Source organism: Bradyrhizobium sp. HKCCYLRH1030, from assembly GCF_051168395.1.
In the GTDB taxonomy this organism is placed as follows: domain Bacteria; phylum Pseudomonadota; class Alphaproteobacteria; order Rhizobiales; family Xanthobacteraceae; genus Bradyrhizobium.
In genome coordinates this window covers 114,100-170,426 of record NZ_JBNPUY010000002.1, presented here as the reverse complement: position 1 = coordinate 170,426, position 56,327 = coordinate 114,100, and the positions used below count along the sequence as shown (strand labels likewise).

General features: G+C 66.2%; 49 protein-coding genes and 1 tRNA gene (1 of these 50 running past the window's edge). 27 read left to right on the top strand and 23 right to left on the bottom strand.

The window, feature by feature from the left end; translation table 11 throughout:
* Positions 1-31: 31 nt before the first annotated feature.
* The 3 genes from ACQR1E_RS06185 to ACQR1E_RS06175 form a co-directional block, all read right to left on the bottom strand.
* On the bottom strand, positions 32-838 hold the full coding sequence (locus ACQR1E_RS06185; protein ID WP_434896814.1) for an enoyl-CoA hydratase/isomerase family protein: 807 nt from the start codon (positions 836-838) through the stop codon (positions 32-34).
* 154 nt (positions 839-992) lie between these two features.
* On the bottom strand, positions 993-2,150 hold the full coding sequence (locus ACQR1E_RS06180) for an acyl-CoA dehydrogenase family protein (protein ID WP_315752289.1): 1,158 nt from the start codon (positions 2,148-2,150) through the stop codon (positions 993-995).
* Positions 2,151-2,169: 19 nt separating this feature from the next.
* The gene (locus ACQR1E_RS06175) at positions 2,170-3,234 is read right to left on the bottom strand and encodes an acyl-CoA dehydrogenase family protein (RefSeq protein WP_315715255.1); all 1,065 of its coding nucleotides are present in this window, start codon (positions 3,232-3,234) and stop codon (positions 2,170-2,172) included.
* 233 nt (positions 3,235-3,467) lie between these two features.
* On the opposite strand from ACQR1E_RS06175, the gene ACQR1E_RS06170 reads away from it, so the two are divergent.
* Positions 3,468-4,247, top strand: coding sequence for an SDR family NAD(P)-dependent oxidoreductase (locus ACQR1E_RS06170; protein ID WP_315715256.1), 780 nt, complete (start codon positions 3,468-3,470; stop codon positions 4,245-4,247).
* Between the two features lie 54 nt (positions 4,248-4,301).
* Here ACQR1E_RS06170 and ACQR1E_RS06165 read toward each other — a convergent pair whose 3' ends face one another.
* The 3 genes from ACQR1E_RS06165 to ACQR1E_RS06155 all read right to left on the bottom strand — a co-directional run bounded on the left by ACQR1E_RS06165 (position 4,302) and on the right by ACQR1E_RS06155 (position 5,989).
* Complete coding sequence (locus ACQR1E_RS06165) at positions 4,302-4,568, bottom strand: GlsB/YeaQ/YmgE family stress response membrane protein (protein ID WP_315715257.1); 267 nt, start codon at positions 4,566-4,568, stop codon at positions 4,302-4,304.
* A 34-nt stretch (positions 4,569-4,602) separates the two neighbouring features.
* Positions 4,603-5,187, bottom strand: a complete 585-nt coding sequence (locus ACQR1E_RS06160; protein ID WP_315752288.1) for a YidB family protein — start codon at positions 5,185-5,187, stop codon at positions 4,603-4,605.
* 100 nt (positions 5,188-5,287) lie between these two features.
* On the bottom strand, positions 5,288-5,989 hold the full coding sequence (locus ACQR1E_RS06155) for a hypothetical protein (RefSeq protein ID WP_410051881.1): 702 nt from the start codon (positions 5,987-5,989) through the stop codon (positions 5,288-5,290).
* 370 nt (positions 5,990-6,359) lie between these two features.
* On the opposite strand from ACQR1E_RS06155, the gene ACQR1E_RS06150 reads away from it, so the two are divergent.
* Complete coding sequence (locus tag ACQR1E_RS06150) at positions 6,360-8,486, top strand: FAD-dependent oxidoreductase (RefSeq protein ID WP_434896813.1); 2,127 nt, start codon at positions 6,360-6,362, stop codon at positions 8,484-8,486.
* A 28-nt stretch (positions 8,487-8,514) separates the two neighbouring features.
* Here ACQR1E_RS06150 and ACQR1E_RS06145 read toward each other — a convergent pair whose 3' ends face one another.
* Genes ACQR1E_RS06145 through ACQR1E_RS06135 form a run of 3 tightly spaced genes read right to left on the bottom strand, consistent with a single transcriptional unit; the run spans position 8,515 to position 11,022 of the window.
* The gene (locus tag ACQR1E_RS06145; protein WP_434896812.1) at positions 8,515-9,459 is read right to left on the bottom strand and encodes a M28 family peptidase; all 945 of its coding nucleotides are present in this window, start codon (positions 9,457-9,459) and stop codon (positions 8,515-8,517) included.
* A gap of 25 nt (positions 9,460-9,484) precedes the next feature.
* Complete coding sequence (locus ACQR1E_RS06140; protein ID WP_315715262.1) at positions 9,485-10,102, bottom strand: fused MFS/spermidine synthase; 618 nt, start codon at positions 10,100-10,102, stop codon at positions 9,485-9,487.
* A complete protein-coding gene (locus tag ACQR1E_RS06135) occupies positions 10,099-11,022 on the bottom strand; it encodes a spermidine synthase (protein ID WP_315752284.1) in 924 nt (307 codons plus the stop codon). The genes ACQR1E_RS06140 and ACQR1E_RS06135 overlap by 4 nt, the downstream gene beginning before the upstream one ends.
* 394 nt (positions 11,023-11,416) lie before the next feature.
* Here ACQR1E_RS06135 and ACQR1E_RS06130 point away from each other — a divergent pair.
* The 3 genes from ACQR1E_RS06130 to ACQR1E_RS06120 all read left to right on the top strand — a co-directional run bounded on the left by ACQR1E_RS06130 (position 11,417) and on the right by ACQR1E_RS06120 (position 14,563).
* Positions 11,417-11,493: transfer RNA gene (locus ACQR1E_RS06130), tRNA-Arg, on the top strand.
* Positions 11,494-11,683: 190 nt separating this feature from the next.
* Positions 11,684-12,376 (top strand): flavin reductase family protein, encoded by a 693-nt coding sequence (locus ACQR1E_RS06125; protein ID WP_315715264.1) that lies wholly within the window; start codon positions 11,684-11,686, stop codon positions 12,374-12,376.
* A gap of 81 nt (positions 12,377-12,457) precedes the next feature.
* Positions 12,458-14,563, top strand: coding sequence for a tetratricopeptide repeat protein (locus ACQR1E_RS06120; RefSeq protein WP_316195466.1), 2,106 nt, complete (start codon positions 12,458-12,460; stop codon positions 14,561-14,563).
* A 38-nt stretch (positions 14,564-14,601) separates the two neighbouring features.
* On the opposite strand, the gene ACQR1E_RS06115 is transcribed toward ACQR1E_RS06120, so the two are convergent.
* The 3 genes from ACQR1E_RS06115 to ACQR1E_RS06105 all read right to left on the bottom strand — a co-directional run bounded on the left by ACQR1E_RS06115 (position 14,602) and on the right by ACQR1E_RS06105 (position 16,648).
* Positions 14,602-14,988, bottom strand: a complete 387-nt coding sequence (locus tag ACQR1E_RS06115) for a hypothetical protein (protein WP_315752282.1) — start codon at positions 14,986-14,988, stop codon at positions 14,602-14,604.
* Between the two features lie 238 nt (positions 14,989-15,226).
* Complete coding sequence (locus ACQR1E_RS06110) at positions 15,227-16,264, bottom strand: LLM class flavin-dependent oxidoreductase (protein WP_434896811.1); 1,038 nt, start codon at positions 16,262-16,264, stop codon at positions 15,227-15,229.
* 147 nt (positions 16,265-16,411) lie between these two features.
* Positions 16,412-16,648 carry a hypothetical protein gene (locus ACQR1E_RS06105; RefSeq protein WP_315752280.1) on the bottom strand — a complete coding sequence of 79 codons (237 nt, stop codon included), beginning with the start codon at positions 16,646-16,648 and terminating at the stop codon, positions 16,412-16,414.
* Between the two features lie 543 nt (positions 16,649-17,191).
* On the opposite strand from ACQR1E_RS06105, the gene ACQR1E_RS06100 reads away from it, so the two are divergent.
* Positions 17,192-18,223 carry an alpha/beta fold hydrolase gene (locus ACQR1E_RS06100; RefSeq protein ID WP_315752279.1) on the top strand — a complete coding sequence of 344 codons (1,032 nt, stop codon included), beginning with the start codon at positions 17,192-17,194 and terminating at the stop codon, positions 18,221-18,223.
* Positions 18,224-18,237: 14 nt separating this feature from the next.
* On the top strand, positions 18,238-19,197 hold the full coding sequence (locus ACQR1E_RS06095; protein WP_316166220.1) for a fatty acid desaturase family protein: 960 nt from the start codon (positions 18,238-18,240) through the stop codon (positions 19,195-19,197).
* 292 nt (positions 19,198-19,489) lie between these two features.
* On the opposite strand, the gene ACQR1E_RS06090 is transcribed toward ACQR1E_RS06095, so the two are convergent.
* Entirely contained in the window at positions 19,490-21,550 is a 2,061-nt protein-coding gene (locus ACQR1E_RS06090; protein ID WP_434896810.1) for an ATP-dependent helicase, read from the bottom strand.
* A gap of 196 nt (positions 21,551-21,746) precedes the next feature.
* Between ACQR1E_RS06090 and ACQR1E_RS06085 the strand changes: the two genes are divergently transcribed.
* The 9 genes from ACQR1E_RS06085 to ACQR1E_RS06045 all read left to right on the top strand — a co-directional run bounded on the left by ACQR1E_RS06085 (position 21,747) and on the right by ACQR1E_RS06045 (position 32,589).
* Positions 21,747-24,059 (top strand): Tex family protein, encoded by a 2,313-nt coding sequence (locus ACQR1E_RS06085; protein WP_315752276.1) that lies wholly within the window; start codon positions 21,747-21,749, stop codon positions 24,057-24,059.
* A 150-nt stretch (positions 24,060-24,209) separates the two neighbouring features.
* A complete protein-coding gene (locus ACQR1E_RS06080; RefSeq protein ID WP_316170963.1) occupies positions 24,210-24,854 on the top strand; it encodes an NAD(P)H-binding protein in 645 nt (214 codons plus the stop codon).
* Between the two features lie 244 nt (positions 24,855-25,098).
* Positions 25,099-26,076 carry a TRAP transporter substrate-binding protein gene (locus ACQR1E_RS06075; protein WP_410051878.1) on the top strand — a complete coding sequence of 326 codons (978 nt, stop codon included), beginning with the start codon at positions 25,099-25,101 and terminating at the stop codon, positions 26,074-26,076.
* A 35-nt stretch (positions 26,077-26,111) separates the two neighbouring features.
* Positions 26,112-28,127: a methyl-accepting chemotaxis protein gene (locus tag ACQR1E_RS06070; RefSeq protein ID WP_315825816.1), complete on the top strand. Its 2,016-nt coding sequence runs from the start codon at positions 26,112-26,114 to the stop codon at positions 28,125-28,127.
* Positions 28,128-28,186: 59 nt separating this feature from the next.
* Positions 28,187-28,879 carry an alpha/beta hydrolase family protein gene (locus ACQR1E_RS06065; RefSeq protein WP_434896809.1) on the top strand — a complete coding sequence of 231 codons (693 nt, stop codon included), beginning with the start codon at positions 28,187-28,189 and terminating at the stop codon, positions 28,877-28,879.
* A gap of 107 nt (positions 28,880-28,986) precedes the next feature.
* Complete coding sequence (locus tag ACQR1E_RS06060; protein WP_434896808.1) at positions 28,987-29,469, top strand: hypothetical protein; 483 nt, start codon at positions 28,987-28,989, stop codon at positions 29,467-29,469.
* Between the two features lie 482 nt (positions 29,470-29,951).
* Positions 29,952-30,953 (top strand): ABC transporter substrate-binding protein, encoded by a 1,002-nt coding sequence (locus ACQR1E_RS06055; RefSeq protein WP_434896807.1) that lies wholly within the window; start codon positions 29,952-29,954, stop codon positions 30,951-30,953.
* A gap of 42 nt (positions 30,954-30,995) precedes the next feature.
* On the top strand, positions 30,996-31,769 hold the full coding sequence (locus tag ACQR1E_RS06050; protein WP_434896806.1) for an ABC transporter ATP-binding protein: 774 nt from the start codon (positions 30,996-30,998) through the stop codon (positions 31,767-31,769).
* Positions 31,762-32,589: an ABC transporter permease gene (locus ACQR1E_RS06045; RefSeq protein WP_316170959.1), complete on the top strand. Its 828-nt coding sequence runs from the start codon at positions 31,762-31,764 to the stop codon at positions 32,587-32,589. Before ACQR1E_RS06050 ends, ACQR1E_RS06045 begins: the two co-directional genes overlap by 8 nt.
* Before the next feature lie 10 nt (positions 32,590-32,599).
* Here ACQR1E_RS06045 and gtdA read toward each other — a convergent pair whose 3' ends face one another.
* Complete coding sequence (gene gtdA, locus ACQR1E_RS06040) at positions 32,600-33,637, bottom strand: gentisate 1,2-dioxygenase (protein WP_315825491.1); 1,038 nt, start codon at positions 33,635-33,637, stop codon at positions 32,600-32,602.
* Between the two features lie 102 nt (positions 33,638-33,739).
* Between gtdA and maiA the strand changes: the two genes are divergently transcribed.
* Complete coding sequence (gene maiA, locus ACQR1E_RS06035; protein ID WP_315752324.1) at positions 33,740-34,372, top strand: maleylacetoacetate isomerase; 633 nt, start codon at positions 33,740-33,742, stop codon at positions 34,370-34,372.
* On the top strand, positions 34,362-34,871 hold the full coding sequence (locus tag ACQR1E_RS06030) for a MarR family winged helix-turn-helix transcriptional regulator (protein ID WP_315825490.1): 510 nt from the start codon (positions 34,362-34,364) through the stop codon (positions 34,869-34,871). The genes maiA and ACQR1E_RS06030 overlap by 11 nt, the downstream gene beginning before the upstream one ends.
* A gap of 38 nt (positions 34,872-34,909) precedes the next feature.
* On the opposite strand, the gene ACQR1E_RS06025 is transcribed toward ACQR1E_RS06030, so the two are convergent.
* The 3 genes from ACQR1E_RS06025 to ACQR1E_RS06015 form a co-directional block, all read right to left on the bottom strand.
* The gene (locus ACQR1E_RS06025) at positions 34,910-36,523 is read right to left on the bottom strand and encodes a benzoate-CoA ligase family protein (RefSeq protein WP_434896805.1); all 1,614 of its coding nucleotides are present in this window, start codon (positions 36,521-36,523) and stop codon (positions 34,910-34,912) included.
* Complete coding sequence (locus tag ACQR1E_RS06020) at positions 36,520-37,659, bottom strand: FAD-dependent monooxygenase (protein ID WP_316193296.1); 1,140 nt, start codon at positions 37,657-37,659, stop codon at positions 36,520-36,522. Before ACQR1E_RS06020 ends, ACQR1E_RS06025 begins: the two co-directional genes overlap by 4 nt.
* A 112-nt stretch (positions 37,660-37,771) precedes the next feature.
* A complete protein-coding gene (locus ACQR1E_RS06015) occupies positions 37,772-38,725 on the bottom strand; it encodes an ATP-grasp domain-containing protein (RefSeq protein ID WP_316170957.1) in 954 nt (317 codons plus the stop codon).
* A 288-nt stretch (positions 38,726-39,013) separates the two neighbouring features.
* On the opposite strand from ACQR1E_RS06015, the gene ACQR1E_RS06010 reads away from it, so the two are divergent.
* The 6 genes from ACQR1E_RS06010 to ACQR1E_RS05985 all read left to right on the top strand — a co-directional run bounded on the left by ACQR1E_RS06010 (position 39,014) and on the right by ACQR1E_RS05985 (position 45,118).
* A complete protein-coding gene (locus ACQR1E_RS06010) occupies positions 39,014-39,787 on the top strand; it encodes a ferredoxin--NADP reductase (RefSeq protein WP_315715287.1) in 774 nt (257 codons plus the stop codon).
* Between the two features lie 210 nt (positions 39,788-39,997).
* Positions 39,998-41,563, top strand: a complete 1,566-nt coding sequence (locus ACQR1E_RS06005; RefSeq protein ID WP_315752268.1) for an acyl-CoA synthetase — start codon at positions 39,998-40,000, stop codon at positions 41,561-41,563.
* A gap of 216 nt (positions 41,564-41,779) precedes the next feature.
* The gene (locus ACQR1E_RS06000; RefSeq protein ID WP_315752267.1) at positions 41,780-43,405 is read left to right on the top strand and encodes an FMN-binding glutamate synthase family protein; all 1,626 of its coding nucleotides are present in this window, start codon (positions 41,780-41,782) and stop codon (positions 43,403-43,405) included.
* An 81-nt stretch (positions 43,406-43,486) separates the two neighbouring features.
* Positions 43,487-44,173 carry an RNA polymerase sigma factor gene (locus ACQR1E_RS05995; protein ID WP_315752266.1) on the top strand — a complete coding sequence of 229 codons (687 nt, stop codon included), beginning with the start codon at positions 43,487-43,489 and terminating at the stop codon, positions 44,171-44,173.
* 96 nt (positions 44,174-44,269) lie between these two features.
* On the top strand, positions 44,270-44,791 hold the full coding sequence (locus ACQR1E_RS05990; RefSeq protein WP_315752265.1) for a DUF4142 domain-containing protein: 522 nt from the start codon (positions 44,270-44,272) through the stop codon (positions 44,789-44,791).
* Between the two features lie 9 nt (positions 44,792-44,800).
* Entirely contained in the window at positions 44,801-45,118 is a 318-nt protein-coding gene (locus ACQR1E_RS05985; RefSeq protein WP_315715292.1) for a cupredoxin domain-containing protein, read from the top strand.
* A gap of 11 nt (positions 45,119-45,129) precedes the next feature.
* Here the strand turns inward: ACQR1E_RS05985 and ACQR1E_RS05980 are convergent, their stop codons facing one another.
* The 6 genes from ACQR1E_RS05980 to ACQR1E_RS05955 all read right to left on the bottom strand — a co-directional run bounded on the left by ACQR1E_RS05980 (position 45,130) and on the right by ACQR1E_RS05955 (position 53,709).
* Positions 45,130-46,431 (bottom strand): ABC transporter ATP-binding protein, encoded by a 1,302-nt coding sequence (locus ACQR1E_RS05980; RefSeq protein WP_315752264.1) that lies wholly within the window; start codon positions 46,429-46,431, stop codon positions 45,130-45,132.
* A gap of 15 nt (positions 46,432-46,446) precedes the next feature.
* Positions 46,447-48,180: an ABC transporter permease gene (locus ACQR1E_RS05975; RefSeq protein WP_315825485.1), complete on the bottom strand. Its 1,734-nt coding sequence runs from the start codon at positions 48,178-48,180 to the stop codon at positions 46,447-46,449.
* 371 nt (positions 48,181-48,551) lie between these two features.
* The gene (locus tag ACQR1E_RS05970; protein WP_315752262.1) at positions 48,552-49,862 is read right to left on the bottom strand and encodes a hemolysin family protein; all 1,311 of its coding nucleotides are present in this window, start codon (positions 49,860-49,862) and stop codon (positions 48,552-48,554) included.
* Between the two features lie 257 nt (positions 49,863-50,119).
* The gene (locus ACQR1E_RS05965) at positions 50,120-52,105 is read right to left on the bottom strand and encodes a carbohydrate porin (protein WP_315825484.1); all 1,986 of its coding nucleotides are present in this window, start codon (positions 52,103-52,105) and stop codon (positions 50,120-50,122) included.
* A 345-nt stretch (positions 52,106-52,450) separates the two neighbouring features.
* Complete coding sequence (locus ACQR1E_RS05960) at positions 52,451-52,732, bottom strand: hypothetical protein (protein ID WP_315752260.1); 282 nt, start codon at positions 52,730-52,732, stop codon at positions 52,451-52,453.
* Positions 52,733-52,878: 146 nt separating this feature from the next.
* The gene (locus ACQR1E_RS05955; RefSeq protein WP_315752259.1) at positions 52,879-53,709 is read right to left on the bottom strand and encodes a creatininase family protein; all 831 of its coding nucleotides are present in this window, start codon (positions 53,707-53,709) and stop codon (positions 52,879-52,881) included.
* 122 nt (positions 53,710-53,831) lie between these two features.
* Between ACQR1E_RS05955 and ACQR1E_RS05950 the strand changes: the two genes are divergently transcribed.
* The 3 genes from ACQR1E_RS05950 to ACQR1E_RS05940 all read left to right on the top strand — a co-directional run.
* The gene (locus tag ACQR1E_RS05950; protein WP_315752323.1) at positions 53,832-54,833 is read left to right on the top strand and encodes an ABC transporter substrate-binding protein; all 1,002 of its coding nucleotides are present in this window, start codon (positions 53,832-53,834) and stop codon (positions 54,831-54,833) included.
* Between the two features lie 25 nt (positions 54,834-54,858).
* Positions 54,859-55,659 carry an ABC transporter ATP-binding protein gene (locus ACQR1E_RS05945; RefSeq protein ID WP_315752258.1) on the top strand — a complete coding sequence of 267 codons (801 nt, stop codon included), beginning with the start codon at positions 54,859-54,861 and terminating at the stop codon, positions 55,657-55,659.
* An 83-nt stretch (positions 55,660-55,742) separates the two neighbouring features.
* A protein-coding gene (locus tag ACQR1E_RS05940; RefSeq protein ID WP_315715432.1) for an ABC transporter permease crosses the window boundary here: on the top strand, positions 55,743-56,327 show its 5' portion. It continues 144 nt past the right edge of the window; the window shows 585 of its 729 coding nt (coding positions 1-585); its start codon is at positions 55,743-55,745; its stop codon lies off the right edge, out of view.

The following is a 56,327-nucleotide window of genomic DNA, read 5'->3' as shown; positions in this document are numbered from 1 at the left end:
GGCCATGACGTCGATCGAAGCTCGCGGTTCGTCACCGCCCCCTGAAGTTCGCGAAGCGCCGCTCCTCCGTTGCCTTGACGCCTTCCTTGAAATCCTCGGTCGCGCGCAGCCGGGTCTGTTCGGCGAGCTCGTGCTCGGTTGCTGCCATCACACGGTCGGCGAGATTGGCGCGCATCGTGGCGCGGGTCGACAGCAGGCCGAGCGGCGAGCATTCGGCGATTTCCGCGGCGAGCTTCATCGCAGCCGTCCGCACCTGGTCCTGCGGCACGCATTCATTGGCGAGGCCCATCCTCAGCGCTTCCTCGCCGGTGACGCGGCGGCTGGTGTAGAACATCAGCTCGGCGTTGTTCTTGCCGACCAGTTCCGGCAGCGTCACCGTCAGCCCGAAGCCGGGATGGAAGCCGAGCTTGGTGAAATTGGCGGAGAAGCGCGCTTCCGGACAGGTGACGCGGAAGTCGGCCGAGACGGCGAGGCCGAGCCCGCCGCCGATTGCGGCGCCGTGCACGGCGGCGACCACCGGTTTCTTGCAGCGGAAGATCCGCACCGCCTGCATGTAGAGATGGTTGATCGCCCCGAGGCTGTCGGTCGGATCGCCTTTGGCGCCGGCCGCTTCCTGCGCCTGGCGCGCCGGATCGGTGAAATTGGCGCCGGCGCAGAACGCCTTGCCCTGCGCCGCCAGCACCGAGGCGCGGATCTCGATGTCGCGGTCGAAGCCTTCGAGCGCGTCGGCGATCTGGTTGATCAGCGCAATGTCGAAGAAATTGAGCGGCGGCCGGCGAATCTCGATCAGGCCGACATGGCCGTGGATCTCGACGCCGATGTCAGGGAAGTGGGTCATGGTGGGTCTCCGATTCTGCTTCTCCAGCGTCATTGCGAGCGTAGCGAAGCAATCCAGACTGTTGGTGCGGTCCTGGATCGCTTCGCTGCGCTCGCGATGACGGAGCTACTTGCCCGTGGGCGCGGCTGCGACGATCGCGGCGTGTCGTCGACCCTCACCTTAATCCCAGCCCGCGCGCGATGATGCCGCGCAGCACCTCGGTGGTGCCGCCCTGGATCGTCAGCTTCGGCGCGGTCTGCATCGCAAAGGTCAGCTGGTTCTCCAAGGTTTCGCGATTTCCTGCGTTCTCCTCGACGAACGCGGCGAGGTCGCGGACGCGGTGCGGCAGCTGCTGCTCCCAGATCGTGCCGACGTCCTTGACGATCGAGGCCTCGACCACCGGCTCCTTGCCGGCCTGCAGCATGCCGGCGACCGACACCGACATCCGCCGCATCGTGTGCAGCTGAGCCACCAGCCGGCCGATGCCCTCCGCGCTGCGCGTGTCGGGGTTGGGACCGACCGCGCGCACCAGCTCGGTCAGCACGTAATAGGTTTCGAGGAAGCGCTCCGGTCCCGAGCGCTCATAGGCGAGCTCGGAGGTCGCTTGCTTCCAGGCGCCGTCGATCTCGCCGAGCTGATGATCGTCTGGCACGAAGGCGTCGGTGAAGACGACCTCGTTGAACTCCTTCTGCCCGGTGATCTGCCCAATCGGGTTCACTTTGATGCCGGGCGTTTTCATGTTCACCAGGAACTGCGTCAAGCCATGACGCCTGTTCTCCTTGGTCGACGGCGAGGTGCGGAAGATCGCGATCATGTAGTCGGCCATGTGCGCCGACGTGGTCCAGATCTTCGAGCCGTTGATCAGCCAGCCGCCCTCGGTCTTCGTCGCGCGTGTCTTGGCGGCGAACAGGTCGGAGCCCGAGTTCGGCTCGCTCATGCCGATCGCGAAGCACAGCTCGCCGCGGCAGATGCGCGGCAGGATGTCCATCTTGATATGCTCGGGCGCGTAGCGCAGCAGGATCGGCCCGCTCTGCCGGTCGGCGACGAAGAAGCGCCTGACCGGCGCGTTGGCGACGCGCATTTCCTCGGTCACGACGTAGCGCTCCAGGAACGAGCGCTCGTGGCCGCCATATTGCTTCGGCCAGGTCATGCCGATCCAGCCGCGCGCGCCGACGCGGGCTGCAAACTCGCGCGCGTCGGCGTCCTCGCGCTTGGGCTGGTACGGGTTGAAGGTGCCGGCCGCGATCTCATCAGCGAGGAAGGCGCGCACCTCCTTGCGCAGCTCCTCGCATTCCCTCGGCAGCCGGATCGGATCGAAACGAAGTGCGCTCATGCAACAATCCTCTTCGTGGTCAGCGCGAGGCGACCAGCGGCCACAGCTCATCGGCGCCGCGCGCAGCGACGCGCTTGCCGAGCTCGACGGCCCAATGACTCTCGGAGCCGAAATCGTCGCGCCAGGCCAGCGCGCGCAGCGAGAAGCGGTGCAGGATGTGCTCGGTGGTGAAGCCGATGGCTCCGTGGACCTGATGCGCGATCGCCGCGCCCTTCTCGGCGGCCTCGGCGCAGCGGATCTTGGCCGCGGCGGCTTCGAGAAACACCGCCTCGTCGAATGCGGCGGCCCGCGCGATCGCATCCGCGGCGGATGTCGCGGCCGCGCTCGCGGCGGCGCTCTCACCGGCCAGCCGTGCCAGGTTGTGCTGCACCGCCTGGAATTTGCCGATCGGCTTCTCGAAGGCGACGCGCTCACCCGCATAGTTGACGCTGATCGCGAGCAGCCGATCCAGCGCGCCGGCGATCTGCAGTCCGCGGGCGACGCCGCCCATCAGCATCAAGGTGGTGGCGTCGAAGCCGGCCGGTGCCGGCCGGCATGCCAGCGGCATGATCTTGTCGAACGTCACCGTGTCGCTGGGATCGTTGGCGAGGTTGAGGCCCGCGTCGATGCGCAGCCGCGCGGTCTCGACCAGCGCGATCGACACGCCGTCTCCGCCCTCGGCGAGCACGGCAACGTGCTGCGCCGTCCTTGCGAACGGCACGCCGCGGGCACGGCCGGACAAGGTGCCGTCAGTGTCGAGCGTGATCCGGTCTCTCGGATGAGCCGGCGCGATCGTCATGGCGCCGTCGGGGGAGGCAATGCCGCCTTGTTGCAGCAGCCAGCCCGCGAGCAGCGTCTCGGCCAGCGGCACCGCAATCGCAAAACGGCCGGCGGCATTGATGATCTCAAAGCCATCGGCGAGGTCAGTGCCGGCGCCGCCGAACTCCTCGCCCACCCAGGCGAGCGTCAGGCCGGCCTCGCTCAGCGCCCGCCACAGCGGTGCCGTCCAGCGGCCGTCCTTGTCGTGGTTGATCGTCTGCGGGTCGGCGAGATCGGCGAAGATCCTTTCCGCGGTCGCAACGACGATGTTCTCAGCTTCCGCCACAGCGCTCCTCGCCCTCGTTGTCGTCGGTCTCGGCGCGCCATGTCCTGCGCGCGCCGGCGATGTTTTGCCGGCATGATGAGCGCAAGCGACGGCCCTGACAAGCGTAGCCCGCTGCAGGGCCCCGTCCGCTCGCCGCATGGAGGCGAGCGATTTCCGCGCTGCGGAGATTGTGCCGATTTTGCAGATGCAGCGATGTTGGCTAAGAAGAAGCAAGGCAAACAGGGAGGTGCGGAATGGCTGAAGGTCTGTGCGCGGTCGTGACGGGGTCGGCGTCCGGCCTCGGAGCCGCGACCGCGTTGCTGCTGGCGAAGGCCGGCATGCGCATCGTCGTGAACTATTCGAACAGCAAGAGTGAAGCCGAGCAGACCGCTGATCTCTGCCGCAAGGAAGGAGTCGAGGTCGTCGTCATTCAAGGCGACGTGTCGCGCGATGAGGATTGCCGCAAGATCGTCGCCGCCGCTGCGGCTTGGGGCCGGCTGGATGCCCTCGTCAACAATGCCGGCACCACCAAGCACGTGCCGCACGATCAGCTCGATGGCCTTTCGGCGGAGGATTTCCAGCGCATCTTCGCAGTCAACACCATCGGCCCCTTCCAGATGGTGCGCGCCGCGCGGCCGCTGCTGGAAGCGGCGGCCAAGGCGACGGCGCGTGCGTCCGCGGTCGTCAACGTCTCGTCGGTAGCCGGCATCAGCGGCATCGGCTCGTCGGTCGCCTACGCCGCCAGCAAGGGCGCGCTGAACACGATGACGCTATCGCTGGCGCGCGCCCTGGCGCCTGCGATCCGCGTCAACACCGTCTGCCCCGGCTACATCGATACGCCCTGGTTCACCAAGGGCCGCGGCGAGGCCGGTGCCAAGCAGGTGCGCGATGCGGTGGTCGCGCGGGTGCCGTTGCGCGCGGCTTCATCCGCTGAGGACATCGCGCAGCTCGTGGCGTTCCTGGCGAGCCCGGCGTCAGGCCACATGACCGGCGAGGTCGTGCGCATGGATGCGGGGATGCATCTGTTGGGGTGAAATCGTCATGGCGAGCGGCCGCTGTGGTCGCTCGCGATGAGTGGCGCGAGGCCGTTACCGATTGAAATCGCGGATCGTGCCGCTCGCGACCAGCCTGTTCCAGATGAACAGCACCACGATCGCGCCGAGGGTTGCGGTCACGTAGCCCGCGCCCTGGTCGGGGCTGTAATGGCCGATGGCCTGCCCGATGGCGGTGGCGATGAACGCGCCGACGATTCCGAGCACGATGGTCAGGATGAAGCCGGAGGGATTGTTGGGACCCGGCGATAGAAGCCGCGCCAGGAAGCCGGCGACCAGCCCGACGATCAGAATGTGCAGCATGAGTCTCGTCCTTCCCGTCAACGATCGCGGAGCGTCAGATCCGGCCCGCCAACTCATGCTCGGTCGGCAGCCGACCGTCCGGCGTGAGCTGATCGATCACTTTCGGCAGGTACTGGCTCAGCCCGTTCAACAGCTCGTCGCGCGACAGCCCGCTCTGCGCGGTGAGCTGATCGATCTGATCGGCGCCGAGCGCATTGGCGAGATCGCCGGGCGAGATCGGCTTGTTCTCGCCGGGGGAGACCCAGGAGTTCGCGGTGTCGCCATGGCCTTTGTCCTGGAACTGGCGCAGGAGATCGCCGAGCCCGCCCGACAACACGCTGCCGGCCGCGCCGCCCGCAAGCAGGCCGCCCAGGCCGCCGGCGATGATGTTGCCGAGGCCGCCACCAAGCGCACCGCCGAGCGGTCCGCCTTGATTCCCGGTCGGCTGGGGCGGCGGGACTGGCGCAGGCGCCGCGTTCGGCTGCTGTCCATTCTGCGAGAAATGCTTCACCGCTTTCCACGCTAGCAAAGCGAGGATCGCCATCGTCATCGGCGACATGCCGCCGTTCTTCTGCGTGGTCGGATGACTCGGCCCGCTCGGGCCGTTCTGCATGCCGTTGAGGATATCGAGTAGACCCATGACCTGCTCCTGCGCCCCGCGCCGACAAACCTATGGGCTTGCACGCGGCGTTACAAGCCGCGGTCAGATTCGTCGCACAGGGGAACGTGTCGCGCGCGGCTCAGTTCCGGGCTTCGGCCCGTTTCGGCGCCTTGGCTCCGGGCGGTGCGGCTGCGGCCTGGCTCGGGCCGGTGAACATCCGCTTCAGCTCGTCGAGCTTCTCCGACAGGACCGGAAAGTTGCACGAGAACGAATCGCGGCGCCAGCCGTCCTTGGCGCATTGCGCTGCCTTGATGCGGGCGCGTGCCTCCACGTTCGACGCCGGCGGTGGCAATCCGCCCTGCGCGGTCGCGGCCGGGGGCTTGTTCGGCCGTTGCGGCGGCGGGGCCGGCATGGCCGGCTTCGGCGGCTCGATCGCGGCCCGCGCCGTCATGTCCCGGAGCGAGGGCTGGAGGTCCTGCGTTTGCGGCCGCGACATCATCGCCGAGCTCATGTTGGCGTGGCGCTGGCGCTCGAGGTATTGCGTATACTGCTGGTCGATGAACTTCTGCTCTTCGGCCGTGGGATTGGGGCCGGCGATGTCGAAGCTGCGATCCTGCATGAAGTCGTAATAGACGTAGCCGCCGCCCGGCTTCCGTCTCCCGGCAAATTTCGCGTTGCATTGCGCCAGCGCCGCCGTCTTCTCCTCCTTGGAGGCGGATTTCTCGGCGGCGTCGGCACACTCCTCGAAATCCGTCGGGGAGCGGCTCCACCATTCCGCATGCGCGCGTTGAGGTTGCACGGCAGGCAGGCAGGTGATCGCTGCAAAGACCAGTACTGGCAGGCGGGGTGGGTACACGAACGGTAATCCTCAGCGGCTCCCCGCCTCAGATGACGGGAGATTGTCGCCATTTTGCGGCGGGGTGTGACTCCAATGCTGCGTAAATTGAGACTTTCTTCTTTATCTGCCGTGGTTCCGTGATCTCGTTGCCACAGTCGGGCCGGCAATGACGGCAGCGCCGTTCGTGAATCGCGCCTTGCTGTGGCGCCGGAACGATACGCAGCATTTTTCCACCATTTTCATCCCGCCGTAGTTGACGAAACTAATCTTGACGTTGGAAAGATTGGTGTTGACGAGACCGGGCAAGCGCTCCTATGAATATCTTGACAATGGAAAGATGAGCTGCGCCGCCCGGTGCGGAGGAGAGGCTGCGATGAAAGTGTTCCTCACGGTCAAGCTGGCGCTGTTGCCGTTCGTCGCGTTCTGGACCCTGCTGGCCTGGCATCAGCCGGCATGGGCGGTGTGGTCCGCGCTGGCCCTGGCGCTCGCCGCCAACGTCTGGCGAGCCTCCCGGAGCGAGCTCGCGCTGCTGGAGCTCGGAAGCCTCGCCCTTTTCGTCGTGCTGGCGATCGCCAACGACGTCGCGCCGAATTGGACGGCCGGCAACGCGCTGTGGCTGTCCTTCGCAGGGCTCGGCCTCATCAGCTTCGCTTCGCTCGTCGTCGGCCGTCCCTGGACCGCGGACTATTCCCGCTCGGCCTATGCCGACAGCGCCTCGACGCCCCAATTCCACCTGATCAACATGATGATGACCGGGCTCTGGGGCGTCCTGTTCCTGGTCCTCGGCCTGTGCCGCTGGGCCGGCGTCGCCTCCTGGATCGCGACGATGATCGTCGTCGGCGGCGCGCTGATCTCGATCTTCGGCCCGCGCTTCGCAATTCGCCAGGCCTTGCTGCGCATGCGGGCCGCGCGCGAGGAGTGCCATTGGCCGGCACCGGGCTTCACCCCCGCGGCCGGCGTCGACTGCGACGTCGCGGTGATCGGCGCCGGAATCGGCGGGCTGACGGCCGCCGCCCTGCTCGCGGAGTCCGGGTTGAAGGTGAAGGTGTTCGATCACCACGTGGTGCCGGGCGGCTTCTGCCACACTTATCTTCGCAAGGCTCACCACGACAACAAGCCGGTGCTGTATCGCTTCGATGCAGGGCCGCACGATTTCTCCGGCGTCTGGCCGGGCGGGCCTGTCGACAGCGTGCTGCGCCGGCTCGGCGTCGCCGACCGCATCCAGTGGCGGCGGGTCACCCACTCCTACCGTCTCGCCGGCCGCCGCGTCGACGTGCCAGCGGACTGGCGTGCTTATGTCCGACTGCTCTGCGAGATGTTTCCCGCCAGCGCGGACGGGCTCACCCGGCTGTTCGACACCATCCATGCCATTTTCGAAAGCATGTACGCGACGGGGCAGGGTCGCAGCGGCATTCCCGGCATGCCCGCCACATTGGAGGAGATGCTGGCCTTCCCGCGCAAGCATCCGCAGGCGTTCAGGTGGATGAACCGGCCGTTCGACGAGCTCGTCGCCGCCCATGTCTCCGATCCCGAACTCATCGCCTATCTCAATGCGCTGTCGGGCTATCTCGGCGACGGCAGCGAGACGCTGAGCTGCGCCCAGATGGTCCCGATCTTCGGCTACTATTTCAAGGGCGGCTTCTATCCGGTCGGCGGCTCCGGCCGCCTCGCGGACGTGCTCGCCGAGGCGGTCACCGCCAGGGGGGGCGAGGTGCATCTGAAATCCAGGGTCACGCGCATCCTGGTCGAGGAGGGCCGCGCCGTTGGCGTCGTGCTCGGCAACGGCCGCACGGTTCGCGCGCAGGCGGTGGTCTCGAATGCCGATCTCGGCCGTACCTTCACCGAGCTTCTGAGTCCCGACGATCTGCCCGCCGGTTTTCGCGAGCGTGCCCGCACCCTCGCGCCGGCGACGTCGTGCTTCTCGGTGCATCTCGGCCTCGACATCGTGCCCGACATCGCGCCCGCCACGCATCTCGATACGCCGATGGGAATCGGCCTTGCCGTGATGTCCAAGCTCGACCCGTCGGCGGCGCCCGAAGGCCATGCCACGATGACGATCATCACCCTCGTGCCGCACGATCAGGCCACGCGCTGGTTTCCGGGCGAGGGCGGCGACGACTGGAAGGCGTGGCGGCGCTCGCCGGACTACGAGGCCCGCAAGCAGCAGCTCGGCGATGCCATGGTTGCCGCTGCCGCGACCGTCATTCCCGACTTGTCCAGGCATATCGTCTATCGGACCGACGCCAGCCCGGTGACCTATGCACGCTATGATCTCGCCAGCGCCGGCGCGATCTATGGCGTGGCGCAGTCGGGACGGCTGAAGGGCGCCAAGGCGCCGGTGCGCAATCTCGTCATCGCCGGCGGCGGCAATGCCGGAGCGGGCGTCGAGGCCGTGGTGATCTCGGGCGCGGAGGCGGCCGAGGCGCTGGTGCCGGGTCTGCTGGCGCGCGCATCGGCAGTCGCGTCGGACGCGGTGACGGCGCGGCCGCGGGCGGCCTGAGCGCGGCGCCTGCCGCAGCTCGGGCGTATCAAGGCGTATAGAGGTAGCGCAGCAGGGTGCGGCCGACGGTCTCCAGGCTCTGCGCCGAGCACTGCTCGATCGTATCCTGCGTGGTGTTGAAATAGGGCTCGTAGTCGAAGTCGATGACGAGGAAGCTCGGAATGCCGGCCTGCTGCAGCGCCGTGTGGTCGTCGCTGATCGGATACGCCGTGGGCTCCGGCGAGAACGCCGATGGCGCGATACGGCTGCCGATGCTCCAGAACCTCTTGACCTCGGGCAACGCCGAGTCCAGCGACGACGGCTCCGGCTGCAGCTTGAGATCCTTGTCGCAGACCATGTCGAAATCGACTGCCTTCTCCGGCTTGTGCGTCGGATAATAGGTCTTCAGGTTGGCCGCGAAATGCGGCGAGCCCAGCGGGCGCCAGGTCGGATCGCCGGCGCCGAGCGATTTCGGCCCCTCCTCGCCGTCGAAGAAGATCATGTCGATGCCGACGTCGGGCTTCGGCGACAGCGACAGCACGCGTGCGGTCTCGAGCAGCAGCGCCACCGCCGAGGCGGAGTTGTTGGCGCCCGGCATCGGTGCGTCCGGCGATTTGGGATCGCGATAGGCCTTGATGATGCTGTCGTAATGGGTGGCGACGATGACGCGCCGCGGGTTCTGCACCTGGAAGCGGGCGATGATGTTGGTCAGCGGGATCGCCTTGCCGTCATCGCCCTTGGCGGTGAAGCTCTGCGTGAGCACGGCGTCCGCCGCGCTCTTGGCCATCGCTGCCTTGATGTAGTCGATCGTTTTCTGATGTCCCGGCTCGCCCATCGATCGCGGCGTGAACCGCAGCAGATCGGCGATGACAGCCATTGCGCGCTGACCGTCCCACAATTCGATCTGCGCGTCCGCGGCGTAGGCGGTCGGCGATATCAGCAGCAATACGGCCGCTGTCGCGGTGGCGGCGAGGCGAGGCCAGAACTCAGTCATCCGCAAAGCTCTTCAATGATGAAAATCAGGACGTCTTCTTGCCGAAGGGAATGAACAGGATGCCGGCGCAGCCAGCCAGCGCCACGGCGAAATAATAGGTGATCGCGCGCGAGCCGATCGTCGGAATCAGCGCGAACGTCGTGACCAGCGTGCCGACGACGTTGCCGATGGTCGAGACGCCATAGACCAATCCGGCGACACGGCCGGCCTCGCCGGCCGAGCGCGTCAACAGGCTGACGGCGATCGGCGAGAAGGTGCCGAGCAGGGTCAGCGGCACCAGCAGCAGCGCGGTCGAGGCCATCAGCGTCGCCATCGGTCCGTCGCCGATGCTGTCGAGGATGTCGGCCATGACGGTGTCGGCGGTCGCCGGAACCAGCGCCATGTAGGCGGCGGCGATCAGGATCATGGTGCCGATGGTGCGCGTCGTCGGCTGCCGGTCGACGATGGCGCTGCCGGCGAAATAGCCGATCGCGAGCGCGCACAGCACGGTCGAGATCAGGCTGGCCCAGGCGCCGATGCCGCTGCCGAAATACGGGTTGAGGTAGCGGCTGCCGAGCATCTCGAAGCCCATCAGCACGCAGCCGACCAGGAACGAACAGAGATAGATCGCCAGCATGCCGGCGCGGGACACCGGCGCGCTCATGGCAGCTTCTTGTTGTGGCGCTCGATGCTCTTCAGCGCCTCGACCGGCGCGAAGTCGTCGGTCAGCACCTTGGCCTTGGCGTCGATCACCTGGCCGTTATCGATGTCGATGCGCTTGCGCTGCGCCAGCATGTCGGCGAGCTTGTAGCGGAAGCCGAATTCCTTGTCGCGCTCCTGCGCGATGGCGGCGAGATCCTCGGGCTTCCGCTCGTCGCCGGGATAGGCGACCATCACGATGTTGCCGCCGGCCTCGTAGAAGTCGACCTGCGGGAACACGCTGTGGATGGTCTTGACCGCGGCGTCGAACAGCATGGTCGACGGCTCGACGTTCTGCGCCACCACGCCGCCCTCGGCGAGATGCTCCTTGACGAGCTGGTAGAATTCCTTGGTCAGCAGGTGGAACGGCACGAACGGTCCGCGATAGGCGTCGATCAGGATGATGTCGTAGCGCTCCTTGGATTCCTGCACGAACAGCCGGCCGTCGCGGTTGGCGACGTGGAAGTTCGGCTCCTCCTTGATGCCGAAATATTTCTTGGCGAGCTCCAGCACGGTCGGGTCGAGCTCGACCGACGTCACCTGCACCTTGGGCAGGAAGCGGTGCAGGTACCAGGCGGTGCGGCCGCCGCCGAAGCCGATCTCCAGGACCGAGCTGACATTCTTTGCGTACATGACGCTCGCGGTCATGAAGCGGGTATAGTCGACCGGCAGATCGAGCTCGTCCTGGGTGTTGTAGACGCTCTCGGTATAGATGCGCCGGTTGTGACCGAACGTCATGCTGCGGTAGGGCGCCTGCTCATAGACATAGATGTTGTTGTAGAGCGACTCCTTCGACTCCAGCAGGTGGCGGGTGTCCTGCGCGCTTGCGGCGGCGATGGAGAGGAAGCTTGCGAACACGCCTGAAATGACCGACCGGATGAGCATCGACTTGTCTGTGTCCCTCGGCTGAAATGGGCAGGCGCGCTGGATCGAGCGGATCTCGTGGCGCCGGACGCCTGGCCCGGCCACGAGATGCGCTCAGGCACGACCAATACGGCAATCCCGAGGCCGGGTTCCGGATTGGCGCCGTTCTCTTAGACCATCGGCTGCCGTCCGGATAGTCAAACCGCCCCTCCCAAACGGGGGTGTGATCGGGCATGAGCGGCCCCGCTCTAACCGGGATCGCGCGGCTGCGTTCCCGTCGTCGTCCCGTCAGGGGATCCGAGCGTCGTTGTGCCCCGGTCGGCCGCCCGGTCCAGGCTCCGACCGGAGAGGCTTCCGGTCGGTGGCCGGGTCTGCTATGGAGGCGGCGAAGCAGGTGCACTTCGGTGCAGGCTCCGGTCCCGTAGCTCAGCTGGATAGAGCGGCGGTTTCCTAAACCGTAGGTCGCATGTTCGAGTCATGCCGGGATCGCCATCTGCCGCAGCCTTGCACGCGCAGACAATCTCCAGATCAAACCCAGGGCGCGCCTGATCCGGCCCGTTCGGGAATCGGGTGGAGCGCTTCGCTGCCATCGAGGAACTTCTCCGAGTGAGACGGCGGCCTGAGCCCCGTCCGCGCGGCGCGCGCAATCGCCGCCGAGATGCATCACCCTGGAGAGCTTTCCATGCATACGACCATCGAGCCGGGCATCCTCTATTTCGGGACGCCGGTCGTCCTCATCAGCACCGTCAACGAGGACGGCGGCTTCAATCTCGCGCCGATGTCGTCGGCATTCTGGCTCGGCTGGCGCTGCATGCTGGGCCTCGCCGCCGGATCGAAGACGCCGCAGAACATGCGCCGCACCGGCGAGTGCGTGCTGAACCTGCCGTCGGTCGATCTCGTCGCCGCCGTCGATCGCCTGGCGCTGACCACGGGATCGGACCCGGTGCCGGCGATGAAGCAGCGCAAGGGCTACCGCCACGTGTCCGACAAGTTCGCCGCCGCCGGGTTGACCGCAACGGCGTCGGAAACCGTTGCGGCTCCGCGCGTCGCGGAATGCGCGGTGCAGCTCGAAGCCCGCATCGAGTCGGTGCATGGCATCGCCGACGACGACGCGATCCTGAAGGGGCACATCCAGTGCTTCGAGGTGCGGGTGCAGCGGGTCCATGTCGATGAGGCCATCCTGATGGACGGTACGCGTGACCGCATCGACCCGGACAAATGGCGGCCGCTGATCATGAGCTTCCAGCAGTTCTATGGCCTGGGCGCGCGCCTTCACGAGTCGCGGCTGGGCACCATTCCGGAGGCGGCCTATCGCACGCCCGACGTCGAGCGCGCCCGCGAGGCGGCCATGCGAATGGAGGTGGCGGCAGGCTGAGCCGGCTCGGCCTGGAGTCTCGCCTGGAATCGCCCGGCCGCACGTTGAAGCTTGCATTCGAGTGCGAGAGGTGGGGACATCATGGGGGCTGTGGCTGTCGACCGGCTGCTGATCGAGGCGGCTGATCATTACAATGCGGGGCGCGCCGGTCCGGCCAAGGCGCTTTGCAGCGACATCCTCCAAGCGGTGCCGGATCATCTGCCGGCGCTGCATCTGTCCGCGATCCTCGCCTTCGCCGACGGCGGCATGGCGGAGGGTGCGGAGCTGCTCGGGCGCGTCTTCGCCCGCGATCCCCACCATGCGCCGGCCTATGTCACGCTCGGCGATGCGCTCGCGGTGAAAGGCGAGCGCAAGGGCGCCGCCGATGCGTTCGCGCGCGCAGCGGCTTTGCGGCCGCTCGATGCGGCGATTCACAGCAGGCTCGGCAGCGCGCTGCTCGAGCTGTCGCGCTTCGCCGAGGCCGAGGCCGCCTATCGCCATGCGCTGACGCTCGATCCCGCGCTCGGGCACGCGCGCTGGAATCTCGCGCTCGCCTTCAACCGGCAGGGGCGACTTGCCGAGGCGGAAGCGGCTTATCGCGAGTTGCTCGAGCGCGAGCCCTCCTATCCCGGTGCATGGCGGGCGCTGGCGCATGTGCTCGCCGACCAGGCCAGATATGACGAGGCCGTGCCCGCCTATCTGCATGCGCTGGCGGCGCAGCCGGCCGATGCCGGCCTGCATCTCAGCCTGGGCGATGTGCTCTACAAGCAGCGCGCCTTTGCCGAGGCCGCGGTACAGTATCGTCAGGCCTGCGATCTCGCGCCCGGCGATGCCAATGCCGCGCGATTGCTCGGGCACGCGCTGCATGAGGCCGACCGCCCGGCCGAGGCCGTCGAGGCCTATCGGCGCGCCGCCGTGCTCGATCCCACCGATGTGGTCGTGCTCAGCAATCTCGCGGCCTGCCTGTGCGGGACGGGCCAGCTCGATGCGGCCATTGCCGCCTGCGAGCACGCGCTGGCGCTGCAGCCCGATCACGCCCCGGCGCATACCAATCTGGGCATCATCCACGAGATGCGCGGCGAGACCATCGAGGCCGTCGCGGCGCATCGCCGCGCCGTCGCCTCCGATCCCGGTTACGCCAAGGGTCACGCCAACCTCGCGGTGGCGCTGCGCAACGCCGGCGACATCGACGCGGCGCTGGCCGCCTCGCATCGTGCGATCGCGCTGGCGCCCGACAATGCGCTCGCCCGCTACAATCACGCGCATTTCCTGCTGATGTGCGGCGACCTCGTGAACGGCTTTGCGGAGCATCGCTGGGGCCGCGACTGTCCGGACCTCTCCGCGGGCATGCCGCGCTTCGACGCGCCGGAATGGCAGGGCGCGCCGCTCGACGGACGCACGCTGCTGCTGTTCGCCGAATATGGCATCGGCGATGCGCTGCAATTCGTGCGCTACATCGATCGCGTCAGGATGATGGGGGGACCGGTCGTGCTGCAGGTGCAGCCGGCGATCGCGCCGCTGCTGCGCCGTCTGGAGGGCGTGACCGTGGTGCCACGCGGCGCGCCGCTGCCGCCATTCGATCTGCAGGCACCGCTGATGGATCTGCCGCGCATCTTCGGCACCACGCTGGAGACGATCCCGGCCGAGGTGCCTTATCTCGCGGCCGATCCGATCAAGATGGCCGCGTGGCGCAACGTGCTCGGGCGCGCGCCGTCGTTGAAGGTCGGCGTCGTCTGGGCCGGCAATCCCAGGCACAAGGGCGACCGCCAGCGCTCGCTCACCGCGCAGGCGGTGCTGCCGCGGCTGGTGATGCCGGGCGTGCAGCTCTATTCCTTGCAGAAGGAGCCGCGGCCGGACGATGCGCTAGGGCTCGCCGAGCTTGGCACCGACGTCATCGATCTCGCGCCGTTGCTGAGCGACTTCGCCGAGACCGCGGCCGCCGTCGCCGTGCTCGATCTCGTCATCTCCGTCGACACGTCGGTGGCGCATCTCGCCGGCGCGCTCGGCCGTCCGGTCTGGGTGCTCTTGCCCTATGCGCTCGACTGGCGCTGGTTGCGCGATCGCGCCGACACCCCGTGGTATCCGACCATGCGGCTGTTCAGGCAGGAGAAGCCGATGGCTTGGGACGGTGTGCTGGCGCGGACGGCAGGGGAGCTTGCGCGGCTGGCGGCAGGTGAGCGCGGGCCGTTGTTGCCCGGGCTGGTATGAGGCGGTGAGCGATGTCGAAGGCTGACAGGGCCTGACGCTTATCGCATGGCCATGCGTGCGAGACCGGTCTGATCCGAGCGCGTGGACGGAAACGACAATCGCCACAAGCTGAAGAGCATCGGGAGTTGGAAAACGAAGCTGATCGCCGCAGCGCCCGCCAGCACCTCGAAACGTTGTGCCTCGATCAGGGCCTTGGCGCTCGGGACCACGTGGACCAGGCCGTCGGCGACGTAGACAAGCGCAACAGTCCGCCAGATGTTGGCGGACAGCCAGCCCATCCTGAAGGCGTGATCGAACAGCGCGAGCAATCCGCCGAGCGCGAGCGTCGAGCTCGCCATGTGAGACGGCGTGTCGTAGAAGCCGGGCTCCAACGCGGCCTGGACGAACCAGAGTCCGTAGACCACCGCGACGATCTTCAGCAACATCAGTTCGTTCCCAGGCTCGCGAGCTTGTCGTCTGCCTCCGGGCAACCGATCGGATTGCGCCCCCTTGATCGGAGCAGGCACGCGCGACATCGAGCCTACGATGCGTGTCACGAAGGCTCTATTAATCGGCTCGCTTGGATTGTCCTGAACGAGCCGTTTTGCTCGCGCCTTTGATCCAGGTCCCGTGATGCAAGGGCCGGGCGCAGTTGCGGACATGGTGAAGGACCGCGTAGCCGGCCTACTGCTCCGCCAGCAACTCCCTCACCCTCGGCACCACCACCTTGCCATACAGCTCGATGCTCCGCATCAGTTTCGCATGCGGCAGCGGACCGGCTGAGTATTTCAGCTGAAACCGCGACAGGCCGAGCGCCTTGATCGTCGCGGCGATCTTCTGCGCCACGGTCTCCGGCGAGCCGACATAGAGCGAGCCGTGATCGGCCTCCTGGACGAACTCGTCGCGGCCCATCGGCGGCCAGCCTCGCTCGCGGCCGATGCGGTCGCGCATGGTCTTGTAGTCCGGCCACAGCTCCTCGCGCGCCACTTCGTCGGTGTCGGCGACATAGCCCGGCGAATGCACGCCGATCGGCTTCGTCTCGCGGCCGAACTGCTTGAGCGCGCGATGGTACAGCTCGACATAGGGCGCGAACCGTTTCGGGTCGCCGCCGATGATCGCGAGCATCAGCGGCAGCTCGTAATGCGCGGCGCGCACCACGGACTCGGGACTGCCGCCGACGCCGATCCAGGCCCTCAGCCGTCCATGCTCGACCGGCGGATAGACCAGTTGATCCCTGAGCGGCGGGCGCAACCGGCCCTGCCAGGTCAGTGGCTGCTGCGGCAGCAGGCTGACGAACAGATCGAGCTTCTCCTCGAACAGCGCCTCGTAGTCCTTGAGATCGAAGCCGAACAGCGGGAAGGACTCGGTGAACGAGCCGCGGCCGAGGATAACCTCGGCGCGGCCGTTCGACGCCGCGTCCAGCGTCGAGAAGCGCTGGAACACGCGGATCGGGTCATCCGAGCTCAGCACCGTCACCGCCGAGCCGAGCTTGATCTTCGTGGTGTGCGCGGCGATCGCCGCCAACGCCACCTCCGGCGCCGAGATCGCGAAATCGCCGCGATGGTGCTCGCCGAGCCCGATGAAATCGAGCCCGAGCTGGTCGGCGAGCACCGCCTCCGCGACGACGTCGCGGATCACCTGGGCATGCGAGGCCATCGCGCCCTCCGCGTTGCGGGTGACGTCGCCGAACGTGTCCAGGCCGAATTCGATCGCTGTGCTCATGTCTCATTCCGTTGCGTCGGGCCGTCATACGGCCTCTGCTCGTCAGCTGGAAGGGGCCGCACCGGATTGCAAGCGGAGGAAAGCGAAACACAAGGTTTCCGTGAGCTTGAGCGCATCACGAGAAGGTTGGGCCGTCGCCATTCTCCGTCATTCCGGGGCAATCGTCGATGCGCAGGCGCGGAGCGGCTGCGTGTTGACGATTGAACCCGGAATCTCGAAGTCGTTCAGAATGGACGCAAGACAATATCGAGATTCCGGGTTCAAGGCCTCTCGGCCTTGCCCCGGAATGACGGTGGTCGTGATACCGAGCGGATCAGACGGTCCGGACGACCGGCAAAAATTTTTTCTTTCGTTTTTCCAGAAAGTATGCTCTACTGCGCCCATCCTGCCTCATCGATGAGGGGCGTACGCGCGGTCGTCACGAGACGCGAGGCAGGGATGCGGTGGCCGTAGCGGGTCGCAGCGCGGTGTCGCGCCGACGAACGATCCGATGCGGACAGTCAAGTCGCGTGGTCCTGGCCTCCCGATGCTGAGGTCAAGCCGGATGATGGTGCGGAAGCGCATCACGCCGACGATGGGGGCAACACAGCCGGTCCCCAGGGAGAGCGCGAAGCAGCTGTTAAGACCATCGCGCAGGGAAGGCCGGGATGTTCCAGCCGAACCTGTGGTTCCTGCCGCCTGCATTTTTTTCGCAGGCGGGCCATGGGGGCGGCGAGCTCCCGGTCTTCCCTGCGCCCTCACGTTTTAGAGGGCACGCGATCCGGACAAAGCTCGGGCTTGAGCGGCCGCGAGGGTACGAACCCATGGCCTCGGCTGATGCGATTGCCGCCCGCGCCTCCTGCGCGGTCATGCCATGCCAAAAAATGGGCGTGTGGCCCGGCCGCGCATCACCTAGGCTCCGTTCATCGATCACACGGGATGACGTGCATGGCGGCGGGCAGCGACTATCAGATCTTCGAGGCGGGCGACGTCGTGCTGCAATCGGGCGTGACGTTCCCGTCGCTGCGGCTCGCCTACAAGACCTATGGCACGCTGAACGCGGCCAAGGACAACGTCATCCTCTATCCGACCTCGTTCGGCGCCCAGCATGTCGACACCGAGTGGCTGATCGCGCCCGGCGGCGCGCTCGATCCGAGCAGCTACTTCATCATCATTCCCAACCTGTTCGGCAATGGTCTGTCGTCGTCGCCTTCGAATACGCGCGAGCTGTTCGGCGACGCGCCGTTCCCGGCCATCAGCTATCACGACGCGGTCGCGGTGCAGCGCCGGCTCGTTGAGGAACAGTTCGGGATCAGCCGGATCGCGCTGGTCTATGGCTGGTCGATGGGCGGCATGCAGGCCTATCACTGGGCCGCCTGTCATCCGGACATGGTGGAGCGTGCGGCGGTGGTGTGCGGCAGCGCGCGCTGCTCGCCCTACAATCACCTGTTTCTCGACGCGGTGAAGGCGGCGCTGATGGCCGATCCCGCGTTTCGCAACGGCCGCTTCGCCGGGAAGCCGGTGGCCGGCCTGCGCGCGATGGGGCGGATCTATGCGGGCTGGGCGATGTCCTACGAGTTCTACCGCGACGAGGTCTGGCGCGAGCAGGGCTTCGGCTCGCAGGAGGACTATCTCGCCGCCACCTGGGACTTGGCCTTCGCGCATCGCGATGCCGACAACCTGCTGGCGCAGATCGCGATCTGGCAGGGCGGCGATATCAGCAGCTGCGCGGCGTTCGGCGGCGATCTGGATCGGGCGCTCGGCGCGATCACCGCCCGCATGTTGCTGATGCCGGGCCAGACCGACCGCTACTTCGATTGGCGCGACAACGAGCGAGAACTCCCCAAGCTCGTGAACGCCCGCTCCGCGGCGCTGCGGCCGATCCCGTCGATCCACGGCCACCGCGCGGGCAATCCGATCCGCATCCCGGCGGACCGCGATTTCATCAACGCCAACGTCTCCGCCCTTCTCCAGAGCTGACACCCGAGCTCGACATGACCGACGTGCCCACCGACGAATTCGCGCCCCGTCCGAAGCGGCTGACACCGCCGGTGCTGCAGCAGCTCTGCACGCGCTCCAACATGCAGGGCGCGCTACGCACGCTCAGCCATTACGGCGCGATCATCGGCGTGGGTGCGCTGATCGGAGCGATCGCATCGACGCATGGTGTGCTCTGGGCGCTGTCCTTGCTGCCGGTGCAGGGCGTGCTCATCGCGTTCCTGTTCATGGCGGTGCATGAGACCGCACACAAGACCGCCTTCGACAGCCGCAGGCTCAACCTCGCGGTCGGCTATCTCTCCGGCTTCCTGATCGGACTGCCTTATGAATATTACTGCCTGTTCCATTGGGAGCATCACCGCCACACCCAGGATCCCCTGCGCGATCCGGAGCTGATCGTCGGCCCCAAGCCGCGCTCCGAGACGCAACTCGCGATTGCCTATTCCGGCCTGGTCCAGGTGGCCGGCCGTCTCAGGCTGCTGCTGAAGCATGCGGTGACCGGCGAGGTGACGGTTCCGTGGGTCCCCGCGGGCCGCCGGGCGATCGTCGTGCGGGAGGCGCGCGCCTATGTCGCGGGCTATGCACTGCTGCTCATCGCCTCGCTGGTGCTGCACAGCGCGCTGCTGCTGTGGGTCTGGGTGCTGCCGCTGCTCGTCGGACAACTCATCCTGCGGCCCTATCTCTACGCCGAGCACACCGGCTGCGATCATGCGAGGAGCGCCTTCCAGAACACGCGGACCACCCTCACCACGCGGTTTGTGCATTGGCTGGCCTGGAACATGCCGTATCACGTCGAGCACCATGCCTATCCGGCGGTGCCGTTCCATGCGCTGCCGAAGCTGCACGCGATCGTCGACGGCGAGATCAAATATCGCGGGCAGGGATACGTCGCCGTGACGCGGCAGACCTGGGCGTGGTTTCGCGCGCAGTGGAAGGAAACGAAGTCTCATCCATGATGAGTTTGGATCCGAGTTATCGCCGCTCGGCCGGTGCGCTCCCTCTCCCGCTTGCGGGGGAGGGCTGGGGTGGGGGCGCCACAACGGCAGTCTTTCCAGAGCATCCCCCACCCGCATCGCATCTCTCGATGCGATGCGACCTCCCCCGCAAGCGGGGGAGGCGCAGACCGACCACGTCGCCAGGGATGTCAGCAAGCCATCGTGCCCGACCGGTGCGCGTCCTCCCGGCACGCCCCTTGTGGGAGAAGTGCAGTGATTGGCGTCGTGTTGATATGGTCGCAGCGACGCTGGCTCACCGCCATCGCTCGCGCATCCGCGCGCCGAGATCGATGCGCGGCCCGGAGCGCGCATATGCCGACCCCGGCTGCGCCCGCGGCCAGCTGGCGCGTTCGAACAGCGGCACCAGCGCTTCCGGAATGAACCGCGTGCGTGAGGCATAGACATGACGATCGCCGCGCACCGGCTGGCCGTGGACGAAGAACCGCTGCGGCACCAGGAGATGCAGATCGTCCTTGGCGCGGGTCATCGCGACATAGAGCAGCCGGCGCTCCTCCTCCAATTCGGCGCTGGAGCCGGCGCCGAGATCGGACGGCATGCAGCCGTCGACGACGTTGAGGACGTGCACGGAATTCCACTCCATGCCCTTGGCGGAATGGATGGTGGAGAGGATCAGATAGTCCTCGTCGAGCAAAGGCACGCCGGACTGATCGGAGGTGGCGTCGGGCGGGTCGAGCGTCAGCTCGGTGAGGAAACGCTCGCGCGACGGATAGCCGCTCGCGATCTGCTCGAGCTGCAGCAGGTCGGCGGTTCGCACCTCCGCATCCTCATGAACGCGCTCGAGATGCGGCTGATACCAGTGCCTGATACGCTCGATATCTCCGGGCCATTCCGAGACGCGCAGCTGCTCCAGTGTGCGCACGAACGCGGTCCAGTCATCGCCGGCGCGCGCCGGTGCGGACTGCTCGCAGAGGCGCGCGATCGGATCGGCACTGGCGCTGATGGCATCGAGCAGACGCTGCGCCGACGCCGGGCCGATGCCCGGGATCAGATGCAGCACGCGGAAGCCGGCGATGCGGTCGCGCGGATTGGCCACGAAGCGCAAGCAGGCCAGCACGTCCTTCACGTGGGCGGCATCGAGGAACTTCAGCCCGCCGAACTTCACGAACGGGATGTTGCGGCGCGTGAGCTCGAATTCCAAGGGACCGCTGTGCGACGACGTGCGGAACAGCACGGCCTGTTGCTTCAGCACGATGCCTTCCTCGCGCTTCGCCAGCACCTGCTCGACGATGTAGCGCGCCTGATCGGTCTCGTCGCTGACGGTCACGAGCTGCGGCTTGCGCGAACTCGTGCGGTCGGTCCACAAGTTCTTGGTGAAGCGCTCCCGCGCCAGCCCGATCACGCCGTTGGCCGCCGTGAGGATCGGCTGCGTCGAGCGGTAGTTGCGGTCCAGCGTGATGATGTCGGCGCGCGGACTGAACTGATCGGGAAATTCGAGGATGTTGCGCACGGTGGCGGCGCGGAAGGCGTAGATCGACTGCGCGTCGTCGCCGACCACCGTCAGTCCCGCGCCGTCGGGCTTCAAGCCGAGCAGGATCTGCGACTGCAGCCGGTTCGTGTCCTGATATTCGTCGACCAGCACGTGGTCGAAGCGATCGCCGATCTCGCGCGCGATGGTTTCGTCCGCCATCATCTGCGCCCAGTACAGCAGCAGGTCGTCGTAGTCGAGCACGGCATTGGCCTGCTTGGCTTCGACATAGGCGGCGAACAGGCCCTTCAGCTCGCCGGCCCATTCCGCGCACCACGGAAAATGCCGCACCAGTGCCTCGTCGAGCGGCATGTCGGCGTTGACGCAGCGCGAATAGATCGCAAGGCAGGTACCCTTGGTCGGGAAGCGTCGCTGCGTGTTGGACAAGCCGCGTTCGTGCCGCACCAGATTCATCAGGTCGGCGGAATCCTCGCGATCATGGATCGTGAACACAGGGTCGAGGCCGACGCGCTCGGCGTAGTCGCGCAGCATTCGCGCGCCCAGGCCATGAAACGTGCCGGCCCAGGTGAGCGCGGCCGTGATCGGCTCGGCCTTGCCGCCCAGCACCTTGCGGGCGATGCGCTCGACCCTGCGGCTCATCTCGCTCGCCGCGCGGCGCGAGAACGTCATCAACAGGATACGGCGCGGATCGGCGCCATTGACGAGCAGATGTGCGACGCGATGCGCGAGCGTGTTGGTCTTGCCCGAGCCCGCGCCGGCAATGATCAGCAGCGGCGGGCCAGGCGCGGCGCAGGCACCGCCATGCTCGACGGCGCGGCGCTGCTCCGGATTGAGATCGTCGAGATATGTCGCAGCCGTGGCCTGCACGAATCGTCCCTCAGCCTGCAAGAATCAGTGATTTGCGCCGCATGTGCAACGCGATGGCCCGGTCGCGGCAGCGTTTTACATGATTCGCAACCGGTCTTTTTTGTCACGGTTGCCCACAGAGCGTCTGCCAGCCGCTTGCGCTGGCGCGCTTGCACTCCTATCCAATCAGCCCCGTCACGAATCTCGGAAGAACACCGTGTCGAATTTTGCCTCCATCATCGCTGCTGAGCTCTCAGTCAAGGATGCCCAGGTCCAGGCCGCGATCGACCTGCTCGACGGCGGCGCGACCGTGCCGTTCATCGCGCGCTATCGCAAGGAGGCGACCGGCATGCTGGACGACACGCAGTTGCGTACGCTGGAGGAACGGCTGCGATATCTGCGCGAGATGGATGCACGGCGCACCGCGATCATCGAGAGCATCAAGGCGCAGGGCAAGATGACGCCCGAGATCGAGCTGGCGCTGGCGACCGCCGACACCAAGGCCCGGCTCGAGGACATCTATCTGCCGTTCAAGGAGAAGCGCCGCACCAAGGCGCAGATCGCGAAGGAGGCCGGGCTCGAGCCGCTCGCCGACATGCTGATCGGTGATCCGATGAAGGCGCCGGAGGTCGAGGCCAAGGCATTCATCAAGAAGGATGGCGACAACCCGGTCAAGGACGTCAAGGCCGCGCTCGACGGCGCCCGCGCGATCCTGGTCGAACGTTTCGCCGAGCATGCCGATCTCGTCGGCTCGCTGCGCGAGGAGATGTGGACCCGCGGCGCGGTGAAATCGTCCGTGCGGCATGGCAAGAAGACCGAGGGCGCCAAGTTCGCCGACTACTTCGATTTTTCCGAGCCGTTCACCAAGCTACCGTCGCACCGCATCCTGGCGATGTTGCGTGGCGAAAAGGAAGAGGTGCTGCAGCTCGATTTCGGCGATGGCGAGCCGGAGGATTCGAAGGACCCGACGCTGTATGAGAACCGCATCGCGGTGACCTTCGGCATCTCGCGCCAGGGCCGCCCCGCCGATCAGTTCCTGTCCGACTCCGTGCGCTGGGCCTGGCGGACTCGTATCAAGACCTCGCTGGCGCTCGATATCCGCATGCGGCTGTGGCAGGAGGCGGAGAAGGAGGCGGTGCGCGTGTTCGCGGCCAACCTGCGCGATCTCCTGCTTGCCGCGCCGGCCGGCGGCCGCGCCACGCTCGGGCTCGATCCCGGCTTCCGCACCGGCGTCAAGGTCGCGGTGATCGACCGCACCGGAAAGTTCGTCGATCACGCCACGATCTATCCGCACGAGCCGCAGCGGCAGTGGAACGAGAGCATGCTGACCCTGGCGCAGCTCTGCGTGAAGCACGGCATCGATCTCGTCGCGATCGGCAACGGCACGGCGTCGCGCGAGACCGAGAAGCTCGTCAACGATTTGATGAAGCTGAAGCCGGATCTCAAGCTGACCAAGGCGATCGTGTCGGAAGCCGGCGCGTCGGTCTATTCGGCCTCGGAGTTCGCTGCGAAGGAATTCCCCAATCTCGACGTCTCGATCCGCGGCGCCGTCTCGATCGCGCGCCGCCTGCAGGATCCGCTCGGCGAACTCGTCAAGGTGCCGCCGGCCTCGATCGGCGTCGGCCAGTATCAGCACGACCTCAACCAGTATGAGCTCGCCCGCGCGCTCGATGCCACCGTCGAGGACTGCGTGAATGCCGTCGGCGTCGATCTCAACACCGCCTCGGCGCCGCTGCTGGCGCGGGTGTCGGGCATCGGCGAGAGCCTGGCTCAGAACATCGTCGCGCATCGCGACGCCAACGGTCCGTTCCCGACCCGCGACAAGCTCAAGGAGGTGCCGCGGCTCGGACCGAAGGCGTTCGAGCAGTGCGCCGGCTTCCTGCGCATCCGCGATGGCGACAACCCGCTCGACGCCTCCGGTGTCCACCCGGAATCCTATCCGGTCGTGAAGAAGATTCTCGAGACGACCAAGAGCGACATCAAGGTGCTGATCGGCGACACCAAAACCTTGAAGACGCTCAATCCGGCGAAATTCGCCGACGAGCGCTTCGGCGTCCCGACCGTGACCGACATCATCAAGGAGCTGGAGAAGCCCGGCCGCGATCCGCGTCCGGAGTTCAAGACCGCGACCTTCCAGGAGGGCGTCGAGAAGATCACCCATCTCAAGCCCGGCATGATCCTGGAGGCGACCATCACCAACGTCGCGGCCTTCGGCGCCTTCGCCGATATCGGCGTGCACCAGGACGGCCTGATCCACATCTCGGCGATGTCCGAGAAGCGCATCAACGATCCGCGCGAGGTGGTGAAGCCGGGGCAGGTCGTGAAGGTCAAGGTGCTCGACGTCGATGTGCCGCGCAACCGCATCTCGCTGACGCTTCGGCTGTCCGATCCGCTGCCGGCCAAGGGCGAGAAGCGGACCAGCGCACGGCCGCCCGCGGGGCGCATGACCTCGCGTGAGGAGAAGCCGTCTGGCGGCGGCGCGTTCGCCGCGGCGATGGCCAAGGCCGCAGAGCGGCGCAAGGGTGCCTGAGGCGAATGGTGACGAGGCGCCGCGGAGGGAATGTCTCGTCTGCGGCGTCATATCTGCGTCGCCATGTCATTCGGCGTCGTGTCGTTGCGGTCTTCCCTATCTCCGCGGCCAGGCTTACCTTGGGCGGCGAGTTGTGAGTGGGGACCGCGCATGACGAACCGGACCGTGATCATTGCCGGCGCGACTGGGCTGGTGGGACGGGAGCTGCTTCGCGGTCTGCTTGCCGACCCGGCCGTGGATCATGTGCATGTCGTCGGCCGCCGCGCGCCGCCTGACCATTCGCCCAAGCTGACGGCGCATGTCGTGGATTTCACTGCGCTGCCGTCCCTGCCGCTGGCCGACGAGCTCTACCTGGCTCTCGGGACCACGATCAAGGTGGCCGGAAGCCAGGCCGCCTTCCGCGCCATCGATCACGACGCCAACCTCGCCGTCGCCAAGGCCGCGCTCGCGAGCGGCACCAGGCGCGTTGGTCTGGTCAGCGCGATGGGCGCCGACAGCAGGTCGCGCGTCTTCTACAGCCGGGTGAAAGGCGAGCTCGAGGACGATCTGACCGCGTTGCCCTTCGAGGGACTGGTGATCGCGCGGCCTTCGCTGCTGGTTGGCCCGCGGGCGGAGCTCGGACAGCCGAGTCATCCGGGCGAGGAATGGGGCAACAGGCTGAACAACATCATCGGCTTCCTGATCCCGGCGAACTACAAGCCCATCGCGGCGGCGGACGTCGCCAACGCGCTGCTGATGGCTGTTCCTACGGTTGCCGGCAAGCGAGTGATGCTGTCAGGGGCCATGCGCCGATGATCGAGCCTGCGGCTCTTGCGTAGCGGCCCGGTCTCGCTATTTACGATAAATCGAAATCTGATATCGCGCCGCGCCTCAAGCTCGGATCGACTGGTCGACACACCCGCCCCGTAGTTTTACGGCTCTCTCGCATGCGACTATCAGCGAGTGAATGGCTGGAGCGGGCAAGACGGGAATCGCATCTTAACATCTTAACCATATCTCGCTGTTAGTTGTGCATCGAGGAAAAACAGCCCGGTGTTTCATGCGCAGACAGCTGCTTGAATTTTGCTTCTTGGCATTGATGGGAACCCTGCTCGGATCCCAAGCGGCGACGGCGTCTCCGCGAATGGTGTCGCTGGTCTACAACTCGCAGATTCAGAACCCGCAGCAGGTCGGGTCGGACGAATTTCGCGTGAAGCTGCAGGCGTTGGCCGGCAAGCGGCTCATCATTGATGAGCGTGCGGGCAACGCATTCGGCAGCGAGGCGGCGGTGCTGGCTGCAACCCGGAGCGGCGCAGTGGACGTGGCCGTGGTGTCCGGCGGCATCGCCAGCGCGGTGGTCCCCGAGCTTGGCGTCTTCGACATCCCGTTCCTGTTCCGCGACACTGCGCATGCCAAGGCGGTTGCGCAAGGGCCGGTCGCCGCCGCGATCGGCGCCAAGTTCGCCGACAAGGGACTGGTGCTGCTGGCGCTGGGCAAGCAGGGCTTTCGCAATCTCACCAACTCGAAGCGCCCGGTCCGTACCGTCGATGACGTCAAGGGACTCAGGATCCGCGTGATCCCCAATCCGGTCTACCAGATGACCTTCAAGGCGCTCGGCGCCGACGTGATGCCGATGGATTTCCCGCTGGTCTATGCCGCGCTCAAGGACGGTCGGCTCGACGGTCAGGAAAATCCGGTTGCCACCATCGCGGCCAATCGCTTCGACGAGGTGCAGAAATATCTGACGCTCACCGGGCATTTCTTCGCGCCGATCGCCTTCGTCGCCAACCGCGCGATGTTCGACCATCTCGATGCGGCGGATCGTGATGCGCTGGTTGCCGCCGCCAAGGCGGCTGCGGAGGTCACCTGGCAGGCCCAGCTCGATGCGCAGAAGCTCGATGAGTTGCGCAAGACCGGCATGGAGGTGATCGAGACGTTCGACCGCAAGACCTTCGTCGATGCGGTCAGGCCGCTCGATGCCGACTTCGAGAAGCGCTTCGGCAAGGAGCTGCTCGCCACCATCAGGTCCACTCCGTGAAACAGCCGGGCAAATCGATGAAATTGTCTTCTCTGATGTCTTGGATCGGCGTCCGCCCGCGCATCTTCGGCGGCTTCGCCCTGATCCTGAGCTTCCTGGTGTTGCTCGGCGGCTTCGCCATGGTCCAGGTCGGCCGCATCGGCGGCACCGTGGATGAACTCGTTACCAGCGCGGCCGGGGACGCCGGCATGTCGCAGGTGCGTGCCGCGCTGCTCGGCGCCAACGGCGCGGTCGAGAGATTCGTCCGGACCTGGAACGTCGGTGACAAGGATGCGGCCAGCAAGGCCATCGACGCTGTCGGCGGTCTCGCCGATCAGGTCGAGAAGCAGTCCGGCAGCCTGAAGGTGCTGGCTGACGGCGTGGGGCCGGTACGGAGCGCGCTGGCGGCCTACCGCTCATCGTTCGCCGCCGCGGCCGAGGCCGTGGACCGCCTGCGGGCGGCGACGACCAAGACCGACGCATTGGGCGCCGTTGCCGGCATCAACATGGGCGGCATCCAGGTTGCCCTTGCCAATCGTGCGGGCAGCGAGCCGCTGATGAATCCGTTACGTCTGGCCAGCGTCGTCGACGCGGTTCGCATCGCGGTGATGCGCTATACCAACACGTTATCGAATGGCGATGCCGACGATGCCAGGCTCACCTTCGTCTATGCGAAGCTCGCGATTGCCGATACGGAGGGCGAGATCGCGGGTGTCGATGATGCCAAGCTGAAGGCGCTGGTTGCTGCGCTGAAAGAGGCTCTCACGGCGGATGCCGCCGCGCTCGAGGAGGTGATCAAGGTGGCCGCTGACCTGCGCGCCAAGCAGGCGGAGCTCGCCAAGGCGAGCGCCTCGATCGATACCCAGGTCAGCCAGATCAACCGGCAGCTTGGTGCCGCGCGTGCAGAGCAGGCCGCGAGGACCGGCGTCGCGGTCGAAGATACCAAGCAGACCGTGATCGTGACCGCAGCCGCAGCGGTGATATTCGGAGCGGTGCTGGCCTGGCTGATCGGCGCCAGCGTGTCGACCCCGATCCGCGGCATGACCGACCGCATGCAGTCGCTGGCGGCCGGCGAATTGGATCAGCCGATTCCCGGCGGCGAGCAGCGCGACGAGATCGGCCGGATGGCGCGCGCCGTGGAGATTTTCCGTGACAACGCGCTTGCCGTGCGCCGCATGGAGCAGGAGGCTGCGGCACAGCGTGAAGCTGCGGAGGCCGAGCGCGCCCGCATGATGTCCGATCTGGCTGGTCGATTCGAGCAGGGCATGCAGGGTGTCATCACCGGCGTCGGCGGGCGTGCGACCGAGATGGGCGAGAGCGCCAGCGAGCTGGCGCGCGTCGCCGAACGCGGCCGTGGCCTTGCGGAAGCGGTCGCCAGCCGGGCCGAGCAGGCCTCCGTCAATGTGCAGACCGTGGCCTCGGCGACCCAGGAGCTCGCGGCCTCGATCAGGGAGATCTCCTCCCAGGTCCAGCGCTCGGTCACGGTGTCGACCCGGGCGACGCACGAGACGCAGCGGACATCCGAGCTGATCGACGGGCTGTCCAGCGCGGCGGAGAGGATCGGCACCATCGTGCAGCTGATCCAGGCGATCGCGAGCCAGACCAACCTGCTGGCGCTCAACGCCACCATCGAGGCGGCGCGCGCCGGCGAGGCCGGCCGCGGATTTGCGATCGTCGCGAGCGAAGTGAAGAACCTGGCGTCGCAGACCGCGCAGGCGACGGAGCAGATCTCGAGCCAGATCGCGACCATCCAGAGCGCGACGCAGGAGACGGTCGGCGCGATCGCCCAGTTCGGCACGACCGTGCGGGAGATTGCCGAGATCTCCAATGCGATCGCCGCCGCGGTTGAGCAGCAGGGGGCGGCGACCAGCGAGATTGCCCGCAACGTCGAGCAGGCGGCCAGCGGTACGGCGGCGGTCACGCAGGAGATCGGCGACGTGCGCAACGTGGCCGGGCAAACCGATGCCGGCGCTGAAGCTGCGCTGGCGGCGGCCGCGGCGCTGCAGCAGCAGGCCGCTTCGCTGAAGAGCAATGTCGCCGACTTCCTGCAGACGATCCGGACCGCGGCCTGAGCTGCAAAGTCGGTGGCGACTGGAGTTGACGCAAGGAGCGCAGGCTCACACTCTGGGGCATGACCGGGCACCAGCCGCGTTCCCTTGCGTTTCCCGTCGACGGCGCGGACGTCGTGTCCGCGCTGTTCATGGCCCCGCCGCGGCCGCGCGCCTGTTTCGTGTTCGCCCATGGCGCGGGCGCCGGCATGACCCACGTCTTCATGAACCAAGCGGCCGCAAGCCTTGCCGCGCGCGGCATCGCGACGCTCCGCTTCCAGTTTCCCTATATGGAGAAGGGCAGCAAGCGCCCTGATCCGCCCGCGCTCGCCCACGCCGCGGTGCGGGCTGCCGTGGCGGAGGCTGCGCGGCTCTGTCCGGGGCTGCCGCTCGTTGCGGGCGGCAAGTCGTTCGGGGCGCGCATGACGTCGCAGGCGCAGAGTGCAGCGCCGCTGCCAGGCATAGCCGGGCTCGCCTTTCTCGGCTTTCCGCTTCACCCCGCCGGCAAGCCCTCCATCGCGCGCGCCGATCATCTCGATGCGATCGAGGTCCCGATGCTGTTCCTGCAGGGGACGCGCGACAAGCTGGCGGAGATGGAGCTGCTCGCGCCCGTCGTGAAGCGGCTGGGACCGCGCGCGACCTTGCATTGGATCGATCAGGCCGACCACGCCTTCCACGTGCCTGCGCGCTCCGGCCGGAATGATCAGGCCGTCATGGAGGACCTGACGGAGGCGTTTGCGGCGTGGCTGGAGACTCTCGAAGCGTGTGCCGGCTGACGCGCCGAGCGCCTCTTTCGGAAAAAATGGCATGAGAACAAAAATAGAACTTTTCTGCCGCCGGAGGTTGAGGCATAGTCCTATTGAAAGGTAGGGGAGGGGGTTCGATGAAGTCAGCAGTGGTGGCGCTATCGGTGTGCGCGCTTGGCGTGCTGATGATCTCTGCAGCTCCATCGCTCGCCGATGCCAGGCTGACCGGCATGGTGGTCGTGAAGGGAACTTGCCAGAAGCTCAGCGTCGCGGGAAAGGATCGCAGCTCGGAATGCAAGGGCGCGCTGCTCAATACCGACTATGACGATCAGCGCACCGGCTTCTACTTCACCTTGCTCGACGGCAGCGTGGTCACGTTCTCGAACCGCGGCGATCTGCAAGAGCAACCCGGGCCTGACAAGTTCGTCACGCCGGTCGACATGATGATCATTGGCCAAAGTCGCAAGACGATCAACAAGGTGACGGCCAAGGGGCAATGCCGCCACGGCAATCCATTCAAGGGACCCGACCTGCTCGAATGCACAGCCGACAGCGAGATCGGCCGTTTTGAAGGGCTATTTCTGTCCAATGGCGAGAAGCCGGTGATGCAGACCTTCTGAGGCCGTGACCCCTGCGCACAAGCAGGATGGGCCAGTAGGAGAGCTCGTCGCGGCGTCGCCGGTCGTCACTCGCCATCGTAAAGTCCACGCGGCAAATCCGGCCCGCTCGGCAATATCCACTTTGTCAGAAGATCGCGATGAGAAAGGCAGCTTCATCCGTTTGGCTGCTGGCCCTCGGCGCGGCGAGCCTGCCGGCCATGTCGGTCCGTGCAGAGGACGGATTGAAAGGGATCGAGACGTTTCACGGCCCCTGCAGGAAGCGCACGGTCGCGGCAAAGGACCGGACCGCCGATTGCAAGGGCGTTTAGCGCAACACGCGTTACAGTGATGGACGAGGCGGCTTGGAGCAAGACGCCCGGCCTCTGAGGCTGCGATCTCCCGACTCCTGAAAATTTGGCGCGACATCAAGCTCGAAATATTGCAACAAGTCGGCGTCGTGGGGTGAGGCCGGGTGTGCGGGTCGCCAGAACTTGGAGAGTGTGATGTTCCGATACGTTGGCGTCGTCCTGGGGCTGCTCTGGAGCCTCGTATCGATCAGCACCGCGTTGGCCGACGACGCCAAGCTCCGGATCGGCGTTCTCCGGCTGTCCTCGTCCGCGCCAGTGTTCATCGCGTTGGACAAAGGCTACTTCCGCGAAGCTGGACTGGACGTCGAGCTGAAGTTTTTCGATGCAGCGCAACCGATCGCCGTGGCGACGGCCACCGGCGACGTCGACGTCGGGGTGACCGCCTTCACCGCAGGACTGTATAACCTCGCAGGCAAGGGCGCGTTGAAGATCATCGCCGGTATGAGCCGTGACCGCCCGGGCTTTCCGCTGATTGGCTACTTTGCCAGCAACAAGGCCTATGAGGCAGGTCTCAGGACGCCGAAGGACATTGTCGGCAAACGCGTGGCGATGACCCAGGTCGGGTCGAGCTTTCACTATTCGGTGGGGCTGCTGGCCGAAAAATATGGCTTCAAGCTCGCCGACGTGAAGATCGTGCCGCTGCAGTCGATGTCCAACATGTCGGCGGCCATCAAAGGGGAAACCGTCGACGCGGCGCTGATGCCGGTTTCGGTCGCGCGCAAGCTGATGGAGGAGGGCGCCGTCAAGCATCTTGGCTGGGTCGGCGACGAGACGCCGTGGCAGGTCAGCGGCGTGTTCGCGGGGCCGAAAATCTTGGCCAACACGGCGCTGGTCGGTAAGCTGCTGGCGTCGCTTCAGCGCGCCGAGCGCGAGTATCATGATGTCGTGCTCGCCTCGGTCAAGGACGGCACCGCCGCCATCGACGACAAGACCAAACCGTTGCTCGAGATCATCGGCAAGTACACGAACCTGCCGGTCGAGCAGGTCGTGGGCAATTGCGCCTATATCGATCCCGACGGCAAGCTCGATGTGAAGAACATCGACAGCCAGATCAAATGGCTGCAGGCTCAGGGGTTCGCGGACCAGGGCTATGATGCGGCCGCGATCATCGCCAAAGACTTTGTGAAGCCGGATTGATGAAGGCAGGCGCAGCGCGGGCCTGCAGCGGGATCGCCTGATATGGACCTGATCGCCGAGACCATCAGCCACCGTTTCGACGCGCTCGATGTGCTCGATGGCGTGTCGTTCACGGTCGGAGGCGGCGAGGTGGTCGCCCTCGTTGGGCCGTCCGGCTGCGGCAAGAGCACGCTGCTGGCAATCCTCGGAGGGTTGTTGCAGCCAAGCAAGGGACAGGCGGTGCTGCGCGGAGCTCCGCCGCCCGGCAGCCTCAATCCCCTGACGTTCGTGTTCCAGGACTTCGCGCTGCTGCCGTGGGCAAGCGTCGCCGACAATGTCGCCTTTCCGCTCCTCCATACATCCCTGTCGACGCAGCAGCGCGCCGCCGCCGTCGACGATGCGTTGCGGCGAACCGGCCTGGCAGACTTCCGGACCGTCTATCCCAAGCAGTTGTCGGGCGGCATGCGACAGCGGGTCGGGATTGCCCGGGCGCTGGCGGTCCGCCCGGCGATCCTGCTGATGGATGAGCCGTTGTCGGCGCTGGACTCGCAGACCCGCGAGCTGCTGATGGAGGACTTCGTCGATCTGCTCGCCGACGGCACCATGGGCGCGGTCTATGTCACGCATAATCTCGAGGAGGCCGTGCGGCTCGCCGACCGCATCGTCGTGCTGTCGCGTCGTCCCGGCCGCATCCGGAAGGTCGTCAGCGTCCCGGCGACGCGGCGCAGCCGCGGCGATGCCGGAGTACGCGCGCAACTGCTGGACCTGCAGAACGAGCTCTGGGGGCTGATCCGGACCGAGGCAATCGATGCCGAGCGCGAGGTTCAGAATGCTTGAACGCTCCCCGGCCGGAACGCCTGAGGTCGTCGGCAAGCAGAGCCGGAAAGTGCCGTTCCGGGGCGGCGGCTTCACGCCGGCCGCAAGCCGATGGGCCGGCTGGTTCGCGCTCGCGGCGGCTCTCGGCCTGTGGCAACTCATCGGCAGCCTCGCACTGGTCAACCCATTGTTCCTGCCGGCGCCGCTGACGATCTTGCGCGCCCTGTATCGATTGGCCGAAAGCGGCGCGCTCTGGCAGCATGTCTCGGCATCGTTCGTGCGCATCGTATCCGGCTGGGCGCTCGGCACGGCCACCGGCATCGTCGTCGGCTTCGCGATCGGCCTCTGGCGCATTGCGCGCAGCATCGGCATCACTTTCGTCTCTGCGCTGTTTCCGATTCCGAAGATCGCCGTGCTGCCGCTGCTGATTCTTTGGCTCGGCATCGGCGAGCAGCCGAAGATCGCGACGATCGCGCTGGGCGTGTTCTTCTCGACCACGATCTCGGTCTATAGCGGCGTCGATGCGGTGCCGCGCAACCTGATCCGGATGGCGCAGAGCTTCAACGTGCCGTTCCCGACCATCGTCCGCCGCGTGATCTGGCCCGGCGCGCTGCCGTCGATCCTCGCCGGTTTCCGCATCACCGCGTCGGTCGCGCTGATGCTCGTGGTTTCGGCGGAGATGATCGGCGCCGAGACCGGCATCGGCACCTTCGTGCTGCAGGCCGGCAATCTGATGCAGACCGATCAGCTGATGGCGGGGATCCTGATCCTGTCGCTGTTCGGTCTCGCCGTCGGCCGGCTGATCAGCATGCTCGAAGCGCGGCTCCTGCGCTGGCGCTGATCCGGCGGTGTCAGGCGTTGCCGCGGTCTTCCCGGAACAAGTCGAGCTTCTCCTGCACCGGGCGATCCGAGAACGAGAACAGGACCGCATCCTCGTCCGGCTCATGGCTGACCCATTGCCAGCTCGGAACGACGAACAGGTCGCGCGGGCCCCATTCGAAGGTCTGGTCGCCGATGCGGCTGCGGCCCCTGCCTTCGATCGCGGTGAACACGGTCGCGTCGGTCGAGCGATAGCGCGCAGTCTTGAAGCCCTTCGGCAGCAGCTGGATGAAGGTGCCGATCGTCGGCATCGCGAAATCACCCGTCTCCGGGTTGGAGAATTTCAGCTTCAGCCCGTGGCAGGCGTCCCATTCCTCGCTCCGCTTCGCGTTCTCCAGCGCCTCGCGCGTATAGGCGTAGGGATAGTTGAAGATCGGCGATGTCCTGGATTTGCGCTTCGCATCGACCGGCAGCAGATTGTGGCCGTAGCGGGCGAAGCTGTCGCCCGCGGGGCGCGCGACCTTCTGCTGGTCCTCCTGCGCGCCTTGCGCGAACGACGCGTCGAGAAACTGCACAAGGGGAATGTCGAGGCCGTCGAGCCAGAACATCGGCTCGGTGGTCTCATTGCCGTGATCGTGCCAAGTCATCGACGGGGTGATGATGAAGTCGCCCGGCTCCATCAGGGTGCGCTCGCCCTCGACGGTCGTGAAGGCTCCCTTTCCTTCCAGCACGAAGCGCAATGCGGACTGGCTGTGCCGATGGGCGGGCGCAACATCGCCTGGGATCACCATCTGAACGCCGGCATAGAGCGAGGTGGTGATCTTGGACTGCCCGCGCAGTCCCGGATTCTCCAGGATCAGCACGCGCCGCTCGGCTTCCTTCGCCGTGATCAGCCGCCCGGCTTCGACCATGTAGTCGCGGATCGCCGCGAACTGCCACAGATGCGGGCGGCAGGCGCTCTTCGGCTCGGGCGTGATGAGATCGCTCATCACGGTCCACAGGGCCGTCATGTTTTCGCCGTCGATCTTCTTGTAGAACGCCTCGCGCTCCGGTGTCGAAACCGCGGCCATGCGCGCCTCCCATGATCAGATGTCGTTCTTGATTGACAGTATACTGCCAATTTGATTACCGTCAAATACAACCAGAGCTGTCGCATCGGGAGGACTGCCATGATGAAGCTGCACGGCTATTTCCGCAGCAGCGCATCCTATCGCGTCAGGATCGCGCTCAACCTCAAGGGTCTCACGGCCGAGCATCTGCCGCATCACCTCCGCAAGGGCGAGCAGCGCGCGCCCGCCTATCTCGCGCTCAACCCGCAGGGTCTGGTCCCGGCGCTCGAGGACGACAGCGGCGCCACGTTGATCCAGTCGCTTGCGATCATCGAATGGCTCGACGAGACTCATCCCGAGCCGCCGCTGCTGCCGAAGGATCCGTTGCGACGCGCCCAGGTCCGCGCCTTCGCGCAGGTGCTCGCCTGCGACACCCATCCGGTGCAGAACCTGAAGGTGCTGGCGCGGCTCCGGGAGCTCGGCCTGCCCGAGGACAAGGTCACGGCCTGGGCCGGCTGGGCCAACCGCGAGGGGCTCGCTGCCTGCGAAGCGCTGATCAAGCATGAGCCTGGCCCATTCTGTTTCGGTGCGGCGCCAACCTTGGCCGATCTCTGCCTGGTGCCGCAGCTCGGCAATGCACGCCGCTTCGGCGTCGATGTCGCAGCGTTTCCGCGCCTGCTGCAGGCCGAAGCCGCGGCGAAGGCACTGCCGGCCTTCGCCGCTGCTGCTCCGGAGCGTCAGCCCGATGCCGAGTAGGCCGCCCGACATCACCATGGACGCAGTCTACACCAAGCCGGGCTATCTGTTCCGGCGGATGCAGCAGATTGCCGTGTCCATCTTCGTTGAGGAGTGCCGCGAGTTCGACCTGACGCCGGTGCAATATGCAGCGCTGGTCGCGATCCAGACGCACCCCGGCATCGATGCCACCAGGCTGTCGGCGGTGATCGCCTTCGACCGTTCGACGCTCGGCAGCGTGATCGAGCGGCTGGAGAGCAAGGGCCATATCGAGCGCAGGCCGTCGGCCGAGGACAAGCGCGTCAAGCTGCTTTATCTGACCAGGGCGGGCGGAGCACTGCTCCGTGCGATCATGCCGGCGGTCGATCGCGCCCAGGCCCGCATGCTGGCGCCGCTGAAGGCCGCGGATCGCAAGATGCTGATGGCGTTGCTGGCGCAGCTCGTCGATCTCAACAACGAGGTGTCGCGGGTGCCGCTGCGCGCCGAGGATGCGCTGGAGCATCTCGGCAAAACCGGCTGATCGCGGAACTCCGCAGTTGTCGGGCGCAAGGCGTAGGCTCACAGCCGCATCACCGCCTGACGATCGATCTTGCCGGTGCCCGTCTTCGGCAATTCGTCGATGAAGACGATCTCGCGCGGATATTTGTAGGGCAGCAGTTTCGCCTTCACGTAGTCCTGCAGCGCCTTGACGGACGGGATTTGGTCGGGGGATCCGCCGTTGGTGACCACCACGGCCTTCAGGCTCATGCGACGATCCGGCAGCTCGTGCGCAAACACGGCGCATTCTCTGATATCGGGATGCTCGGCGAGGCAGAGCTCGACCTCGAGCGGATAGACCCATTGGCCGGAGATCTTGACCAGGTCGTCGGCGCGGCCGCGAAAGAAATGGAAGCCGTCGGCATCGCGCACGAAACGGTCGCCGGTGTAGATCCAGCCGCCATCGCGGATCGTCTCCGCGGTCTTGTCCGGACGGTTCCAGTAGAGCGGCGTGTTGGAGTCGCCGCGTACCCAGAGAATGCCCTCTTCGCCGTTGGCGACCTCGCGTCCTTCGCCGTCGCGCAGCGCGATCTCGTAGCCGGGAACGCGCAGTCCGGCGGCGCCGAGCTTCTTGCGGTCCTCGCGGTTCGAGAGATAGACGTGGAGAACCTCGGTCGAGCCGAGACCTTCGACGATCTCCAAGCCGGTCAGGCTCTTCCAGCCGTTGAAGACCTCGGCCGAGAGCACCTCGGCCGCGGAAACCGCGAGCCGCAGTGACGAGACGTCGGCCTGCTTCGCACCCTCGGCCTTGGTGAGCGCGGTGTAGAGCGTCGGCAGGCCGAAGAACACGGTCGGTCGGAAGCGGCCGATCGCATCGAAGATGGCGGCGGGTTTCGGCTGGCCGGGCAGCAGCAGCGTCGTCGCTCCGGCCGAGAATGGAAAGGTGATCGCATTGCCGAAGCCGTAGGCGAAGAAGATCTTGGGCACCGAGAAGCAGATGTCGTCCGGCTTGAGCCGCAGCACGTTGCGGGCGAACGCCTGCTCGCTATAGGCCATGTCGTGCTGCAGATGGACGATGCCCTTGGGGCGTCCGGTCGAGCCGGACGAATACATCCAGAATGCCATCTCGTCGCGGTGGGTGTCGGCCTCCGCCAACTGATCGGTGAAGTTGGGCAGCCACGCATCGACCGCAACCGTCGTTGCGACGGCGGTGGCCGGCGCCTCGCCATTGACGACGACCAGTGTGCGCAGCGCGGTCTCGGCGCATGCCTGTGCGTCGAACCGTGCGGCAAACTCGGCGTCGGCGACGGCGATCTTGGCGCCGGAATCAGCGAGATAGAATTGCAGCAGACCCGGCGGCGTCAATGTGTTGATCAGCAGCGGCACGAAGCCGGCGCGCACTGCGCCGAAGAACGCGGCCGGATAGGCCGGTGTATCGTCGAGGAACAGCAGGACCCGTTCGCCGCGGCTGAGCCCGAGCGCGGTGAAGCCGTTGCCCCAACGGCAGGCGTCGGCACACAGCTCGGCATAGCTGCGCTGGCCGGCCGGACCGATCAGCGCAGTCTTGTTGGCGTTGCCCTTGGCGAGGTTGTCGAACAGCACGCGGCTGGCATTGTAGCGGGCGGGAATTGCGAAGCCGATCTCGCGCGCGCCGGCGCTGTCGCGCGGAACCTGGTCGGCGATCTCTCTCGTCATGCGCGTGCTCCCGTGCTCCGAGATGCCTCGTAGCGGGCCATGAACTGCGGAGCCATCGCGCGCAGCCTGGTATCATCGATGCGCCCGGACCGGGTGATGTAGCTGTAGGCAAAATCCAACAGGCTGAGCGTCATGTGAGCCGGGAAGGACTCATACCAGTCGCTGCTGGTCCGGGCCGCCGTCACCAGCTTCTTCACGATCGGCTGGCGCTCGGCCTGATAGCGGGCGAGGCCGTCAGAGAGGCTGGTCTCGGCATCGAGCGCCTTGGCGAGCGCGATCGCGTCCTCGATCGCCAGCCGCGTCCCGGAGCCGATCGAGAAGTGCGCCGTATGCAGCGCGTCGCCGATCAGCACCATGTTCCGGTGCCACCAGTGCTCATTCCAGACCCAGGGGAAATTGCGCCATACCGATCGGTTGGAGACCAGCGCGTGACCGTCGAGCGTGGCGGCGAACACCTGCTCGCAGACGCGCCGGGATTCATCGACCGACATCTCGGCGAAGCCATGGGCGTGCCACGTGGCGCGATCGCATTCCACCAGGAACGTGCTCATGTCCGGCGAATAGCGATAATGGTGCGCGTTGAAGCTGCCGCGGTCGGTCGCGACGAAGGTCTGCGACAGCGTGGCAAAGGTCTTCGACGTGCCGTACCATGCGAACTTGTTGCTGGAGTAGGAGACGGAGAAGCCGAAATCGCCTTCGAAGCTGCGGCGAACCAGCGAGTTCAGCCCGTCGGCAGCGACGATGAGGTCGTAGCCTGCGAGCTGGTCCAGCGACTGGATGGTCGTGCCGTAGCGGGCGACGACGCCCACGCTCTCGGCGCGGGCCTGCAGCAGCTTCAACAGCTCGAGCCGGCCGATCGCGGAAAAGCCGACGCCGTCGATCTCGACAGTCTCGCCGCGCAGATTGAGCGTGATGTTGCGCCAGCTCTCCATGTGCGGCGCGATCGCGTCCACGGTGTCGGGATCGTCGGCGCGCAGGAATTCGAGCGCCTGATCGGAGAACACGACGCCAAAGCCCCAGGTCGCCCCGGCCGGGTTCTGCTCGAACAGATCGACCACGGCGGCGGGGTGCCGCTTCTTCCAGAGATAGGCGAAATACAGCCCGCCAGGGCCGCCGCCGAGCACGGCGATGCGCAAGGGCGTCCTCCACATTGACAGTATACTGTTTATTTTGGATCGGAGACTAATCCCTCATCTCGATCGAGGCCAGGGAAATCTTATTGCTGGAGATCGGGCCGGCGGCCGCAAGTCATCCCGACCGGCCTCTGCCGAAGATCGCGTCGAGCGCGGCGAAATATGTGCTTTCGACCAGCTCCGGCGCATGCCGGCCGAGCGCCTCCATCTTCACGCCCGAATTGATCTCGAGCACCTGCCAGTGTCCATCGGCCAGCACGAGGTCGACCGATGCGTAGCGGATGCCGATGACGCGTGCCGCCGCGGTGGCGAGTGCGGCACAGAGGTCCCGCTGCGCGCCTGGTTCGAGCAGCACTGGCTGAGCTCCGAATTCGAGATTGTGCCGCCAGCTCAGCAGGCGCTGCTCGCCGCGCGGCACGACGGCGCGCAAGGCCGACGCGTCGAATTCCGCATCGAGGCGCCGCAGGAGCTGGGCGTGCCCCGTGGCCGGAGTGGCCGCCAGCGCGAGGGCGAGCAGCGGCTGCACGCCATCGCCGGCCACGATGGGGCGCTGCTTGCGGTAGACGATCAGGGACGCGTCATCGAGCTGCACGACACGGACTTCGTCGACGATGTCCATGAGCGGCGCGATCGCGACATTCGCGCCGGTCTCGAAGATGCTGTTCACTGCGCGCAGCAGGTCATCCTTCGCCGTGACGCGGACCACCGACCGTCCAGAGGTCCCCTCGTTGGGCTTGACCACCAGCCCGCGCGGATGCGTTTCGAGCAGCGCCAGCGCGGCCTCGGCCATCTGCCCCGACTGGCCGCCGAGGGCCGGCGCCAGAAAGAATGCGTGTGGAACCGCGGCAATCCCGTCGGCTCTCAGCAGCGCCGAGGTCGCCGCCTTGTCACAGGCCAGTCTGTGCGCCACCGCACTGTTCAGGCCGAGATCATAGCCGAAGATCAGGTGACGCCGGGTGGCATCCTCGAGCACCAGCAGCCAGCCGTCCTCCCGCACGTCGAGCGCGATGCCTCGTTCGGCGCAGTAGCGGGTGATGGCGGCGAGCTGGGCCTGCGGATGGTTAATCATTGCTCAAGGATTGGGCCAGAGATGCGGAATTAAAGTGCTGGAAAATCGGAATATCGGCAAGTAAATTACCCATATCGTTTGTGTACGAACGAATGCCCGATCGAGGCGAATCCGGACATCAGCCGGCATGCATTTGATCGTGATCAATGGTGCGTCCATGCGGGTTGATTATTCGCTGTTTTCACGTACATCAGGCGCCGAAATCGCTGGATCTATAGGGGTTTTGCGGTCCTGCCTCCGTCACGACTTGTTTCTTCCAACTTCAGCCCACGTGAAAAAACAAACGACATGAGCGCGTTCTATAAAGAGAAAGTTCTTTCCGTTCACCACTGGACGGACACCCTGTTCTCCTTCCGAGCCACCCGCGATGCGGGCTTCCGCTTCCAGAATGGTCAGTTCGCGATGATCGGCCTCGAGGTCGAGGGCCGCCCGCTGCTGCGCGCCTACAGCATGGCCAGCGCCAATCACGAGGAGGAACTCGAGTTCTTCAGCATCAAGGTGCAAGACGGACCGCTGACCTCCCGGCTGCAGAAGATCAAGGAAGGCGACACCATCCTGGTCGGCCGCAAGGCGACCGGCACGCTGATCCCCGACAACCTGCTGCCCGGCAGCCGGCTTCTGCTGCTGTCGACCGGCACCGGCCTTGCCCCGTTCGCCAGCCTGATCAAGGACCCCGACGTCTACGAGCGGTTCGAGAGCATCGTGCTGGTCCATGGCTGCCGCCAGGTCGCCGAGCTCGCCTATGGCGAGAGCGTCGTCGCCAAGCTGCGCGAGGACGAGTTGTTCGGAGAACTGCTCGACGGCAAGCTGCAGTATTATCCGACCGTCACACGCGAGCCGTTCCGCAACCGTGGCCGCATCACCGACCTGATCTCGTCGCAGCAGCTGTTCAACGATATCGGCCAGCATGAGCTCGATATCGCCAAGGACCGTATCATGATGTGCGGCAGCCCGGCGATGCTGGAGGAACTCAAGACCATGTTCGAGTCGCGCGGCTTCCTCGAAGGCAGCGGCAACGAGCCGGGCCATTTCGTGATCGAGAAGGCCTTCGTCGAGCGCTGAGCCGTCGCCCCTTCGTCTCCGACTTTTCTGAAAGAGCGCCTCGACGCAATCGGGGCGCTCTTTTCGTTGGCAATATCCTCCTTGCGCGTTTCGAAGCGGCTGTGCGATTTTCGGCAGCAAGACCGGACCTGCAGACGTCCGGCGCGACACAGGGAGGGGACTTGGACTGCCTGAGCGGCGGCCATCCCCGATACAATAAGGGGTACGGCCATGGATTCCATCGTTCGCAGACAGACGCTCGGTGACCTCCTGCGGCGGAGCGCGGCGCGCACGCCGGGAAAGACGGCCGTGATCTGCGGCGAGGTCAGCTGGACCTACGCCGAGTTCAACGCCATCGTCGACCGCCTCGCGGCCGGCCTCGCCACCCGCGGTGTCGGCAAGGGCGAGCGCGTGGCCATCCTCGCCCGCAATTCGCATGCCTTCGCGGCCTTGCGCTTCGCGCTGGCGCGGCTCGGCGCCGTGCTGGTGCCGATCAACTTCATGCTCAAGCCCGAGGAGGTTGCCTACATCCTCAAGCATGCCGGCGCGCGGCTGCTGGCGACCGACAGCGGCTTTGCCGGCGTGGCCCGCGCCGCCAAGACGCTGGTGCCGGCGGTCGAGCAGATGATCTGGCTGCCGTCGGAAGGTCCGAGCGAGCGGCAAAGCGACATGATCGACTTTGCGGAGCTCGCGGCGTCGACGGCGACGGTGCCTGCCGTCGAGATCGCCGGAAGCGACGTCGCGCAGATCGTCTACACCTCTGGTACGGAGTCGCTGCCGAAGGGCGCCATGCTCACCCATGACGCCGTCATTTGGCAGTATGTGAGCTGTATCGTCGATGCTGGCATCGCCGCCGATGACGTCACCCTGCACGCGCTGCCGCTGTATCATTGCGCGCAGCTCGACGTGTTCTTCGGCCCTTCGATCTATGTCGGCGCGACCAACATCATCACGGCGTTTCCGACGCCCGACAATCTGCTGCCGCTGATCGCGAAATATCGGATCACATCGTTCTTCGCGCCGCCCACCGTCTGGATCTCGATCCTGCGCTCGCCGCTGTTCGAGACCACCGACGTATCCACCTTGCGCAAGGGCTATTACGGCGCCTCGATCATGCCGGTCGAGGTGCTGCGCGAGCTGGCGCAGCGGCTGCCCAAGGTGCGGCTGTGGAATCTCTACGGCCAGACCGAGATCGCTCCGCTGGCGACGATGCTCGGACCCGAGGATCAACTGCGCAAGCCGGGCTCTTGCGGCCGCGCCGTGCTCAACGTCGAGACGCGGGTCGTCGATGACGACATGAATGATGTCGCACCAGGCGAGGTCGGCGAGGTCGTGCACCGCTCGCCGCATCTGATGCTCGGCTACTTCCACGACGACGAGCGCACCGCCGCCGCCTTCCAGGGCGACTGGTTTCACTCCGGCGATCTCGCGACCATCGACGGGGAAGGCTACATCACCATCGTCGATCGCAAGAAGGACATGATCAAGACCGGCGGTGAGAACGTCGCCAGCCGCGAGGTCGAGGAGGCGCTCTATCTGATCCCGGAAGTGTCGGAGGTCGCCGTCGTCGGCCTGCCGCATCCGCGCTGGGTCGAGGCCGTTGTGGCGATGGTCGTGGTCAAGTCCGGCTGTGAGCTGACCGAGGCGGCCGTGCTCGAGCAGGCTTCGGCCAGGCTGGCCTCGTTCAAGACGCCGAAGCGGATCGTGTTCGTCGATGCGCTGCCCAAGAACCCCAGCGGCAAGCTGCTGAAGCGGCAGTTGCGCGAGACGCATTCGGGGCTGTTTGCGCAGGGGTAAGCGGCTGCCGTCGTCGAGCAACGCGTAGCGGCGCCGGGAGTCCCGGAGGCCGGCCCGGCGCTGCGGCTCGATCCCGCAGCGCGGCAGTCGATAGAAGGCGGCTATCGACGTTGTGATATGATCGATGGCCGATTGCGCGCGCTTGTGTAACGATTGCTTCGCGATATCAGTAGTATCGTGATTATCGATCTTCCACGAGCCGCCCCGAGGCCTTCCATGGATACGCTGCTGCTCCCGTTTTCGCCGCGCTTCATCGTGCTGACGATCTGCGCCACGGCGACCGCTTTGCTGCTGATCCTCGGCATCTACGACCGCAAGATCTTTGATCTCGTCCTGATCCCGCTGTTGATCTTCGGCGCGCTCACCCTGCTCGGCGTGCGCGACCTCATGCAGAAGAGCCACGCGGTGCTGCGCAACTACCCGATCGCGGCACACCTGCGTTTCCTGCTCGAGGAGATGCGGCCTGAGATGCGGCAGTATTTCTTCGAGAGCGAGAAGGACGGCATGCCGTTCTCGCGCGACACCCGTGCGGTGGTCTATCAGCGCGCCAAGATGGTGCTCGACAAGCGCCCGTTCGGCACCCAGGAAGACGTCTACCGCGAGGGCTATGAATGGATGCACCATTCGATGTCGCCCAAGCCGCGTGCGGAGGAAAAATACCGCATCACCATCGGCGGCCCCGACTGCGCAAAACCCTATTCCGCCTCGGTGTTCAACATCTCGGCGATGAGCTTTGGCGCCCTGAGCCCGAATGCGGTGCGCGCACTCAATGGTGGCGCCAAGCGCGGCGGCTTCGCGCACGACACCGGCGAGGGCGGCTTCAGCCCGTACCATGCCGAGATGGGCGGCGACATCATCTGGGAGATCGGATCCGGCTATTTCGGCTGCCGCCGCCATGACGGCACGTTCGACCCCGACGCGTTCGCGCGGGTCGCAGCCGCCGAGCAGATCAAGATGGTCGAGCTCAAGATCAGCCAGGGCGCCAAGCCCGGCCACGGCGGCGTGCTGCCGGCGGCGAAGGTGTCCGAGGAGATCTCCAAGATCCGCGGCGTCGCGATGGGCGAGGACTGCATCTCGCCGGCGGCGCACCGCGCGTTCTCGACGCCAATCGGGATGATGCAGTTCATCGGCGAGATGCGGCGGCTGTCGGGCGGCAAGCCGGCCGGCTTCAAGCTGTGCATTGGCCATCCCTGGGAGTTCCTTGCGATCTGCAAGGCGATGCTGGAGACCGGCATCTATCCCGACTTCATCGTGGTCGACGGCAATGAGGGCGGCACCGGCGCGGCGCCGCTGGAGTTCATGGACCACCTCGGCATGCCGATGCGCGAGGGCGTCAATTTCGTGCACAATGCGCTGGTCGGGCTGAACGTCCGCGATCGTATCAAGATCGGCGCCTCCGGCAAGATCGCCACCGCCTTCGACATGGCGCGCGCGATGTCGATCGGCGCCGACTGGTGCAACTCGGCGCGCGGCTTCATGTTCGCGCTCGGCTGCATCCAGTCCTTGAGCTGCCACACCGACCGCTGCCCAACGGGCGTCGCGACGCAGGATCCGACGCGCGCCCGCGCGCTGGTCGTGCCGCACAAGCTCGACCGCGTCTACAACTATCATCACGCGACCCTGCATGCGCTGGCCGAGCTGCTCGCCGCCGCCGGCCTCGAGCATCCGCAGGATCTGCGGCCCATCCACTTCTCACAGCGGACGTCGACCACCGATGTCTCCTCCTTTGCCAAGCTGTATCCATCGCTGCGGCCGGGCGAACTGCTCGAGGGCACCCAGGACGTCCGCTTCCGCGACGCCTGGGCGATGGCGCGAGCCGATACGTTTGCGGCGGTGCAGTGAAACGCCTTGCGTGATCGTTCTTGGGAACTTTCCGGCTCCAATTCCATCTAAGCCACGTGTACTCAGCTTGGATGATCGACAATGCCTTGGACCACAGCGACCACGGTCTCCGCGGCGACGAGCGGCGAGGATGACCTGATCCGACGGGCGAAAGCCCGCGACGAGGCGGCCATTCGGGCCATCCTGCAGGCCAACAACCGCCGCCTGTTCCGGATCGCCCGCGGCATCCTGCGCAACGACAGCGAGGCGGAGGACGTCGTGCAGGAAACCTATGTCCGGGCACTCACCCACCTGGACGCGTTTCGCGGCCAGTCCAGCCTGTCGACGTGGCTGGTTCGCATCGCGATGAACGAGGCGATGGGGCGGCTGCGCGGGCGGCGACCGGCACTGCAACTGGATGCGGAGCGAGAGAACAAGCCTCGGGCCGAGGTCATCCAATTTCCCGCCACGTCGAGCGATCCGGAGAAGTCGGTGGCGCAGCGCCAGATCCAGGCCGTTGTCGAACGGGCGATCGATGACCTGTCCGAGCCGTTTCGCCTGGTGTTCATCGCCCGCGTGATCGAGGAGATGAGCATCGACGAGACGGCGGACTTGCTCGGATTGAAGCCCGAGACCGTGAAGACGCGCCTGCATCGCGCCCGCGGCATGTTGCGCGAGAACGTCGAAAAAGAGATCGGTCCCGTCCTTCTGGACGCGTTTCCCTTCGCCGGCCCGCGTTGCGAGCGGCTGACCGAGGCCGTGCTCGATCGTCTTCGACGTCCGACCTGAAGATTCTCGGGAACGTCGGCTCCCGCTTTTCATCCAATCCCTGTGCAGTCATTCACCCGCCGGCCACGAGGTCCGGCGGCACAGGAGATGAGAACCATGTTCAAGCATATCGGTACGATCGCCCTCGCGCTCTGCCTCACGAGCAGCGTCGCCCTGTCGCAGGGCGCCAAGCTCAGCGATCCGCAGATCGCGCATATCGCCTACACCGCCGGCGAAATCGACATCAAGGCGGCGAAGCAGGCCTTGGACAAGTCCGGCAGCAAGGAGGTCAAGGAGTTCGCGCAAGGCATGGTGCGGGACCACGAGGCGGTCAACAAGCAGGCCCTCGCCCTGGTCAAGAAGCTGAAAGTGACGCCGGAAGACAACGATACCAGCCGCGCGCTGTCGAAGCAGGCGAGCGAGAAGCTCGACGAGCTCAGCAAGCTCAAGGGCGCGGCATTCGACAAGGCCTATATCGCCAACGAGGTCGCCTACCACAAGACGGTGAACGGCGCGCTGGAGACGCAGCTCATTCCGTCCGCAACCAACGCCGAGCTGAAGGAGTTGCTGCAGACCGGCTTGAAGCTCTTCCAGGGCCACGAGCAGCACGCCGAGCATGTCGCGGCGGATCTGAAGTAGGACGATCCGATGCTGTCAGGACGCATCACTCTCGTGAGTGTGGTTGTGCTCGCCGCCATGAGCGTTCCGGCGCGCGCTGCCACGATCCGGATCTTGGTGGACAAGCTCGAATTCTCGCCGGCCGCGGCTTCGGCCAAGGTCGGCGATACCGTCGAATGGGTCAACAAGGATGCGCTGGCTCATACGGCCACGGCGCGGGATGGCGCCTTCGATGTCACTTTGCCGCCGAGCAAGACGGTGAGCTCGGTCCTCAAGAAGGCGGGCACGGTCGACTACTACTGCCGCTTTCATCCCAACATGAAGGCGACACTGACCATCGCGCCGTGACGCCGTTGGCCTCAATGCGGGTTCTCCAGGCTGAAGGTCTCGGACTGCTCGTCATAGGCGAACAGCTCGGCATAGCGGCCCCATGACACGATGGTGTGCAAGGTCTCGTCGGCGTAGTGCTCGGACATGTAGTCCTCGAGCTCGATGCGGAAGCGCGCAGCCGGAGCGGCGTGCGAGGGGCGGTCGTCGAGCACGCGGCGGATCAGCCCCATCAGCGGCACGTTCTCCATCAAATGCTTCGCGAACAGCTTCTTGCGCTCGTCGGTCTCCTGATGGGCGAACCGCCGCCCGTCCTCGGTCAAGGTCAGGTCGCCTTCACTGAGCTGGGCGAAGCGCAAGAGCTGCAGCGCCTCGGCCAGCGGAAAGATCTCGTCGACCTCGAGCTGCAGATGGCCCGCCAGCACCGGCAGGTCGGCATGCCCATTATAGGGTTCGCCGGCTAGCGTCTCGATCAGGCCGGAGATCGAGTTCGACGACACGTGGTTGAGCACCATGCCCACGCCGGCGCTGGCGGTGCTCGGCAGCTTCGGCTCGGGCCGCTGCGTCATGCGGGCATAGAGACTGTCGACGAGCTGGCGGAACGCGGGATCGAGCCGGTTGCGCGGATGCGGCAGGTCGATCCTGAACTCGGCGGCGACGCGGCCGGGATTGGACGAGAACACCAGGACGCGGTCGCACATCAGCACCGCTTCCTCGATGTTATGCGTCACCATCAGCACCGACTTGATCGGCAGCCGGCCGTCGGTCCAGAGATCGACGAGGTCGGTGCGCAGCGTCTCGGCGGTGAGCACGTCGAGCGCGGAGAACGGCTCGTCCATCAGCAGGAGGTCAGGATGCACGACGAGCGCGCGGGCGAAGCCGACGCGCTGGCGCATGCCGCCGGACAGCTCTTTTGGAAAAGCCGATTCGAAACCGTCGAGACCTATCAGGTCGATCGCGGCCAGCGCGCGTTTGCGCCGCTCGGCACTGTCGACACCGAGCGCCTCCAGGCCGAGTTCGACGTTTTGCAGCACGGTGAGCCAGGGAAACAGCGCGAACGACTGGAACACCATGGCGACGCCAACAGGGGGGCCGGCGATGATCTCGCCGCGGCATCGTGCTTCGCCTGAGGATGGCGACACCAGGCCGGCGATGATCCGCAGCAGGGTCGACTTGCCCGAGCCGGAGCGTCCGAGCAGGCCGACGATTTCGCCGGCTCGGATCGTGAGGTCGACCTTCTCCAGCACGACGAGATCCTCGCCGCTGCCCTTTGGGAAGAGCCGGCTGACGCTCTTGATCTCGATCAGCGATGTGTCCTTGACCTGGTCGCGCATGATGATCTCTCCCGGTCAGCCGAGCCGCAGCCGGCGCTCGCCGAAGGCATACAGCGGCCGCCACAGCAGCCGGTTGAACAGAGTGACGAGGATGCACATCACGGCAATGCCGAGTACCACGCGCGGAAAGTCGCCGCGCTCCGTCGCCGCGGCGATGTAGGCGCCGAGCCCCGACGCCGTCAGATGCGTGTCGCCCCAGCTCGCGACCTCTGCGACGATCGCCGCGTTCCATGAGCCGCCCGAGGCGGTGATGGCGCCGGTGATGTAATAGGGGAAGATTCCGGGCAGCACGACCTTGAACCACCAGCGCCAGCCGGTCAGGTGCAGGCTCGCGGCCGCCTCGCGCAGGTCGGTCGGGAAGGCGCTGGCACCGGCGATGACGTTGAATAGGATGTACCATTGCGTGCCCAGGATCATCAGCGGGCTCAGCCAGACATTGGCGTCGAGGCGAAAGCGCACGATCAGCACGACGAACACCGGGAAGGCGAGGTTGGCCGGGAAGGCGGCGAGGAACTGCGCCAGCGGCTGGATGCGCTCAGCGAGCTTGGGCCGCAGCCCGATCCAGACGCCGACGGGGACCCAGATCAGCGACGCCAGCCCGATCAGCACCACCACGCGGATCAGCGTGATCAGGCCATAGCCGATGGCGGAGAGGACATCGGCGGGCGCCAGCGTGGCCGAGAGGTAGAGGTACGTCTTCCAGCCGGCATAGGCGCAACCGAGAACGACGACGGCGAGCCAGAGGCCGTCGACGAGCTGCGACGGTGGCGCGTGCCGCACCGGGCCGCTCCAGGTTTTAGGCCAGTTGATCCGCAGGTTCGAGACGGCGCGATTGACCGCGGCGAACGGGACGGACAGCGAGCGCAGCGCGCGGGTGCGCCGGAACAGGTCGAGCATCCACGAGCTCGGCGGATTGCCCGAGGCGGTCTGCTCGAAGCGGAATTTGTCGGCCCAGGCCACGATCGGACGGAACAGCAGCTGATCGTAGGCGGTGATGACCAGCAGCATGGTCAGCAGCGCGGCGCCGATCGCGGCGAGATCCTTCTGCTGAATTGCCAGCGCGACGTAGGAGCCGATGCCGGGCAGGGTGACGGTGGTGTTGCCGACCGTGATCGCCTCGGAGGCCACGACGAAGAACCAGCCGCCGGACATCGACATCATCGCATTCCAGATCAGGCCGGGCATCGCATAGGGGACGTCGAGCCGCCAGAAGCGCTGCCAGCCGGAGAGGTGGAAGCTGCGCGTCGCCTCCTCCAGATCCTTCGGCACGTTGCGCATCGACTGGTACATGCTGAAGGTCATGTTCCAGGCCTGGCTGGTGAAGATCGCGAACACGCAGGCGAGCTCGGCGCCCAGCACCTTGCCGGGGAGCAGGTTCATGAAGAACACGACGGTGAAGGTGAGGAAGCCGAGGATCGGCACCGACTGCAGGATGTCGAGCAGCGGGATCAGCACGATCTCGGCGCGCCGGCTCTTGGCCGCCAGCGCGGCGTAGACGAAGGTGAACACGAGCGAGCACGCGATCGCGAGCAGCATGCGCAAGGTCGTGCGCAGCGCGTAGAGCGGAAGGTTGGCCGGATCGAGCGACACCGGGGCGGTATCCAGCGCCGACAGCGGCTGGGTGGTCTGCTCGCCGCCATAGACGATCAGCACCATCGCGCCCACCACGATCACCAGCGCGACCACGTCCCAGATGTTGGGACGGACGGCGTCGCGCAGCACTGTGGTCCGGAGCTCCTGAAGCATCATCGGCGTGTCTCGTCTCGTCGTCCGCAGCCATCGGCGGTGGCTGCGGACGGTGCTTGTCATGGCGTATGGGCTGGTTCGCGCCGGCTGGGGCTGCCGACCGAATCCGTACCCTAAGTGCCCTGTGTGATGGTTTGATATCAAGCGGCGGCGGCCGGGATCCGGTACCACATGTCGGCCTATCAAAGGATACGCAGGCCGCGTCTTCACGTTCCCGCGACATCGGCTGTCCGGGGTATGCCTGATCGCGCGCCACTCGCTCGATCTGCGCCTCCGCCGCGTGCGAGGGAGGTCGCATCGCATGGCAGATGCGAAGCGGGTGCGAGAATGCTCCGGCGGGGCGCACTGTCGTTGCGGCGACAGCACGGGTTCAGCTACCCCACATTCGGCTCGCCGCCCTCCGGCGCGAGCCTGGTCGCCAGGATCTTGTCGATGCGGCGGCCGTCGAGGTCGATGATCTCGAAGCGCCACCCCTGCAGCTCGAAGCTCTGGCCGACCTCGGGCACGCTGCCGAAGTGCTGCAGCACCAGGCCGGCGACGGTGTGATAGCCGCGATGTGGCGGCACCTCGATGGCGAGGACGTCGGCGAACTCGTCGAGCGGCATCCAGCCGGAGACCAGCAGCGAGCCGTCGTCGCGGCGGACGCAGGCGGGCTCGGGGGGACCCTGCTCGGACGAGAATGCGCCGACGATCGACTCCAGAATATCCGCCGCGGTCACGACGCCTTCGAACGCGCCGTATTCGTCGTGGACCAGCCCCATATGCACGGGCGCTACCTTGAGGATCGCGATCACGTCGCGCGCATCGACGGTGGAGGGAATGATCGGCACCTCGCGCACCAGGTTGCGCAGGTCCGGCGTCTCGTCGCGCAGATAGGCCGCCAGCAGGTCCTTGGCCTGGAGCACGCCGATCGGACGGTCGCGCTCGCCGTCCGACACCGGCAGGCGCGAATGCGGGCTCCTGGCGAGCAGCTCGCGAATGGCCTTGGGATCGTCGTTGAGGTCGACGACGTCGACCTCGGGACGCGGCGTCATGATGGCGCCGACCGGGCGGTCGCCGAGCCGCATCACGCCCGCGATCATCTCCTTCTCGCCCGGCTCGAGCACGCCGGCAGTCTCGGCCTCGCGCACCAGATGATGGATCTCCGCCTCCGAGACCTTCTCCTCGGCCTCGCCGGAACGGCCGAGCAGCGTCAGGATCAGCTTGCCGGAAAGGTCGAGCAGGACCACCAGCGGCAGCGACACCTTGGCGAGCACCTGCATGGCCGGCGCGACGCGGACGGCAATCGCCTCGGGATCACGCAGCGCGAGCTGCTTCGGCACCAGCTCGCCGACGATCAGCGTGGCATAGGTGATGATGGTGACGACCAGGCCGACGCCGACGATGTCGGCGACGGAAGCCGACAGGCCGAGCTCCAGCAGCGATTGCGTCAGGCGCTGGCCGAGCGTGGCGCCCGAGAACGCGCCGGAGAGCACGCCGACCAGGGTGATGCCGATCTGCACCGTCGACAGGAATCGCCCCGGGTCGGACGCCAGCGTCAGCGCCCGCCGCGCGCCGGACACGCCTTTCTCGGCCAGCATGGCCAGCCGGGCCGGCCGCGACGAGACGATCGCGAGTTCGGACATCGACAACAGCCCGTTGACGACGATGAGGACGACGATGATGGCGAGTTCGACTGAGAGCATTTCGACCTGTGAGCGCCCGAAGGGGCGGGGAATGGAGACAGGTCCTAGCATATGGGGATGGCAAGCGCCCAATGCCGCATTGCGGTAAGCGCATGGGGGACTGCACCCTGGCGGCAGGTCAGCTTGGCGCACCGACGGGCGCATCATCCTCCGCTGTCGTCCCGGCCTTGAGCCCGGACGACACCCATTTGTGGCGCGAATTGTGGCTCTCATCGGCGCTCGACTGCCGGCCTCGACGGCGGCGCAGCCTGTCGCCCTCAGAAATCCCCGTGCAACCGCCCGGAGAAGATCGACACCGGGCCGCGGTCGGCGTTGTAGGCGGGGTTGTTGACGAACTGGTAGTCCGCCGTGAAGGTCAGGTATTTGTTGATCGAGTAGGCGTAGTAGGCCTCGATGATGTTCTCGCGCCGATAGTTCAGCGCACCATCGCCGATCAGCGGGCCGAGGCCGCCGGCGGCGAGGAAGGCGCGGTGGTCGCGCGACAGCCCGTTGGTCACGCCGGCGAGGCCGATCGTATCATCGGGACGGCCCCAGCGCGTGCCCTTGATCGAGGTGCCGAACGACAGGCTGTTGTCGATGTCGGTGAAGGCCATGATCTCGGTCTTGCCGTCGTTCCAGCTCCAGCGGCCGAACAGGCCGAGCTCGTCTGACAGCGCCTGGTCGAAAGAGACGACGTAGCCGTATTTGGGGCGGCCGCGGCGGGTCTGGGTGATGTCGGCATTGAGCGCGGGATTGTCCAGCGTCTCGCGGTAGCTGCCGGAGAAGGTGTTGTTGAAGAAGCCGATGGTGCGCAGGTGGCCCGGCTGTGAGAACAGCTGATAGCGCGTCTCCAGCTCGACGACATAGCTGCCGCGCCTGAACACGTTCGTGTCGAAATTGTTGGAGTTCGAGGTGGCGTCGACCAGGAAATAGCCGGCGCGCAGCGCCCAGTTCCTCTGGTTCAGCTCGGCGGTGGCGCCATAGGTCAGGCCGAGCTTGTCGGCGGCGTAGTCGAAGGCACCGGGCGCCCAGATCGACCAGTTCATGAAGTCCTTGCGCGCATCCTTGGCGTAGGCGTTGCCGTCGAACACGTCGAGCACCGGAAATTTGCCGATCTGCACCGTGAGACGCGAGATGTCCTGCTTGCCGGAGAGCTGCAGCTGGCCGCTGCCGAGCTGCTCCTGCTCGCCGCCGAAGCCGAAGGTCTGGCGCAGGAACAGCCGCGAGGTGTTGTAGTGCGGATAGGGGAAGTCGGACTTCTGCGCTTCGCCATTGGGGAAGCCGCCGAGTCCGACGGTGTTGCTGAGGCCGAAGCCCTGCAGCAGCTCGGGATTGTAGTAGACCTCGCCGCCGTCCCACAGCCGCGCGTTGATGTACAGGCTGTTGCTCCAGGTCTCCTGGAATTGGCGCGCGGGTGTCAGGCTGTTGGCGCCGGTGTAGGCGGCGCGGAACGCCGGATAGCCCTGGCCGATCACGGTCGCCTGGCCGTGGATCTCCCAGCGGTCGGATTCGGGATCGGACGGATCGCTCTTGAGCTTCAGGTCGGGACCGCTGGCGAAGTCGAGCTTCCGGTTGAGCCCGACCCGCAGGGTCTGGAAGTCGAGTTGCGAATTGTAGCTGGCTCCGTTGGAGAAGCGGACGCCACCGTTCTCGAAATGGCTGTAGAGATATTCGAGGCGCCAGCTCCAATGCGGCGCAAAGCTGCGTTCGATGCCGGCGCCGGCGGCCCAGCCGAGCCGCGTCGTCAGCAGTTTCTCGGTGTCGCCGGCTGCATTGGTGTTGATGAAGCGGCCGCCGGTCCAGGCAAGGCCGCCGGTGGCATAGACCAGCCAGTCGCCCCTGATGTAGCCGACGCGGCCGCGGGCGGTGGCGACATAGTCCCACAGCTCCGAGACGTTCGAGCCGGGCGTGCCGAGCATCGCGACGGTGTGGTTGGAGGTGAGATAGTTCGGAAAGCTGAAATCACCCTCGAGCCCGAGCAACAGCCCGGAGCGGGTGACCCAGTTGTAGCCGGCCTGAACGCCGCCGGTGAGACCGCTGAACGGGCTGCCGGTGCTGACCGTGCCGCTCGGGTCCGTCAGGGTCGCCCGGCCGTGGTCACGTGTATAGCCGGCATGGACGCCGACATAGAGGCCGGTCCAGTCGAACACCGTTTGCGCCATCCGGGCCTTGACCGGCAGGTCGGCGGCAGCGGCGGGGGCAGCGAGCGCGGCGATCATGGCGCCGGCCGCGATCACTTCCCGGGTGCAGTTCGAACGGATCATGGCGGCGGATTCCCAAGGCAAGGCAAACGACACAGGCAACGTCACAACTGATTGCCCGCGCACAGTCACGAGAAGATTACGGAGTCGTCGATGTTTGATCGGAAGTGTGGATGACACGCGGCAATTCAGGGATGATTTATATTGCGATTAATTCGCAAGAGCAAGCGTGGGGCGATCTGACCCGGTTTCTGATCGAGGGTGTTGCGCCCACGCAACAATCGGCCCGCCCGGGCGGCCGGGCGGGCTGTCGAGATCGCAGATCGGGGCAGGTAGACGCCCGGCCTTGGCGAATTTGGCGAGGCGAGCCTTGGCCGCGGCTGGGCGGGGCGCGACGAAAGCCCAGCATCAATAGCCGCAGGCCCTGACCCGGCCGACATACTGGCCGTAGACGTTGTACTGCGGCACCCAGCGGCAGTACCGATAGCCACCGCCATAGTAGTAGCCGTCGTTGCTGGCGGCGATGGCGCTGCCGACGACGGCGGCGCCGACGAGGCCGGCACCGACGCCCCAGCCCCAATGGTGATGATGGAAGCCGTTGGCCGCGGCAGGCGTCGACGTTGCGGCGATGCTGCCGGTCACGGCGAGAGCGGTCAGCGCGAGGGCGGCAATCTTGGTCTTGATCGACATGGTGAAGGCTCCTGTTTGTTGTTGCGGCGGCCGGCGTCGGCCGCTTGCCAAATTGGACGGAGCCTTTTCGAAACCGGTTCGAATCGCCTGATCGCGATCGACGCCGTTCGAAGATTCATCAGAAGATCCAGAGTGTTATCTCTGGCTCAGCCGCCCGACAGGGGGCCGCGGCCAAGCGCGTTCACGTCGAAGTTATCGATGTCGTCCAGCAGCGCACAGAACGCCCGCGCGCCGTGGTCGAGCACGCGCTCGCCCTTCTCCGCCGACGCCTGCGTGGCATCGCCGACCGCGCCGCCCGCATTCAGGTCCTGCGTCTGCCAGGCCATCGGCGCCGGCCGCTGCGTCGAGAGCACCTTGTAGGTCGTTTCCATCTCAGCGCCGCGCGAGGAGAATGCGGCGATCGCATCGCTGCGCACCAGCGTGGGATGGCGGGCCAGCATGATCGAGGTCTCGACGGCGCCGCCGTGAATGCCGTGCCGCAGCTCATCGGGCGAGAACAGGCCGTCGGGCGCACCGAAGCGCGACCACGACGTCGTCACCACCAGCATGCGGTGATCAGCGCGCAGATCCTGTGCGACCAGGGTCATCGCGGCACTGTTGCCGCCATGGCTGGTGACGATCACGAGCTTCCTGATCCCGGCGCGCGCGACGCTGTCGCCGAGCGCACGCCAGCTCCGCAGCGCGACCTCGGTCGGCATGGTCAGCGTGCCCGGATAGTCGATATGCTCGGTCGAGATCCCCACTGGCTGCACCGGCAGGACCGTCACCGGCAGCGCCGGCGGCAACAGCGCCCGCACCTGGGCGAGATAGGCCTCGGCGATGTAGACGTCGGTGCCGAGAGGCAAGTGCGGGCCGTGCTGCTCGGTGGCGGCGAGCGGCAGCACTGCGATCCAGCGCGCGCTCTCGGGCGTTCCCGCCTCGGACGTTGCCAAAGCGGGCCAGTGCAGCTCGGTCCAGTCGCGGGGCGGCAGGGTCATCGCGCGGGCAGTTTCCTTCGTCCGTGGGGCAGGGTAGGTATCGCTCGAACGATCTTAACATGTTCAGCCAGAAAGAACCGGGGAGACCAGACATGGCGCAGGCGCTTCTGCCGCGAACGTTAATGGCGGCATTGCTGGTCCTCGGCGGGACTTTGGGCGGGATGATCTCGGCGGCCCATGCCCAGACTCTGGACAAGGTCTCGTTCGGCACCAACTGGGTCGCCGAGGCCGAGCATGGCGGCTTCTTCCAGGCGGTCGCCGACGGCACCTACAAGCGCTACGGTCTGGACGTGACGATCGTGCCGGGCGGTCCGAACGAGAACAACCGCATGCTGCTGATCTCGGGCAAGATCGAGTTCTTCATGGCCGCGAACACGCTGATGTCGTTCGACGCGGTCGCCAACAACGTGCCGGTGGTGTCGATCGCGGCGATGTTCCAGAAGGACCCGCAGGTGTTCCTGACCCACCCGGAGTCCAGGATCACCAAGCTCGACGAGCTGAAGCCGCTGACCCTGTTCGTCTCCAAGGAAGGCATCTCCAGCTACTATCAATGGCTGAAATCGGAATACGGTTTCTCCGAGAAGAACGTCCGCCCCTACACGTTCAATCCGCAGCCCTTCATCGCCACGCCGCAGAGCGCAATGCAGGGCTATGTCACGTCGGAGCCGTTCGCGGTCGAGCGCGCCGCCGGCTTCAAGCCCGGCGTGATCCTGCTCGCAGACAACGGCTTCAACACCTATTCGACCCTGATCGAGACGCGCCGCGACCTGATCGAGAGCAAGCCGGACCTGGTGCAGCGTTTCGTCGATGCCTCGATCATCGGCTGGTACAACTACATCTACGGCGACAATTCCGCGGGCAATGCGCTGATCAAGAAGATGAACCCGGAGATGACCGACGACCTGCTGGCCTATTCGGTCGCCAAGATGAAGGAGTACGGCATCGTCGATTCCGGCGACAGCGTGGAGAAGGGCATCGGCGCCATGACGGAGGAGCGCATCGCCAGCTTCTTCGACAAGATGGTGCGGGCCGGCGTGGTCAAGTCGACGATCGACTATCGCAAGTCCTACACGTTGCGTTTCGTCAACAAGAGCGTCGGCATCGATCTCCGGCCGAAGAAGTAGGACGCTTGAGCGGCACTTTCAGCAAATGAGCTCACCCCTTTCGTCCGAGCGCGCCGTCGCGACCGCGGTACGCCTGCGCGGCGTCACCAAGGTGTACGAGTCCGGCGTCGCCGCGCTGGGGCCGATCGATCTGACCATCGCCAAAGGCGAGTTCGTCTCGCTGCTCGGCCCCTCCGGCTGCGGCAAGTCGACGGCGCTGCGGCTGATCGCAGGCCTCGCGCGCCCGAGCGGCGGCGCGGTCGATGTCGCGGCGTCCGCGTCCGAGACGCATCCGGGCCATCGCATCGGCTTCGTGTTCCAGGAGCCGACCTTGATGCCCTGGACCAGCGTGCGCGACAATGTCGGATTGCCGTTGAAGCTTGCGCATGTCCCGGCCATGGAGGCGCGGCCGCGGATCGATGCGGCCTTGGCGCAGGTCGGCCTGTCGGATTTTGCCGATGCTTTCCCGCGCGAATTGTCCGGCGGCATGAAGATGCGCGCCTCGCTGGCGCGGGCGCTGGTGACGCGGCCCGACATCCTGCTGATGGACGAGCCGTTCGCGGCCCTCGACGAGATCACGCGCTTTCGCCTCAACAACGACCTGCTGGCGCTGTGGCGCAGCCTGAACATGACCGTCCTGTTCGTCACCCATTCGGTGTTCGAGTCGGTCTACCTGTCGCAGCGCGTGCTGGTGATGACGGCGCGGCCCGGCCGGCTCAGTGCCGAAATCCGGATCGACGTCGACTCGCGCGATGATGCGTTCCGGGCCTCGCCGGACTACGCCGCATACTGCCGTCGCGTCTCCGACGCGTTGGCGCCGGCCTACACCGGAGTGCATGCGCTGTGAGCGGTGCCTCCGAGCGAGCGACATCCGTTGCGGGCGAGCGGCTGGCGAGCCTCGCCTTTCCGGCCTTGGTTTTCGTCGCAGCGATGACGGCGTGGGAGTTGGTGGTGCGCGTCAACGGCATCCAGCCCTATGTGCTGCCGGGCCCGCTGCTCATCCTGAAGACGTTGGTTGCCGACTGGGACATTCTGGCGCAGTCGCTGCTGACGACACTGGTCACCACGCTCGAAGGCTTCATCGCTGCCGCGCTCGGCGGCATCGCGCTGGCGCTGTTGTTCAACCAGTCGAGATGGCTGGAATGGGCGCTGTTTCCCTATGCCGTGGTGCTGCAGGTCACCCCCGTGATCGCGGTCGCGCCGCTGCTCCTGATCTATCTGCCGCAGCAGACCGCGGTGGTCGTATGCGCCTGGATCGTCGGCTTCTTCCCGGTGCTGTCCAACACCGCGCTCGGGCTCAACTCGGTCGATCGCAATCTCGCCGGCCTGTTCCAGCTCTACGGCGCCTCGCGCTGGCAGACCTTGCGCTATCTGAAATTGCCCGCCGCTCTGCCCTACATTCTCGGCGGTCTGCGCATCGCCGGCGGCCTGTCGCTGATCGGCGCCGTCGTCGCCGAGATCGCCGCGGGCAGCGCCGGCGCGGGCTCAGGGCTCGCCTATCGCATCGCCGAATCC

Bases quoted from the DNA above. Each gene is read 5' to 3' on its own strand.
- ACQR1E_RS06185 (WP_434896814.1), bottom strand. From the start codon at position 838: ATGACCCACTTCCCTGACATCGGCGTCGAGATCCACGGCCATGTCGGC.
- ACQR1E_RS06180 (WP_315752289.1), bottom strand. From the start codon at position 2,150: ATGAGCGCACTTCGTTTCGATCCGATCCGGCTGCCGAGGGAATGCGAG.
- ACQR1E_RS06170 (WP_315715256.1), top strand. From the start codon at position 3,468: ATGGCTGAAGGTCTGTGCGCGGTCGTGACGGGGTCGGCGTCCGGCCTC.
- ACQR1E_RS06165 (WP_315715257.1), bottom strand. From the start codon at position 4,568: ATGCTGCACATTCTGATCGTCGGGCTGGTCGCCGGCTTCCTGGCGCGG.
- ACQR1E_RS06160 (WP_315752288.1), bottom strand. From the start codon at position 5,187: ATGGGTCTACTCGATATCCTCAACGGCATGCAGAACGGCCCGAGCGGG.
- ACQR1E_RS06150 (WP_434896813.1), top strand. From the start codon at position 6,360: ATGAAAGTGTTCCTCACGGTCAAGCTGGCGCTGTTGCCGTTCGTCGCG.
- ACQR1E_RS06145 (WP_434896812.1), bottom strand. From the start codon at position 9,459: ATGACTGAGTTCTGGCCTCGCCTCGCCGCCACCGCGACAGCGGCCGTA.
- ACQR1E_RS06140 (WP_315715262.1), bottom strand. From the start codon at position 10,102: ATGAGCGCGCCGGTGTCCCGCGCCGGCATGCTGGCGATCTATCTCTGT.
- ACQR1E_RS06135 (WP_315752284.1), bottom strand. From the start codon at position 11,022: ATGCTCATCCGGTCGGTCATTTCAGGCGTGTTCGCAAGCTTCCTCTCC.
- ACQR1E_RS06125 (WP_315715264.1), top strand. From the start codon at position 11,684: ATGCATACGACCATCGAGCCGGGCATCCTCTATTTCGGGACGCCGGTC.
- ACQR1E_RS06120 (WP_316195466.1), top strand. From the start codon at position 12,458: ATGGGGGCTGTGGCTGTCGACCGGCTGCTGATCGAGGCGGCTGATCAT.
- ACQR1E_RS06115 (WP_315752282.1), bottom strand. From the start codon at position 14,988: ATGTTGCTGAAGATCGTCGCGGTGGTCTACGGACTCTGGTTCGTCCAG.
- ACQR1E_RS06110 (WP_434896811.1), bottom strand. From the start codon at position 16,264: ATGAGCACAGCGATCGAATTCGGCCTGGACACGTTCGGCGACGTCACC.
- ACQR1E_RS06105 (WP_315752280.1), bottom strand. From the start codon at position 16,648: ATGGGCGCAGTAGAGCATACTTTCTGGAAAAACGAAAGAAAAAATTTT.
- ACQR1E_RS06100 (WP_315752279.1), top strand. From the start codon at position 17,192: ATGGCGGCGGGCAGCGACTATCAGATCTTCGAGGCGGGCGACGTCGTG.
- ACQR1E_RS06095 (WP_316166220.1), top strand. From the start codon at position 18,238: ATGACCGACGTGCCCACCGACGAATTCGCGCCCCGTCCGAAGCGGCTG.
- ACQR1E_RS06080 (WP_316170963.1), top strand. From the start codon at position 24,210: ATGACGAACCGGACCGTGATCATTGCCGGCGCGACTGGGCTGGTGGGA.
- ACQR1E_RS06075 (WP_410051878.1), top strand. From the start codon at position 25,099: ATGCGCAGACAGCTGCTTGAATTTTGCTTCTTGGCATTGATGGGAACC.
- ACQR1E_RS06070 (WP_315825816.1), top strand. From the start codon at position 26,112: ATGTCTTGGATCGGCGTCCGCCCGCGCATCTTCGGCGGCTTCGCCCTG.
- ACQR1E_RS06065 (WP_434896809.1), top strand. From the start codon at position 28,187: ATGACCGGGCACCAGCCGCGTTCCCTTGCGTTTCCCGTCGACGGCGCG.
- ACQR1E_RS06060 (WP_434896808.1), top strand. From the start codon at position 28,987: ATGAAGTCAGCAGTGGTGGCGCTATCGGTGTGCGCGCTTGGCGTGCTG.
- ACQR1E_RS06055 (WP_434896807.1), top strand. From the start codon at position 29,952: ATGTTCCGATACGTTGGCGTCGTCCTGGGGCTGCTCTGGAGCCTCGTA.
- ACQR1E_RS06050 (WP_434896806.1), top strand. From the start codon at position 30,996: ATGGACCTGATCGCCGAGACCATCAGCCACCGTTTCGACGCGCTCGAT.
- ACQR1E_RS06045 (WP_316170959.1), top strand. From the start codon at position 31,762: ATGCTTGAACGCTCCCCGGCCGGAACGCCTGAGGTCGTCGGCAAGCAG.
- gtdA (WP_315825491.1), bottom strand. From the start codon at position 33,637: ATGGCCGCGGTTTCGACACCGGAGCGCGAGGCGTTCTACAAGAAGATC.
- maiA (WP_315752324.1), top strand. From the start codon at position 33,740: ATGAAGCTGCACGGCTATTTCCGCAGCAGCGCATCCTATCGCGTCAGG.
- ACQR1E_RS06030 (WP_315825490.1), top strand. From the start codon at position 34,362: ATGCCGAGTAGGCCGCCCGACATCACCATGGACGCAGTCTACACCAAG.
- ACQR1E_RS06025 (WP_434896805.1), bottom strand. From the start codon at position 36,523: ATGACGAGAGAGATCGCCGACCAGGTTCCGCGCGACAGCGCCGGCGCG.
- ACQR1E_RS06015 (WP_316170957.1), bottom strand. From the start codon at position 38,725: ATGATTAACCATCCGCAGGCCCAGCTCGCCGCCATCACCCGCTACTGC.
- ACQR1E_RS06010 (WP_315715287.1), top strand. From the start codon at position 39,014: ATGAGCGCGTTCTATAAAGAGAAAGTTCTTTCCGTTCACCACTGGACG.
- ACQR1E_RS06005 (WP_315752268.1), top strand. From the start codon at position 39,998: ATGGATTCCATCGTTCGCAGACAGACGCTCGGTGACCTCCTGCGGCGG.
- ACQR1E_RS06000 (WP_315752267.1), top strand. From the start codon at position 41,780: ATGGATACGCTGCTGCTCCCGTTTTCGCCGCGCTTCATCGTGCTGACG.
- ACQR1E_RS05995 (WP_315752266.1), top strand. From the start codon at position 43,487: ATGCCTTGGACCACAGCGACCACGGTCTCCGCGGCGACGAGCGGCGAG.
- ACQR1E_RS05990 (WP_315752265.1), top strand. From the start codon at position 44,270: ATGTTCAAGCATATCGGTACGATCGCCCTCGCGCTCTGCCTCACGAGC.
- ACQR1E_RS05985 (WP_315715292.1), top strand. From the start codon at position 44,801: ATGCTGTCAGGACGCATCACTCTCGTGAGTGTGGTTGTGCTCGCCGCC.
- ACQR1E_RS05980 (WP_315752264.1), bottom strand. From the start codon at position 46,431: ATGCGCGACCAGGTCAAGGACACATCGCTGATCGAGATCAAGAGCGTC.
- ACQR1E_RS05975 (WP_315825485.1), bottom strand. From the start codon at position 48,180: ATGATGCTTCAGGAGCTCCGGACCACAGTGCTGCGCGACGCCGTCCGT.
- ACQR1E_RS05970 (WP_315752262.1), bottom strand. From the start codon at position 49,862: ATGCTCTCAGTCGAACTCGCCATCATCGTCGTCCTCATCGTCGTCAAC.
- ACQR1E_RS05965 (WP_315825484.1), bottom strand. From the start codon at position 52,105: ATGATCCGTTCGAACTGCACCCGGGAAGTGATCGCGGCCGGCGCCATG.
- ACQR1E_RS05960 (WP_315752260.1), bottom strand. From the start codon at position 52,732: ATGTCGATCAAGACCAAGATTGCCGCCCTCGCGCTGACCGCTCTCGCC.
- ACQR1E_RS05955 (WP_315752259.1), bottom strand. From the start codon at position 53,709: ATGACCCTGCCGCCCCGCGACTGGACCGAGCTGCACTGGCCCGCTTTG.
- ACQR1E_RS05950 (WP_315752323.1), top strand. From the start codon at position 53,832: ATGGCGGCATTGCTGGTCCTCGGCGGGACTTTGGGCGGGATGATCTCG.
- ACQR1E_RS05945 (WP_315752258.1), top strand. From the start codon at position 54,859: ATGAGCTCACCCCTTTCGTCCGAGCGCGCCGTCGCGACCGCGGTACGC.